The following is a 57671-nucleotide window of genomic DNA, read 5'->3' on the forward strand; positions in this document are numbered from 1 at the left end:
TTATTATGTAAGTGTTAATGATGTAGAAAATAATTTTTATAGCTATGATAAAAATATAGAATTAATAGAAAATAAAACAAATCAGGAGGAGAAGTAATTATGAAAAATAATGCATGGTTTAAATTAGTAGTTGTGTCTTTAGGAGGTGCTATATTGAGTTTTGTTTTATTAATAGGTATACAAACATTCAGTCAAAATAGTTACAATATGAATCAAAACTATAATATGCAAATGCAAGGTAGAATGAACTCTCAAGGAAATATGGGAATGATGAATGGAATGAATAATATGCAAGGAAATATGGGAATGATGAATGGAATGAATAATATGCAAGGAAATATGGGAATGATGGGAGGAATGAAAATGCAAGGCGGCATGGGCATGATGAATGGAATGATGTAGTTATAAGGTAGAACCCAGTAGAAAACTATTGGGTTCTTACCATTTTATATTTATTAGAAATTTATACTATCAGAAATTAGATAGTAATCTTCATAAAATCTACATATTATGAGTGTATTATATACATATAAACAAAGTATTCCAATTAATATAATTATAAGGGGGAAAAAAAATGGCATCAAAAAGCAATTTTTTTAGTAAAATTTTAAGCTTCTTTCTGGTATTAATAATTATCGGTGGAGTAGGATTCTTAGGTTATAAGCTAATGGTTAATAAGAACATGAATATGAGTATGAATATGGGTTCACAAAGTGACCAAAGTAGTTCTAGCCAAGATCAAATGAATATGAGCAGTGACTCTTCTTCACAAGACCAAATGAACATGAGTGGTAGTGGTAACAATGAAAAAGCTATTCCTCAATATGTTACAAATCAAGTAAATACAGTATTACAGGATAAAGAAGAACTAGATAAGAGTGTAAAAATACTAAATGATACATTACAAATTTTAACTCTTGATCCTTATGCAGTTGATGAAAAGAATCAAAGTCAAGATAATGCTAACACCAATTCGGGACAAGCTACTAACAATACAATAACTAATACTAATAATAATCAAGTAAATGCAATGGAAAATATGGGAACAACTTATGATCCTAATAAAATGCAAGAATTGCATAATGGGTTGTACAAGATATCTGTAGGTATGCAGCTTATTAATCAATTAAAAGATAATGTAGATGTACAAATGGAACAAGCTGGTGTAAATTATGATAATGCGTCACAATATTATCAAAATCAATATTATATGACTGTACAAAATAAGACTAAGTTAGTTGAAGCATTAACGTATATTAATGATGCAAGTACTTTACTAAATGTTAATCCATATATATCTAAAGATGGAGCTGTATATGATAGAGATAGAATGGAACAAATACATCAAAGTGTTTATAAGTTAGCTGAAGCAGTGGGTGGTCTAAGTAAATTAAATGATGATTTTACAAAACAAACTGTATCTTTAGGAAATTTATCTCAGAATTCTCAAAATTCAATGAATATGTCTCAAATGAATCAATCATCAAGTAGTATATTTGGAAATATGAATTTATCAACTGTAGCCAATATATTATTAATAACATTTATAGTTATATTTATAGTAAGCATTTTTGGTTTTATTGGAAGACTTCTTAAACCTAAAGAAGCTAAATAAAGTATTAATAAATTTAAATTAAAGATGGAGAGAGGAGATATTTTATGTGGGAATTAATTAAAAATGATCCTATCTTAAAGACGATAGCTGTATTATTATTAGGAGTTTTTGCATTTGGGTTTGTATTTAATATAATGTTTGGAGCCCCGCAGACTGGAATGGAACATGGTATGACTCAAATGGGAGGATATAATCTTAACACTACATTAGCGTACATTATATCTTTACTAATTAAAATTTTAATAATTATATTAATTATAGCTGTAATTATTGTAGCAGTGAAATTTATTAAAAATCGTATGATTAATGGTTCGATAGCAAATAATGAGTCACTAGTGGAGCTTTTGAATAAAATTAAAAGCAATCCGTTATATATAATAATAGGTGCTCTAGGATTTTTAGTAATATTAATGGCCATTATGCCAACTCAGGCAACAAATAATGCTATAAATAATAATTATAGTTTTAGTATTTTATCAATAATTATTACATTAGTGAAAATATTACTTGCAGTATCTTTTGTAGGCTTAATTACAGGCGTAATATTGCATTATAAACAAACTTATGTTAAAGCAAATGCCAGCAATTTGGTTGAAAAAAAGATATGTGAAAATTGTGATACAGAATTAAAAAATGATTGGAAAGCGTGTCCTGTATGTGGAACAGAAGTAAAAGACAACAAAAATACAGAGGACGTGGATACAAGCAATTCAAGTGATTTAAGAGGTTAACAACATGAATATTAGATTTGATTTTGTAATGCACTGGCTTTATGCAATAGTATGGGCATTACTAGCAATTAGTGGTTTTGCGATGGTAGGCGCTAAGTACGGATGGCTGCTTAACTTTGACATTGCATCAGCAGATTATATACATCGAGTATCTGCCGGAGCATTTGTTATAATAACTCTTATTTCTATAATCTATGAAATTTATAAAAATATAAAAAATGATCAAAGGCCTTTGCCTTGGTTTATTATAGGGAAGAAGGGATATCAGCTATTCACTTTTATAATGACACTTATTTTAATAATTACTGGAGCAATAATTTGGGTTTGCATGGAGTATAAAATGCCATTTGTTTCATTTGCTTTATTTATACATGAATATGTCTCGTATATATTTTTAGCAAGCATTATATGGCATATATATAAGAAATGTCATATTCTTTTATGGCCAAAGAAATCAACTAGTAAAAAGATAGAAAAGTAAGGGAGCAGTTTTTATGGTACAAAAACCATGGTTTAAAATTTTCGTCTGGTTTATGGCTACTTTCTTCTTCTTTCTTGCCAGTGGAGTTATTATTTCTATATTCAAACCTGGTCCTTCGGAAAATGAAGTTATGAGGTTTATGTCAGGAATGATGAGTGCAATGGATAATTCTATAATGGGAATCGCAATGGGTGTAGAAGGAAATAGTACACTAAGAAATATAATTGCATATTCATATTTCATGCTTGTGCCTATCATTGCAGTAAGTATAGTAATAGGTTTTATTATAAGACTTAGGCAAGGGGGAAAGAAGGATGTTTGATAAGAAAAAATTGAATTTTTGGAGATTGGCTTTACTTTATACAGGAGCAACAATTTTGATTTTATTTTTCTTATGGAGTTCGCCTTATAAGCCTAAGTCACAAATGATGGATAGCAGTATGGGAAATATGATGAAAACAATGCATTTATCCAATATTACAATATATGATTTGATGAGAAATGAAGGGGCTGAGCAGAGCACTAATGAAATGGACAGCCATCATCAGGATAAATCTTCGTCTGTATATAATATGGGCATTATGACAACAAGTATAATATTTCTTTTACTTCCCTTTATTATAGGCGGAACTATTATACTTGCTATAGTTTGGATAAAGTAGGTGAAAAAGATATGGATATATTAGGAGCATTAGGCCAACTATATATGAAAGTATTATTACTTCTTCTATTTGCAGGCTCAGGGCTGGCAGTATGGGCGCTAATTAAATTCTTTCTCAAAGGAAATAATAAAGTCCAAAGCAAAGTAGCATCTAAGAGTAGCGAAAATAAGAAAAATATTTTAACTAATATAAAATTTGATAAGAAATTAGGAGGAATTATTATGAATGGGAATGGATGGTTTAAATTAGCTGTTTTTTCATTAGCAGGAATAGTTATAAGTGGAGTATTATTGGGATTTGTTTCAACAACTAATTCAGGAATGAACATGAGTGGTATGAATGGAATGAGTTCAAATCAACAATCAAATATGAATATGGGTAATTCAACTATGGGCAATGGCAGTATGCAAAACGGAATGAATAGCAATAACATGCAAGCAGGAATGACTAACAATAATATGAACAATAACAATATGGGTAATAACAGCATGCAAAGTGGAATGTCAATGAATGGACAAGCGTCTATGAATGGTACAATGAATAGCACAAATAATAGTACAAGCATCCAACAACAATTAAATAATATACAAAATCAATTAAATCAACTTCAATCACAAATGCAACAATCTCAAATGAATAATACTCAAAATCAAAATAGTAACATGAGCAATGGTGCTAGCAGCGGCGGAAGCATGAGCAGCGGCGGCGGAATGGGTATGATGTAATTTATGAGATAGAGAAGTAAACCTTGAGGTTTACTTCTTTTAATATAAAGTGAAACTTGATTTAGTGTGAATCGGTTAAGCAGATATCTCGAATCTATGATTTGATGATGGTCGCTTACTTTATGAGTAATCAACTGCCTTTAGGAAGAGGAGTTTGATATATCGTGGAAGTGTTACAGTGGATATTCATCAGATAAGAATATATCTTACATTAATAATTTATATAGGGGTGTGAATATGAGTAAGAAGAAAAATGCTATTTTATCTTTTATTGCATTTATTGTAGCAGGAATGTCGATAGCGGTGTATCTTAATCAAAATGTTAGCATGAAAAAGATTCAAAATACTGAATCAAAACAGCAGAATCAAAATTTATCAGTAAATGAACATGAATATGCAAATAATATTATTAAGCCATCACCAGGGCAGCCCATAAAAAAGTTTGACCTTGTAGCAATAGAGAATAATCTCCAAATAAAAGAAGGTATTAATATACCTGTATGGACTTATAATGGGACAGTGCCAGGTGCTGAAATTAGGGTTACTCAAGGAGATTTTGTACAAGTTAAATTAAAAAATCTTTTAAGTAATCCAGTAACCATACACTGGCATGGATATCCATTAAATTCAGCAATGGATGGAGTACCAGGACTTAATCAGGACGCTATTAAGCCAGGAGAAAGCTTTACTTATGAATTTTCAGCTGATGTTCCAGGAACTTATTGGTATCATTCACATCAAGAAGGTGCCGAACAAGTTGATAAAGGCTTATATGGAGCATTAATTGTTGAACCTAAAGATAAGGAAAAACCTGATAAAGATTTTACGTTAATATTAGATGAGTGGATGGGAAATTCTGATGGCATGGCTGGGATGAATGAATCAAATAACACAGCCCAAAATGTAGAAGAAGCAAGTGCTAAGGAAGAAGAAGAAATGAACAGCATGTATAATATCTATACAGTAAATGGGAAATCGGGGAAACTTGTTGAGCCGTTGAATGTAAACAAGGAAGATACTGTAAGACTTAGATTTATTAATTCGGGCTATAGATCTCATGGAATTCATATACCAGGGACAGATATTAAGGTCATCAGTACTGATGGTCAGGATATAAATGGAGCACAAGTAATAAAAGATAATATTATTAATATATCTCCTGGAGAAAGATATGATATTGAGTTTAAGGTTAATAGTAGTGATAATTTTTATATAGATTTTCATGATAGCAATAAGTTTAATGAACAAATAAAAATTCCTGTAAACATAGTAGGTGGAACCGGAAAATATATAGAAGAAAATAATTTAAATCTTCAACAATTTGACTTGGCAAACTATGGAGAGTCGTTAATTAATGCATATAATTTAGATCAAAGTTATGATAAGAATTACAATATTGACTTAGGAGTTGGTTTAAAAGAAGGAACTCTTCAATATACTATTAATGGTGATACTTTTAGTGAGTTACCATCACTCAAGTTAAAAAAAGATGATATTGTTAAAATTACTTATAATAATAAAAGTAATGTAGATCATCCTATGCATCTTCATGGACATTTCTTTCAGGTAATTGCTAAGAATGGAGAACCAGTAAAAGGTGCACAAATGATGAAAGATACACTAATGATAAAAGCAAATGAAAGTTATACTATTGCTTTCAAAGCTGATAATCCAGGAAATTGGGTACAACACTGTCATGAACTTCATCATGCAGCAGCAGGAATGATGCAGAAAGTTGAATACGAAGGTTTTGAATCTAATTATACTCCAAATCCAAATGATACGTTTAATAAACCAGAATAACACAAATACTTATCAAAATTTCTATGCTTCTATGTATCATATAAGCATAGAAATTTTAACATGCATTAAAGTGAATTTTATGTTCAAACTTTATTAAATATATCAGATGTAAATATATTTGGTATTGTATAGTTATATTATTTACATAAAAGTTTATGAAGTTTGAACATAATCTTTATAGAATCTACATAAATATTTGTTAAAATTTTTATAATAAAAGATTATATTCATATTTTATAATTTCATTATCAATTAAGTATAGGACTAGAAGTAAAAGGAGTTAATTATGGTAGGAATAACTAAATTATTATGTGATTCAGAAAATTTTGGAGATAAACTGCGTTATGTTAAAGGTGCGGCTCATGCAAAACATGGTGTAAATCAAGGAGTAGGTCCTGTAGTCGTTTGGAATTGTACAAAAACATGTAACTTAAAATGCAAGCATTGTTATGCGGAATCAGATAATAGAAAATATGATGGAGAATTAAGTTTAGAAGAGGCAAAAATCTTTATAGATGATTTAGGAAAATTTAAGGTTCCAGTAATATTATTTTCAGGAGGAGAACCATTAATAAGAAGTGATATTTTTGAACTCATAGAGCATTCTAATAAATATGGTATCAGAAATACAATTTCAACTAATGGAACATTACTTGAAAAAGATGTTTGCAAGTCATTAAAAGATTTAAATGTTGGTTATGTTGGAGTTAGTTTAGATGGGATTGGTTCTAAACATGATGAGTTTAGAAAAACTAAAGGCAGTTTTGATAAAGCTTTAAAGGGAATTCGCAATTGCTTAGAAATTGAACAAAGAGTTGGACTTAGATTTACTATAAATCGCCATAATTATGATCAATTAGAGGATATCTTTAAGTTAATTAAAGAAGAAAAGATTCCGAGAGTATGCTTTTACCACTTAGTTTATTCAGGACGTGGTAATGAAATGATAAATGAAGACATTACAAAAGAAGAAACAAGAGAATGTATGAATTTAATTATGGAAAAAACTTTAGAGTTTGGGACAAATGTTGAAATTTTAACTGTAGACAATCATGCAGATGCAGTATACCTATATCTAAGAGCACTAGAAAAATATCCACATTTGGCTGATAGGATTCTAAATTTATTAAAACTAAATGGAGGTAATAGATCAGGAATGGCTTTTGCTAATGTTGATTTTATGGGGAATGTTCACTCTGATCAATTTACATGGAATTATAGTTTTGGGAATGTTAAGAATAATAGTTTCTCTGATATATGGAAAAATAGTGAACATCCAATTTTAAATGGGTTAAGAGATAGAAAGTCATTACTTAAAGGTCGTTGTAGTAAATGCAAATGGATATCAGTATGTAATGGTAACTTTAGAGCTAGGGCTGAGGCTGTAACAGGTGATTTTTGGGCATCAGATCCTGCATGTTATTTGACTAATAAAGAAATAGGAGTTTCAGAGGGAATAGATTTAATTTAAGGATTAATTAATTCACAATTACAAGGAGGATGTAATTAATGATAATGTCTTGGAATGTTACAAATAGATGTAACTTATATTGTGATCATTGTTATAGAAATGCTGGTGTAGAAGATAATGGGGAATTAACAACTGAGGAAGGAAAAGCTCTGTTAGATGAAATTGCAAAAGCAGGCTTTAAGATTATGATTTTTTCTGGAGGAGAACCTCTAATGAGAAAAGATATTTATGAACTCATAAGTTATGCAGCTAAAATAGGATTAAGGCCTGTTTTGGGAAGTAACGGTATGTTTATAACAAAAGAGGTTGCTGAAAAATTGGTAGAATCAGGATTGAAAGCAGTGGGCATAAGTCTAGACAGCTTAAAGGGAAACAAACACGATAAATTTAGAAAATATAATGGAGCGTGGAAAGATGCACTATATGGCATGAAAAATTGTAGAGACGCAGGACTGTCTTTTCAAATTCATCATACAGTTATGAACTGGAATAAAGAGGAGGCAATAGATATTATTGATTTTTCTGTTGCTATGGGAGCGGCAGCTTATTATCCATTCTTCTTAGTTCCAACAGGGAGAGGCGAAAGTATTGAAAGAGAAATTTTAGAGGCTAATGAGTATGAAGAATTATTAACAGCAATTATGAAAAAGAAACAACAAGTTAATATAGAGATAAAGCCTACCTGTGCACCACAATTTTTAAGAATTGCCAATAGCCTTGGCATGAAACTTAGATTTAGCAGAGGCTGTTTAGCTGGAATAAGCTATTGTATTATAAGTCCAAGGGGGGATGTGCAGCCTTGTGCATATTTAAAGGAAGTAGCAGGGAATGTAAGGCAAACTCCTTTTAGTGAAATTTGGAGAGATAGTAAAGTCTTTAATAAGCTTAGAACTCAAGAGTATAAGGGTGTTTGCGGGGAATGTAAGCATAAAGAGATTTGTGGAGGCTGTAGAGCTAGGGCGGCATACTATCATGAAGGAAATTATATGGCGGAAGATTCTTCGTGTGTATATACAAATTGCAATAGATGTTAGTTAATGGTTACTTTTTGTAATTTAGATATGATGAGGTAGATATATGGATGATATAGACAGAAATTTATTAAGCATTATACAAGAGGGTCTAGATATAGATAGTAGGCCATTTTTGATTTTAGCACATAAGCTTGGTATCTCGGAAAACGATGTTATAATCAGAATAAAAAAATTGAAAGAGTTAGGCTATATTCGTAGAATTGGAGGAATATTTGATTCAAAAAAGCTTGGATATTCTAGTACCTTATGTGCTGCTAGTGTTCCACAATCAAAAATTGAATTAGTAAGTTCAGTAATTAATAGTTATGATGAAGTTACTCATAATTATATAAGGAATGATGACTACAATATGTGGTTTACTATAATTGCACATTCTAGCGAAAGAATGAGAGAAATTATATCAAATATAAAAAATAAAACTGGAGTTTATAATATAGTTAGTTTACCAGCAATTAAACTTTTCAAACTTAAAGCTACCTTTAATATTAGCGAGGGAGGAAAAACTGATGTTTGATTCACTGGAAAAAGCAATAATTCGAAGATTATCAGAGGATATTCCACTATCACCAGAACCTTATAAGATAATTGCGGAGGAATTAGGAATTTCAGAAAAAATATTATTAACAAAAATTCAACAATTATATGATAAACAAATAATTCGCAGAGTTGGTGGAATTTTATATCATAGAAAATCAGGTTATAACGCTAATGCTATGGTAGTTTGGATAGTTCCAGAAGATAAAATAGATGAGATTGGAAAAACTTTAAGTTATTTCACAGAAATTACTCATTGTTATCAGCGTCCTACTTTTCAGGATTGGCCTTACAATCTTTTTACTATGATTCATAGTGAAACTAAAGAGGAATGTGAAAATAATATAAAAAGGATATCAGAAACAATTAATATTAGTAAATATAAAGTTTTATATAGTACAAAAGAACTCAAAAAAAGTAGTATGAAATATTTTAGTGAGAGCAACTAATAATTATTACATTCATAATATCTACATAATTTTGAGTTATAATAAGAATTATTTTCAAATGATAATAAATTGAAAGGATGAGGAAAATGATTGCTACAATATTAATAATTGCTGTTGTTGGTTTTATAATTTATAGAACATTTAAGGGTGGCGGTGGATGCTGTCATTAATAATAGTTGAAAGAAATTATTATAAGTAACAGAATCTAATAAAAATATTAATTAACTTAATATTAATCTAAAGGTGATACTAAGATTAATTAATAATTCAAAAGACTCAGACTCCTTATAGTTACGGATATTTCTAACTATGAGGAGTCTTTTATTAAAAAACACAGGGGATAAATAAATTTCTTATTATTTCTAAATCAAATTTAAGAATAATCAACATATCATATACACAATTTATGATTATAATAAGTTTACGATTAGGATGTAGCTTATATTTTATAAAAAGTTTAATGTCGAGGAGATGTAGCTAATGAATTCAATGAATCTTAAAGATATAGTTGTTGGTTCTGATACACGAGCACCTATAAGCGGTGGTTCAACACTAAGATATATAAATTTTGATAATGCAGCAACTACGCCACCATTCAAAAAGGTAATGGAAAAGATTAATGAATTTTCAGAATTTTATTCAAGCGTTCATAGAGGAAGTGGATTCAAATCAAATTTATCAACCGAAGTATATGAACAGTGTAAAGAGATCGTGATGGATTTTGTTGGAGCTGATAAAGAAGTTAATATAGCTATTTTTCTTAAAAATGCTACTGAAGCATTAAATAAAGTTGCTAATATGTTCAATTTATGTGAGGGAGATATAATTATCTGTTCTCGTATGGAACACCATTCAAATGATCTCCCTTGGAGAAGAAAAGCAGAAGTTCATTATATAGATATAGATGAAAATGGAGAATTAAACTTAAATCATTTTGAAATGCTTTTAAAATTATATGGTAAAAGAGTTAAACTTGTAACTGTAACTGGCGCATCTAATGTAACTGGGTATATTAATCCAATTCATGAAATTGCTAAATTAGCTCATAGCGTGGGGGCAAAATTATTAATAGATGCATCTCAACTTGTCGCTCATAGAAAATTAGATGTAAAGGACGATAATAATGAAAGTCATTTAGATTTTATAGTTTTTTCGGGACATAAATTATATGCACCATTTGGCACAGCTGTAGTTATTGGACCTAAAGAATTTTTTAATACCGCAGAACCAGATACTGTAGGTGGTGGTATGGTAAAGATAGTAACAGATGATTTAGTTTATTGGGAAGAATCACCGACAAAAAATGAAGCAGGTACTCCAAACTTAATGGGAGCAGTGGCCTTAGCAACTGCAATAAAACAAATTAATGATATTGGAATGGTTAATATTGAAGCACATGAGTATTTTCTAACAAAACATCTTCTTCATCATATCAAAAAAATAGACAAGATAAGAATATATGGTTCTACTGAGGCTGATAAAGAAAAGCGTTTAGGAGTGGTAGCTTTTAATATAGATGGGATATCACATGGACTAGTGGCTGCAATTTTGTCGTATGAATATGGAATTGCTGTTAGAAATGGATGTTTTTGTTCTCATCCTTATGTTTTTAGATTGCTTAATTTAAGTTCCGAAGAAATACAATCACATAGATTAAGTATTTTAGATAATGACAAATCTAAAGTACCAGGGCTTGTGAGGGTCAGCCTTGGACTATATAATACTTTAGAAGATATGAATGAATTAGTGCTCGCTTTAAATAATATATCAGAAGGTAAGATTATGGAGAAATATACTATTAATAAAGAACAAGGAGTTTATATACCAGAGAACGGGTATTTTGGTTTTAGTAGCCCATTTAAGTTATAGCAATGCTTAGGATAATATAATTCTAAAAATCGAAAGATAATAAAGTAATAATTTTATAATTTTGATAAAAATTATAAATCTACACATTATCTTCATAAATATTGTGTATTATTATTTTGTGAGTATATCAAAGAAGTCTAAGAATAAAACAAACAAGGGGCAAGCTCGGCCCCTCCTCCATATTTTAGGGATGGGATAATATTAAGAAAATTCTTAAACCGAACTTATGATATTTCAGAGGATATTAAGTTGATACTAATTAAAATGAAATGGAGTGGTTAAAATGTCAAAGGTATATAAAAATTTAGCAGAATTAGTAGGTAAAACACCATTATTAGAGGTAACAAACTATAGCAAGGGAAAAGATTTAAAAGCAAACATATTAGCTAAGTTGGAATACTTTAATCCAGCAGGAAGCGTTAAGGATAGAATTGCAAAAGCTATGATTGAAGATGCTGAAAATAAAGGGTTATTAAAACCAGAATCAGTAATAATAGAACCAACTAGTGGTAATACAGGAATAGGTATTGCATCTGTAGGAACTGCAAAGGGATATAAAGTTATAATTGTTATGCCAGAAACTATGAGCGTAGAAAGACGTAGCTTAATAAAAGCTTATGGAGCTGAAATAGTTTTGACTGAAGGTGCAAAAGGAATGAAGGGAGCAATAGCTAAAGCAAATGAATTAGCTGAAGAAACTCCAAATTCATTTATTCCAGGACAATTTGTAAATCCAGCTAATCCTGAAGTACACAGAAATACAACAGGACCTGAAATTTGGGAAGATACGGATGGAAAGGTAGATATATTTGTTGCGGGTGTTGGTACAGGTGGAACAGTTACAGGAGTTGGTGAATACTTAAAATCTAAAAATCCAGATGTTAAGATTGTTGCAGTAGAACCAGCAGATTCACCAGTATTATCAGAAGGTAAAGCTGGCCCACACAAAATCCAAGGAATTGGTGCTGGATTTGTTCCAGATGTACTAAACACAAATATATATGATGAAGTTATAAAGATTAAGATAGAAGAAGCATTTTCAGCTGCAAGAGAATTATCTAAAACAGAAGGATTACTTGTTGGTATTTCATCAGGTGCTGCGGCATATGCTGCCACAGAGCTTGCAAAGCGTCCTGAAAATGCAGGAAAAACAATTGTAGTAGTACTACCAGATACAGGAGAACGTTATTTATCAACTGCATTATTTGAATAGAACTTAAGTTGAAATATTTAATTCAAAGAATAATTAATACATTAAATAAATAGTTACTAATGAACAGTAGGTAAGATTGTTTCGCACAAAATTACCTACTATTTTTAATTTTATTTAATGGGTTATTTAGCGCTTAGTATTCACCTTTATTGTAGCATTTAAGGATACAATCTTCCATATCTAACCGCTATTTATTATCGGTATTTATACGATATTTAAGTATTGTCTCCGATTTTATTCATGTCCAAATATAAACTTGACTAGCTTTACAGTATTAAGAGTTTTATATTAGATTTTATAATTTTAGTAAACGCCCATTGAATTGCTGAAGCTTTATTATTTGTATAGAACTCAGCTTTAAATATACAATGGAGAAGAAGTTTTTATTGTTCACAACCAAAATTTATCTGCATTTATATATCAATTGATAATATAAATATATAATTATGATATAGCAAATATAATAAGTAGGATTACCTTTAATGTAGAATAGAAAGTAGTAAAATATAAGCATTTTCTCATATCATAAGAAAAAGCCAACTGCTATGTAAGCAATAGCTGTAATAATAACGCCTAATATAACATATGGAAATGATGTAGTAAGATGTTTCGAAAAAGAAGTATCTGCCATTTGAGAAGATAGTGGAGATACTATGTCTGTTACTGCACCACCGGCCCAAACTGTTCCTATCATTAGTGAAATATTAACGCCAGAGTTAAGAGAAAAATTTACAGCTAGAGGCATCATAAGTGCCCAAGTTGCCCAAGATGACCCGATTGTATAGGATATTAAGCCACTTATTAAAAATAAGATTGCTGGTATTAGGAATCTTGGAATGCTTTTAACTAAGTCTTCACTTATAAGATTATTAAAACCTAAATCTTGAGTAACAGAAGTGAGTGCCCAGCTAAGTATCAGTATAATTACAAGAGACAGTACTTTTTCTCCACCCTTTATAATATGGTCTTCTATTTCAGCTAAACTAATTTTTTGAAACACGAAGTACAATGAAGTTATAAATATAGTAAATATTACACCAGAAAAGATTGAAACACTAAATTCAGCAGAACTAAGTGCGCCTAAGAAACTTGCTGAGTTATCCTTTCCAGTCCACCAGAAAAAGAAAATTGTGCTTATAAGCAACACAGATACAGGTATTATTAGATTTTTACTATTTTTAGGGTATTCTTCAATAGATTTTCCGGATAGTTCCTCTTTTTCTATATGCCCTTTTGTAAATTCGTCTTTTTCTTCTGTATCTTTACCAATTTTAAATCTGTCGAATCCAAGTCCGAATAATGTAACTCCAATACATATAAGTATCATAATCCAAGAAAACAGATTCCAAAATATACTCTTTACAACAAGAGTATATGCACTTTCGGTTATTCCTGTATCTTTAATATTATTTGTGACTAATGTCACCATATACCCTAGATATGCAGTAGCAATCGGTATTAGCAAAATTAGTTGAAGACTTGTTACAGATAAAATAAAAGCAAATTTTTCTTTAGATCCTTTTACTTTATTGAGAACTGGAGAGAGAACAGTGCCAACTGCTATAGTGTGAAATGAACTATCAAAGAAGGTTATAATGCTTAAAATCCAAGCCCACCCTAAAACAGCTCTTTCACTTTTTGCCCATTTGCTTACCTTATCGCTAAAACCGGAAATACCGCCAGCCATTTCTATTAATTCAGCTAAAGATCCAAAAGCGATTAAAAAGGATAATGTGTATGCACTATCTTTATCAGCAATAGAATCCATCATATATTCACCTATTGCAGTAATACCACTAATTAAGCCTTTGCTTATTAATGTACCAGCTAAAACTCCTAAAAATAATGATGTTATGAGTTTTTTAATTTTAAAAGTAAAGATTATTGTTATTATTGCAGGTATTAATGATAGCCAAATCAAATTATAAGACCTCCTAAATATGTTAAGATTATATATGTTGCTTTTACAATTTATTAATGCATTTTACCTAAATTTAAGGAAAGTTAGACATAATACAAAAGCCTTATATATTAATGGCTTTTGTACATAATTAGTTAATTACATATTAGACATTTTTCTGCATTCATCAGCACATTGTTTACAATGGTCATCCTTAAACATATCACATTCTTGAGCGCATTTATCGCAAACTGTCGCACATAACTTGCAGTGTTCTTTTACATGTTGCCCGTCAATTGCCATCATTGATGAAGACATTTGGCACATTTGAGCACACTCTACAAGTATACTTGTACAATTCTTTCTTGCTTGAACGTCAGCTTCGTTTAAACATGCTTTAAAGCATTCGTTCATCGATACATGTTTGGTATTTGTTTTGAGTCATTAATGTCATACTCATTTTGTCGTCCTCCTAAAAATAATTTTGAATATTAAAATATCCACTAATTATTATTCTTAAACAAACAAATATTATTCAGATTAATTATATTAAGTAATAAAAAAGCTCCCTATATAACTTACTTAGTTTTGTAAGTATTGGGGATACCATATACACATATAAAATACATTTATACAAAGTTACAAAACACATATAGTGCAATAAAGTATATCTGCTTAAACTTTGTTATATCTTATAAATAAAAGCAATAGCTTAATATACAATCTTTAAAATAATATATGTATTAATATTATTTATTAGGGTAAAAATAAGTTTGAAAATTATAGGATGTTATAAATTAAAAAGGGAGTGAAATAATGAAAATTTTTAAAGGACTAATAACATTTGTTTTAATTTTAATAATTGTAGGTGGAGTAGGATTTTTGGGCTGGAATTTAATTTATAAATCAGGAATGAGCAACATGGGGAATATGGGAAACATGAGTGGCATGGGAAATATGGAAGGTATGACTGATAATGCTAATACCAGTGGTAATACCTCATCTCAAATGGATAATATGCAAAATAATAATTTTTTTACTACGCAAGCTGTACAAAATAAGGATAAATTAAATCAAATAACAACTACTATTAATGATGCAATTAATCAAATAACAATTGATCCTTATTCAAAAGTTACTTTGCCAAGTGGCACTCAGCAGCCAATGATGCAGCCAGCACAAGGAAATACTACAGTGAATATTTATCCTAACGGAAATGCGGCAGCAGGAAGTGCAACAAGTCCTCAAATGACAACTAAAGGAAACTATGTATATAATCAAGATAAATTAGAACAGTTGCATAACGGTATTTTCAAGCTTGCCCAAGGCAGAATGATTTTAGATGATTTGAATAATGATTTAACAATACAGTCAACTATGAGTGAACCAGTTGACTATCAAGGTTATAGTGTACTATATAATACAATCTTACAAAATAAAATAAAATTAAATAATGCGCTAAGTATGATAAATGAAGCTTCGAGTCTTTTGAATGTAAATCCTTATTCATCTGGTACTGCTTATGAGTATAATACTGAAGAAATGAAAAACCTTCATAATGGAATATATAAGCTTGCTCAAGGTTTGCTTTCAGGAGCAAAATTAAATGAAGAATTTACAAATCAAATGGTGAACATAAGTACTTTAGCAAATAATGCAAACTCAATGGGAAACATGAATATGGGGCAAGGTTTCACATTAGGAACATTTAATTTATCTTATATTTTCAAAATAATATTAGTGATTATGATTATAACTTTATTTATAGCATTATTTGGGGCAATCAGTTCGGTCTTAAAAAGAAAAGTAAGAGAATAGAAAAAATTTATATATGAAAATATAAGTTTGTAAAATGGAGTGATATTTATGAATGAGAGCATTAAAAACAATACTTTTTTAAAAAGTATATTGGTACTTGTAATTGGAGCGTTTATATTTGACTTGTTTTTCAAATTTATTACAGGTAGTGGTAATTATTATTCTTTTAAAGGTTTAATTAATGAATTGTTAGTTTTGCTTATAAAGATATTGGTAGTACTATTTTTAATAATAGTAATTGCAATGCTTACTAAATGGTTAAAAGAAATATACAAAGATAATATTATTAATACGGAAGTTCTTAATAAGATTAGCAATACACCTGCATTAAAATTAAGTTTAATGATAGCAGTACTATTAATTGGAGTAACATTTATTTTTGAGATATTAAATATTATTACTATAACTAGTAATAATATGAATATGGGAGTCATGACTGTAGGATATAATAATGGGACCAATTTGGGATTAAATATAGTAAGTTTAATGGCATTTCTTGTTAAGCTATTAATAGGCATATTGTTTATAGCATTAACTTTTGGTTGCTTTATGTATTTAAAGGAACAATATGAAAAAGGAACTATTAATTCTAAAACAAGTTCAAATAGCAATAATATAAAAAGTCATATTTCAGTGAACAATGATAAAAGAACCCAAAATCCCTAAAATTGAGAGCAGAGGAGGTTAAGAATTTGAATGTTAAATTTGATTTTATTATGCATTGGCTATGGACAATTGTCTATTTACTTCTAATATTTAGCGGTCTTGCCATGGTTGGAGCAAAATATGGATGGATATTAAACTATAATATAGCAGCAGCAGATCTAACTCATAGAGTACTTGCAGCTGTTTTTGTAATTCTAACATTTGTTTCAATCATGTATGAAGTAATAAGAGTTATTAAAAAAGATGATAAAAAACTTGCTTGGTTTATTATTGGAAAAAGTGGATTTGGTCTTGTTGTTCTTATAACTTCATTAATATTTATAATTACAGGAGCAATAATTTGGGTTTGCATGGGAACTAATATGGCAGCAGTAGCTTTTGCGCTTTATGTTCATGAAAAGTTAACTTATTTAATGGTGGCAAGTATTATTTGGCATATTTATAAAAAATGTCATGCACTACTTTTACCTGCTAAAAAGAAAGTGGTAAATAACATTAAGTAGAGCAAAAAATTCAAAAATAAAAAGTTAATATAATAAGCTCATTTTGACTTATGTCTTAATTGTTAAAAGTAACGAAGGGAAATGATAAAATATATGATGCAAAAATGGTGGTTCAAACTTTTTATTTGGTTTACTAGTACGGCAACTTTCTTTTTAGGTTCTTCTATTTTAATATCGTATTTTAATCCAGAACCTTCTATGGGAGATATAATGAAGTTTATGAGCGGAATGATGGATGCCATGGATAATTCAACTATGGGTTTATCTATGACAATTGAACATGATTCAATTATGAAAAAAATAATTGGTATAGCTTCGAATATTACAATTCCTCTAATAATCATTAGTGCTTTGAGTGGGTTAATGATTAGGATAAGGAGGAAAAGCAATGATAAATAAAAAAAAGTTGCACTTTTTACAACTAACATTTGTCTTCATGGCAATAACAATTGGTACTTTATTATATAACTGGAGTAGCAATGCAAATTTAAAAAATTCTATGAGCATGATGGGGCAAAGTATGGGCAACATGATGTCTTCTATGCATTTAAAAAATGCTAAATTATCGGATTTAGTTACTAGAAAAGAACAGACTAGCATGAATATGAATCATGAAACTAAAGAAGGCTACTTAAAGGATATCCATTATATAACAACAATTATTATAGTAGTTTTGTTACCATTTATAATAGGTGGAACTGTATTTTTAGCTATAGCGTGGTTTAAATAGTAATAAATGGAGGTGATAGTATGAGTAGTATACTTGGAAGTGTTGGTTCGCTGTATATGGCAATACTTATAATAGTACTTGTAATTGGTTTTGGTTTAGTGGGATTAAAAATTGCTAGTTATGTGATAAGATTTGAAAAAAACAATAATACCGCTAAAACTAATAAGATAGGTGTAAAAAATAATGAAAATGTATATAAATGTCTTAAGATTGCGTTATATTCTTTTTTAGCAATATTAGTATCAATGATAATGTTAACAATAATAGATCCCCAAGGAAGTATGGAACATAGTAAAAGTAGTAGTATAAATACATCTGGTTCGTCACAATCAACACAAAATAGTTCACAACATAATCATTAATAAAGAGAGAAAATGGATTTTATTTCTTGAATAATAAATAAAGTAGTACACAAGATATTAATACAATAAAATAATGTCGGAAAGGAGAAAATTTCATGAATATGGGAACTAATTATTCATTAGGAGGCACATTTTCTACGTTATTACTATTATTAACAAAATTATTAATAATAGTGCTAGCTGTGTTGGTGATTTTAGGAGTTATTGCTTGGATACGAGATAATTTCCTAAAAAATAAAGAATCTAAACTAATGCAAAATGTTAATGAGGACCCAATCTTAAAAGCTGTAGCTGTAATAACAGCATCAGTAATTGGGTTAGTACTTGTTTTTACATTACTTAGCAGTTTGTTTAATACTGGAGGAATGTATTACAATCATATATTAAATATGACAAGTATAATAATGATATTAATAAAACTATTGATGTTTATATTAGTTATATCTTTAGTACTTGCTGGCGTAATGTATTTTAAGAACCAATATGAAAGTGGAAATTTAAATCTAAACTTATTTTCGACTAATAATACTACAAATACCACTGGTAATAAAGAAAATAATAATAAAGCTATAGAAACAGAAACACAAGATAAAAAATAACTTTACAAAGTATTTATAATGTAAAATTGAATTGGAGGAATACATAATGAATAGATGGCTTAGACTTTCGGTATTTTCATTAGTTGGAATAATAGTTTCAATGATAGTTCTTTCTTTTATATCTTCAAGTGGAGCAAATATGGCAAATTCAATGGGAATGCAGAATACTGCAAATATGTCTTCAGGAGGCAGCATGGGCATGATGGGTAATATGATGCCTATGAGTGGAAGCAATCAATCCGGTGGTATGGGCATGATGTCCATGGGAGGAAATAGCCAATCTGGAGGAATGGGTATGATGAGTGGTATGGGAGGAATGTCTCAAATGAGTAATATGCCTTCTAATAATGCAAACATGCAATCAACGAGTGCTATGCCAATGAATGAGACACAAATGATAATTCAAAAATTAAATCAGCTAGAAATGCAAATCAATCAATTACAACAACAAATGAATAGCGGTTCTAGTATGTCTGGTGGAAGCAGCATGTCTAGTGGCGGTGGAATGTCAATGATGTAGAAATAATTTATATATAGATATAAGAGAGAAAATGGGATAACTAACTCATATCTTCTCTCTTATTTATTTTTACCTGAATTTATAAATAGACCTTTTGTACAAACAAATTTATGGTTTAATGCAAAAAATTAAGGAAAAACTCTAATATATATCTATTTTACAAATTAATCTTCATATTTTCTACATAAAATAAGGTTATCATAGAGTTATAAAATAAAGGGTTCTACAATGATAATCTAACTTATAAAATACAAAAAATACTTGACATTCTGCAAGATTAAAAATTATATATGTTAAGCTATCAAAATGGAGCCCTATATATAAAATTCATAGAAGGTTATTTAATAAAATAATATGTTTTAGAAAGGGGTAAATATTAATTGGGAAATAAAATACTTAAAATAGAAGGAATGACCTGTGCAGCATGTGCTAAAGCTGTTGAGAGAGCAGCGAAAAAGTTAGATGGTGTTACTGAAGCAAATGTAAATTTTGCTACAGAAAAATTAAGTGTTACTTTTGATGAAGGAAAGTCTGATTTAGAAAAAATAAAAGCTGCTATAGTGAAAGCAGGATATAATGCTTTGAATGATGCTACAAATGCTACTTTGAAGATAGAGGGAATGACTTGTGCAGCATGTTCAAGAGCAGTTGAAAGAGCAGTAAAAAAATTAGAGGGGACTGTTGAAGCTAGTGTTAACTTAGCTACAGAAAAACTTTCTATTTCTTTTGAACCTTCTATGTTGACAATTTCAGATATAAAAAAAGCAATAGATAAAGCAGGTTACAAAGCTAGTGAAGCTGAAACATCAGTTGATACTGATAAGGAAAAAAAGGAACTGGAAATAAAAAAACTTTGGGGAAGATTTATAATTTCGTTAATCTTTACAGTACCGCTATTAATTATTACAATGGGACATATGTTAGGCTATATGTTACCCGAGTTTATAGATCCAATGAGCAATCCGACAAATTATGGGGTGATTCAGGCTGTTTTAGTAGCACCTGTAATGTTAGCTGGTATGAGATTTTTTGAAGTCGGATTTAAAGCTTTAGTTATGAGAAGTCCTAATATGGATTCATTAATTTCAATAGGATCTTGGGCAGCATTTATATATGGTCTTTTTGCTATATATCAAATTTTTATAGGAAATGTAGATTATGCATATGATTTATATTTTGAATCAGCTGCTACAATCTTGACATTAATAACATTAGGGAAGTATTTAGAGTCAGTAACTAAAGGAAAAACATCAGAAGCTATTAAAAAGCTTATGGGACTTGTGCCTAAGACAGCAACTATAATTAAAAATGGTAAAGAAGTTGTAATTCCAATAGATGAAGTTGAAGTTGGGGATGTAATTCTTGTTAAGCCAGGTGAAAAGCTTCCTGTTGATGGAGAAGTAATAGAGGGAATGACTTCTATAGACGAATCGATGCTTACTGGTGAAAGTATACCAGTAGAAAAATCTGCGGGGTCTAAGGTAATTGGAGCTAGTATAAACAAAAATGGATCAATTAAATATGTTGCTAAAAAAGTTGGTAAAGATACTGCACTATCTCAAATTATTAAGTTAGTTGAAGAAGCTCAAGGATCAAAAGCACCAATAGCTAAGATGGCTGATGTAATCTCTGGATATTTTGTTCCAGTAGTAATAGGATTAGCATTAATATCTTCAATTACTTGGTATGTTCTTGGTGAGTCGCCTACATTTGCGTTAACTATTTTTATCGCCGTTTTAGTTATAGCGTGTCCTTGTGCATTAGGATTAGCTACTCCAACAGCAATTATGGTTGGAACAGGTAAAGGTGCAGAAAATGGTGTACTAATTAAAAGTGGTGAAGCATTAGAAACTGCTCACAAAGTTAAAACAATTGTATTTGATAAGACAGGAACTATTACTGAAGGAAAACCAAAAGTAACAGATATAATATCAAGAAACTTATCAGAAAATGAACTACTACAAATTGCTGCTAGTGGAGAAAAGGGATCTGAACATCCACTCGGAGAAGCAATCGTAAAATCAGCTGAAGAAAGAAAAATAGAATTTAAATCTACAAAGAATTTTAAAGCTATCTTAGGAAAAGGAATTGAAGTTAATATTGATGAAAAAAATATTTTATTAGGCAACAGAAGATTAATGGTTGATAAAAAAATAGAACTTGAATCTTTAGAAGAAGAATCAGATAGGTTAGCTTCAGAAGGAAAGACACCAATGTATGTTGCAATTGATAATAAATTAGAAGGAATAATTGCGGTAGCAGACACTGTTAAGGAAAGCAGTAAAAAAGCAATAGAAAAATTACATTCAATGGGTATAGAAGTTGCAATGTTAACTGGTGATAATAAGAGAACAGCAGATGCCATTGCTAAGGAAGTAGGTATAGATGTAGTTATTTCAGAAGTATTACCAAATGATAAAGCTAAAGAAGTAAAAAGCCTTCAGGATAAGGGCAAAGTTGTTGCTATGGTTGGAGATGGAATAAATGATGCTCCAGCATTAGCTCAAGCTGATATGGGAATTGCTATCGGTTCAGGTACAGATGTAGCTATTGAATCTGCTGATATAGTTTTAATGAGAAGCGATTTGATGGATGTTCCTACAGCGATTCAACTAAGTAAGAAAACTATAGGAAATATAAAGCAAAATTTATTCTGGGCTTTTGGGTATAATACACTTGGGATACCTGTTGCAATGGGAATATTATATGCTTTTGGTGGTCCGCTATTAAATCCAATGATTGCGGCACTTGCAATGAGTTTTAGTTCTGTTTCTGTATTATTAAATGCTCTTAGACTAAAGACTTTTAAACCTTTAGTTTAGAATTAATAACTATAAATCGCTTAAAAGGTTTCAAGGCCATTAAGATATATTAAAATTTGAGAGGAGAAATGAAAATGAAAAAGAAAATATTAATTGAAGGTATGAGCTGCGGACATTGCGTAAGCCATGTTGCTGAAGCACTTGAAGAGATTGGTGCAGGTGATATATTAGTAAGTTTAGAGGAAAATTCCGCTACTGCTGAAATAGGTGATGATGTTACTGATGAGACAATAAAATCAGCTATTGAAGATGCAGGATATGATGTGGTAGGAATTGAAGAAGTTTAATATTGTGATTTAAAAGGCAAGAGTGTAGAGTAGTCTGTGCAACCTTCATGAGGATGATATGATAAGTTATCAAATGAAGGGGGTACAGACTTATTTTTATATAAAGACGAAATATTATAAGTAATTATAAATAACTCTGACATATATTTTGTGCTACTCTTAGAAGGTTCTATAATTTGAAATGTATGTAGAAGACTCAAGTATTTTATAAAAGATAAGACTTGAGCTTTTTGTTTTTATCTTATATTTGAATTAATATTAAATTAACTTTATAATTACTTAATAATAATTTATAGATAAGATAAAATGCCTAATGAAAAAATAATTATTAATATGGGTTACAATATTACAATATATATTCTGAAGAATACGCGCCCAAAATGCAGATTAAGAGATTTTTATTATTAAGAAATTAAATTATTTTAGTTTGATTTTAAATAATAAAACCATACTGAAAGTTAAATTATTTAACAATCTAATATAGAACTAGTTGAAAAATAAGGATGCATTCCTACAATTTATCAGTTATAATAAATGTAATTTGAAGACATTTTTTATTGGAGGTAGTTGTGAAGTATAAAGTTAAAGTAGAGATATTTATAAACATTTTAATTTTGAGTATATTAAACGCAGTTATATTAAGTAAGGTAATTTTACATGGGTATAATATAAACCTAATGCATTGTATAGTTGCAGCGTTTATTTTTGGATTACTGTATTATATATCATTTTTAAGGATATATTCAAAATATAACCTTATTAAGGAAACTAACGAACTGTTAATAAAGGAATTAAAAATAGATAAATTAACTGGATTATTTAATAGAAGAGCATTTAATGAAGACATCAAGAACATAGCTGATTGCGAGAAATATGCCATGGTATTCATAGATATAGACAATTTTAGAAATTTTAATAATGAATATGGACATCATGTTGGGGACGAAGTTTTAAGAGACGTTAGTAAAGCTATTAAGAATAGTGTAAGAAAAAATGATAGAACATATAGATATGGTGGAGAGGAAATTGTAATAATATTAAAAGATTGTGATAAAGAAAAGGCCTTTATTGTTGCTGAGAAAATTAGAAATAATGTAAGCTCTATCGATAATTCGCCTTTCCTTAAAATAACCATTTCTTTAGGGGTATCGGCGCATCCCATTGATGGTGAAAACATTGAAGAGGTAATACAGGCATGTGATAAAGCGCTTTTGAATGCTAAGAAAAATGGTAAAAATAAAACTGTTATTTTTAATAGCGATATTGCTTAACAATAGTGAAATGTATATGATATGCGTAATAAAGCCAGATAAGTTATTTATCTGGCTTTAATAGATGCTAGAGATAAATAAAAAAATGTAATCTTTTATTTATTTATCTAAAGTTTTAATATAGGCTTTCATTTGCTCGATATTCATCCCACCAACATGTTTAGAAATTATATTTCCATCAGTATCAATAAAATATGAGGTAGGAATTGATGAAATTCCATATTGTGTTGCAACACTTTGGTCAGAATCTAATAGCACTTTAAAATTATATTTATTTTCATCAATAAATGGCTTTACAGTATTTAAATTTTCACCTATGTCGACCGCTAATATAACTAGATCACTATCTTTAGTTTCTTGATATAGTTTCTCTATTTCAGGCATTTCTGCTTTACATGGAGGGCACCAAGTCGCCCAGAAATTAAGAAATACTTTTTTACCTTTTAAACTACTCAAAGATACTTCATTCCCATCTAGATCTTTTAACGTAAAGTCAATAGCTTTTGTTTTAGTAACGCTTGGATTTATTCCAATTGGTTTAGTAGATTCATTATTAGAATTACTCTGACTTGTTATGCTATTGCCAGCACCTTCTGCGGATGTGTTATTTTCAGAGGGTGATGAAATGTAGGTGCTCACCGTATAAATTGAAACACCAACTAGTATAATAGAAGTAATAAGTATTAGTACTGATTTTTTCATATATTTTCTCCTTCATTAAAAATTAATAAAACTTGTATATTGGCTTAATATTGCTAGCTTATTCGTAAAAATCATAATACCCATTATTATCATTAAAATACCACTTATTATCGATATAGTAGGTAAATATTTTGAAAATTTCTTAAACTGTTCGGTAAAGCTTTCTATGGCCAGGGCAGTTAGGATAAATGGAACAGCAAGTCCGATAGAATATATTATTAAAAGGACAACGCCCTTGCCTATAGAGTCCATACTTGTTGCGTAGATTAATATAGATGATAGAATTGGACCAATACAAGGAGTCCAACCAGTAGCAAATGCCATTCCCATGATTACTGAACTAAAGGGACCTTTAATTTTATCAAAATACAAAAATCTTTTTTCACGATAAAATAATTTTATTTTAAAAACTCCAATTGTATGTAGACCGAAAACAATTATAAGAGTTCCTCCAATTTTTCTAAATAAATCTTTATGAGTAATTAATAATTTACCAAGAGAGGTTATTGAAACTCCCATTAGAATAAAAATAATAGAAAATCCTAATACAAACCCAAAAGATTTATATAAAGTAAAAAGTTTGGTTTTACCATTCTTTAATTCTTCTATAGAAGAACCTGTTAAATAGCTTATATATGCAGGAACAAGTGGAAGCACGCAAGGGGATAAAAACGATAGTAAACCTGCCGAAAAAGCTAATAAAATTGATATATCTTTCAAAAGTAAATCACCTCGAATTTAAATTAAGACATTAAGTAATATTTAACTAAACCAATATATTAAACTATCTATTAATCCAAAAATTATAAGTAGAAGACCACCAAAATGCCTCATAAATTTCTGAAGCTTATTATAACGTTTTATGTTTGACTTTAAGTTGGCTTTTCCTATAAATATTAGTAATAGCATTAACATCATTGGCATCAAGGTACCTAGTGCGAAGATTGGAGGATAAATGATACCTAAATAAGACTTAAAGCTCAAAGGAACAATAATTCCAAAGAATAGCCAAAATAAAGTTGGGCAAAAAGCTAGTGAAAATAACAAGCCCATTATAAAAGATGAATTAAATGTCCTAAATTTATGAATGAAATTTTTAACATTAGATATAAGAGAATTTCCAATGGATCCTTTTAAATTGAAAAGACCCAATATATATAATCCAATAATTACTATAGCGGGTCCCATAAGTTTTCTAAATAAACTAAAGAAAGGTATTGATGAACTTTGGATATTGAATTTGAATAATATTATCAATACTCCATAAAACAAAAATATCGTTAGTTTACCTAAGGTATACCATAAGGTATTCTTACAAAGTCTTTTAATATTTGTACTCTCTTTTGTAATATAACCTATAGCTCCAAGATTAGTAGTAAGTTGACATGGAGCAGTTGAACCAAGAATTCCAATTAAAAAAACACCTAATATGGGAATAGTTGAACTTCTAGAAAAATTCATTATTGGATCACTTAAAAATGTATTTAATAATCCTAGTATCTCATAAAGCTTCAATGTAAAATACGAAATAGTAAATCTTCCTTTCTATAAGAATTATCATGATTAATAACATTATATAAAAAATATATGAAGATTTTATGTAGCTTTGATAATTATTATCATTTTTAATTTTACTAAATAAATAAACTCTATTTTTTCGAAAAATTAGAGTTTGTTATATCATTATATAGAAGGAGTTATTTGAGATTTGGTAAAATAATTATCTTTGTTATTAATAATACATTCTACATAAAATCTTTATACTTATTATATATAATACGTATAAAGAAAAAGAAAAGGTAGTGGTGAATTGGGAACAATAGTATCAATACTAGTATTTATAGGGGTGATATTTGCAATGCCAAAATTAGGGTTAGGATGTTGTAGAGGTAATTCTAATAACAAAAATAACAGCAAAAAAGATTGTTGCAGTGCAAAAAATAAAAATTTCTAAGTATACTTTTAGTAATCAGTTCTTGATAATCAATAAGTTAGAATTAAATAATATGATTATTAAATAAAAAACAAGGATACTAAAAATAGTTTCCTTGTTTTTTATATTTTATTCTTTAATATTAATTTGTAAAAATGCATCAACTATTTGAGGATCAAATTGGATTCCCTTATATTTAATAAGTTCATCTACTGCAACAGTATGAGGCATTCCTTTTCTATAGGGCCTGTCAGAGGTCATAGCATCGTAAGAATCTGCAACACATATAATTCTTGATTCTAATGGAATAGCTTCGCCACTGATACCTGAAGGATATCCATTACCTTTATATTTCTCATGATGATGAAATATCATCGGAAGAGTCTTGTCCAAGAATCCAATAGTTTTTAAAATATCTACACCTATTGAAGGATGTTCTTTTATTTGATTAAATTCTTCATCTGTTAATTTTCCAGCTTTATTTAATACTTTGTCTGGAATTCCTATTTTACCCACATCATGAAATAAAGCGGCAATTTCTAAGGCATTAAGTTGATCAGAAGATAAATTTAGTGCTTGACCTATTTTTAAAGAAAGATTAGTTACACGTTCAGAATGTCCAGCAGTATATTTATCTCTAGCATCAATTGCCTTTGATAATGCTAATATAGTACTTTTGTAAGAGGAATTGAGTTTAGAATAAGCTTCTTCTAAATCATTTGATTTATGGATTAAAGCTTCGTTCTGTTTAAGCATTTTAATTGACGAATCATACATGATTTTTATAAGCAGTAGATATAATATAATCAGTCCAGAAAAAACTATTATTGAAATATTTCGAATAACCGGTTTTATATGCATATCTATTTCATCATAGGGCTTTATTATTTCATAAACTCCTAATATAGAATTGTTTATTTGAATAGGTAAATATATTCTGATAACTTTAATAGTTTTACCATTCACCAAGTCCTTAGAAATTAAGTGATTTTGTTTATTTTTAAAAGCCTCATTAAGGTTATTTTTATTACTGTCGTTTGTTTCGATAATAGTATTATTCTTTGAGTAAATAACTGAATTGTTTGCATTCCAGATTTTAATGCTTAATATGTTTTCACTTTCTATAAAGTGCTGAAGTTTTATATCTAGCATACTATATTTTTCGTTTGCTAAGGCAGTGCTATAATCTGTTAAAGAAAGTTCAGGTTCAACGATATAATCCAGTGATATATGTGTCATTTGTTCCATTGAATTTATTTTATCGTTTACCATATGACCATTAATAAACAGTATAAGAGAAAATCCAGTAAATAAAAATGCTATTAAACTATAAAAAGTAAAGTATTTTAATAATGATAATTTTTTCATAAACGCACCTTCAATTCTAAACTATTACAGGATGTTCTAATAAAATCCAACTATAGTATACTTGAAAAATTAAAAATTTACATGATATAAATTATATTATAATATAAAATAGTAAAATAAGGCAGTAAAGAATTAAATTAATTGTTATAATGTGGGGTTTATCTTTACAAAATCTTCATAATAAAATGATACAATTTGATTATGAATTTTGAATATAATGGAGGAAGAGTTATGAAAATATTAAAAAATTTAAAAATTGCACAAAAACTTATATTTTGTTTTTTATTAATTGCAATTATTATGGGCATTGTTGGGTTTATAGGGATATCAGAAATAAGAAAAATAAATACAAATTCAAATTCGATGTATGAAGATAATTTAATACATTTGAGAACAGTTGAAGAATTAAAGGAAAACTTTTTACAAATACATTCAGATTTAATTTCTCTTTTAACTACAAAAGATACCATAAAAAAGAAGGAACTTGAAATTGAAATAGAAAAATTGACAGAAGAGGATATGGCTATTTCAGAGGAATTTAAGAATAGTGATGCAACAGGTGAAGAAAAGGAGTTATTATCAAATTTTATTAAGCTTCATGAAGAATACATGATGGAGCGTAAAGAATTTATGAGTTTAATAGATGCAGATAAATATGATGAAGCACAAATGGCTTTTGAAATGGTAACTGAATCAAGAAATAAAACTTTTGATAGTATTAATAAAATAATAGAATTAAATTTACAAGAAGCTAAAAATGCAAACAATACAAACAATTCTATATTTAGAAATTCATTTAACTTAATGCTTGGTATAGTTATATTTGGTTTTATATTTGCAATATTACTTGGAGTTTTGATATCAACATTGCTATCAAAACAAATAAATAAAGTTTTAGTATTTGCAGATGCTCTAGGCAGTGGAGATTTGACTCAAAGGATAGATGTTTATTCAAAAGATGAAATAGGAAAAATATCAAATGCTTTAAATAAAGCAGCTGAAAACACTCGAAAACTTATATCAACAATAATTTCAAACTCTAGTAATATAAATGCGTCAAGTGAAGAAATTTATTCTACAATAGAAGGGATTTCTTCAAAGATGAACAATATTAATAAAGCTACAAAGGATATATCATCTGGTACTGAAGAATTGAGTGCAACATCACAAGAAGTAAATGCATCAATTGAAGAAATAACTTCAAATTCAATTGAACTATCAAACAAAGCAAAAGATGGTGACAAAGCTTCTAATAAAATTCAGATTCGTGCTGCAGAAATAAAAGATAAAGGATTAAAATCAATAGATATTTCTAAGAAATTATATAAAGAAAAAGAAACTAATATACTGAAAGCAATAGATGAAGGGAAAGTCGTTGAAAAAATTAAGGTAATGGCTGATTCTATAGCAGATATTGCTTCTCAGACAAATCTTTTAGCACTAAATGCTGCTATTGAGTCAGCAAGAGCTGGAGAAATGGGAAAAGGGTTTGCTGTTGTAGCGGATGAAATACGAAAACTTGCGGAACAGTCATCAGAAAATGTCTCAAACATACAAAACGTTATAATCCAGGTAAATAGTGCTTTCGAAAATCTTTCTAGTAATACTCAAGATATACTAGCATTTATAGATAATAATGTAAATCCAGATTATGAGTTATTTTTAGAGACTGCTATAAAATATGAGGAGGACGCAGCATTTATTAAAGCCATGTCAGAAGAAATTGCAAATGGTACAAGCCAAATACTTAATTCCATAGAGCAAACTAGTTCTGCTATAGAAACAGTATCTACTACTGCTCAGCAATCTGCAGAAAGCTCAGAAGGAATACTAAATAGTGTAGATGAAACAACTATTGCAACTCAAGAAGTTGCTAGTTCGGCACGAAGACAAGCCGAATTATCTGAGGAACTCAATTCTTTAATACAAAAATTTAAGATATAAAGTAATATTAATTTTAAATTTAATATAAAGGGTGTGCAATATTGCACATCCTTTATATGTTGAATTATTACGATAACTTGAACTGTGCATAAAAATCACTACATAGGTACTTCTAATCAATAGCGCTATCTTTATTCTTTTGTATCTACATTAATTGAAGAGTGTGAGGAGATACTTTTGAAATCTTTGAATAGTATGGTAGCTATTAAGAAATTTACTAAAACGGTGCTTGTAAAATTCAGAGTTTTGAGCTTTAAGGCATGGGTTAAATGGTAAGAGATAGAGACAAATGGTCTAATGGGGGGATAAAGAAACAAAGGGAGAGTTTTGGCCAATGATAATTAAAAAAATCATGTCAAAATCTACATAATTTCTTCATATCTTTATGTTACGTTATTTTTAATAAAATATATCTATATAAAATCATAACTTAAAAATTTAATTGATATGCATTTAGAAAAAAGTAAACAGCATAAAGATTATTTTTTTGTTTTACAAAGGTAGATATCGTTAGGAGAACTAATTCATTATTAGATGTCTTAAATGGAATGGAGGAAAACTGTTTTGAGGGCAATTAAGAGAGTGACTACATTTATACTTGCTTTTGCAATAGTTTTAGTGTTAATACCAATAACTAATGTACAAGCAGCTATTACTGATATTAAAATAATATCAGCAACAGAAGTAACGGCAAAACAGGCTGAACAATGGGCTAAATCTAAAGGTGCAACTGATACTTTTATTAAATTAGCACAATTATATTGGAAATATGCACCGGAACATGGAAATGTTAATCCAGCGATAGCATATGTACAAGCGGCTAAGGAAACGGGATATGGGAAGTTTGGTGGAGTTTTAAACGAAAGCTACAATAATCCATGTGGACTAAAAACGAGTGTTGGTGGATCTGATATTGATCCAAATGCTCACCAAAAATTTAAGACATGGGATGAAGGGGTGCAAGCTCATTTAGATCATTTAGCACTTTATGCAGGAGCAATTGGTTATCCAAGAAGTAATACATATGATCCTAGGCATTTCGTTACTATAAAAGGAACAGTAGTAACAGTAAATGCGTTAGGTGGAAAGTGGGCTCCGAGTCTTACATATGGTGAAGAAATTAATAAATTATACAATAATCTATTAGTATCTTTAGGAATTATACCTGAGTCGGGAACTGGTAGTATTTCAGGTGGAACAACTTCAAGTGCAAATACAGGAACTAGTTCAGAACCAAGCACAACAATAAATACGCCTCAAACAATTCCAACAAGTCCATCGGGAGTACAAGCAACTCAACCATTACAACAACTGGTAAATAACAGTGCCAATATTTCATCACCAATCGGATGGAAATTAAAAGGTGGTAATTGGTATTATTATAAATCAAATGGTACTAAAGCAACTGGATGGATTAAACCAGATAATAATTGGTATTATCTATATGGTGATGGAACTATGGCAAAGGGCTGGATAAGTTTAAGTGAAAAGTGGTATTATCTTAAATCAAGTGGAGCAATGCAGCTTGGCTGGTTAAAAGATAATAGCAAGTGGTATTATCTTCAAGGTGATGGTAGCATGACAACAGGTCTCAATTTAATTGATGGTAGAAAGTATTTTCTTGATTCAAGTGGAGCAATGAGAATTGGATGGGTATCAATTAGTGGACAATGGTATTACTTTAATACAGGTGGAGACATGTCAAAAGGTTGGATATTAGATGGAAATGGTTATTACTATTTAAATCCAATCACAGGCACGATGGTTAAAAATACAGTTGTAGAGGGATGGAGAATAGGCGTTGATGGAAAAAGAGGGAGTAGAGTGGCAAGCAGCACATCTAGAAAAATAATAGTCATAGATCCAGGACATAACTTTGGTGGCGATGATGGTGCATATGCAACTCATAATGGTATTACATACTCAGAAAGAGATTTAAATATGCAAGTTGCAGATAAGTTAAAGGCAAAACTCGAAGCTAAGGGATATACAGTAATTATGACAAGAAATGCATCTGATAGGGAAACTTCAAGTGTAACTGAAAGTCTTACTAAGAGAGTAAAAATTACTAATAATTCTAATGCTGATTTATTTGTAAGTTTACATCATAATGCAGCATCTGCATCAGCAAATGGAGTTGAGGTTTATTATAGCTCAAGGGCACAAGATGCAAGTTTTGGTGGAGCATATAGTGATTATAAGCTTTCAGCAAGTATGTCTTTGGCAAGAACTATATCATCTTCTTTGGCTAATAGCAGTGGTGCAATAAATAGAGGGGCTAAAGATGGTAATTTATTTGTTCTTAGAAATACAATTATACCAGCAGTATTAATTGAGCGTGGATTTATAACAAATCCAGATGAAGCTCGAAAATCTGCGGATTCAATTTATCAAGATCTAGCAGCTGACGCAATAGCAAATTCAATAGCATCAGCAATATAAGATGAAAATGGAGGGTCGCAAATAAGAAATTAACACAATATATTGATTTAGTTTTCAATAGAACTTCACTATATTGTATTAAAAATCTATTATGCAACAGCTCCTTTTAATTTTTCTGAATTTTATTTGTGTAGAAAATATGAACAGAATCTATTTCAAGGTTTTAAAAATATAACCTTTACTTTTTGAAATTATAAATGAAAATTACTTTCTTAGGAAAATATAAAATTATTACTAATTTTTACACATAAAATTCATAAGTTTATGTTAATTTATTAAATATATGGTAATGTAATATTAATAAAAATTTTATGGGGTGAATGTAATGAATAATATTTTAATAATTGAAGATGAAAAAAGTGTATCAGATGTTGTAAAAGCATATCTAGAAAAAGAAGGATATGGAGTTTATTCCACGGAAAGTGGATTAGATGGAATTGAAGTTTTTAGAAAAGAAAAATTTGATCTTGTAATTCTGGATTTAATGCTTCCAGATATTGACGGTGAAGAAGTTTGTAAAATACTTAGAAGAATTTCTGATGTATATATTTTTATGTTAACTGCAAAGAGTACGTTAAGTGATAAAATCGAAGGTTTAAATATTGGTGCTGATGAGTATTTAACAAAACCTCTAAGTCCAAGAGAACTTACTGCACGTGTAAATGCTTTGTTTAGACGAGTGGGCGGAAGTAATTGTAATATTATTTCTTTTGATAATGATAAATTAGTAATTGGTAGTGATAGTAGATTAGTTAAATTAAATGGAGAAGAAATAAGTTTAACCCCCAATGAATTTGATATATTATATGTTTTAGCGTCAAATAAGGGAAGAGTATTTTCAAGAGAAGCTATAATAGAAAGAGTATTCGGTATTGATTTTGATGGTTCAGATAGAATTATTGATGTTCATATTAAAAATTTACGTAAGAAAATCGAAGAGGAGAGTAAATCTCCAAGGTATATTGTTACTGTTACAAGAATTGGCTATAAATTTGGTGATGAAATATGAAGCAAAGTATTAGAGAACGTTTAAGTTTTATTTTAATTTTTTGTTCTGTAATCTCAGTTCTATTGTCAGCTTTAATTATAAATATAACAATAACAAACACATTTAATAGATATATGGAGGATATTCAAACTAAAAGAAATACAAGGTTAGTAGAATATTTTCAGCAAGTTTATAAAAGCGATGGAAGTTGGAATGTAGCTTCAGGAGAAGAAATGATGCATGAAGCATATATGAATAATTATTGCCTAACCCTTTTAGATGAAAATAAAAAAGTTATTTGGGAAATGGATCATGAGGATATAAAATACAAAAATCATATGACTGTAAATGGTACTGAAGAAGCAGGGTTTTATACAGATAATACTTTCAATATAAATGTAAATGAGAAAACAGTAGGATATATTATAGTGGGTCAATACTCACCGGTTTTACTTTCACAAGAAGATATAAGCTTTAAAGCACAGATTAATAAGAGTATTGTATTTAGCGGGGCATTAACATTATTTGCTGTAGCAGCTATAAGTTTATTTTTATCAAAGCAATTTTCTGAACCTATCAAAGCAGTTTCAAAAACCTCTGTAAGTTTATCAAAAGGTAATTATGATTCTAAATCAAATATAAAAAGCAATATTGAAGAAATCAGAAATTTAACTGAAAGTATAAATGATTTAGGTGATAAACTAAATAGCCAGGATTTACTTCGAAAAAGACTAATTTCAGATATATCTCATGAAATAAGAACTCCTCTAAATGTATTACAAAATAATTTAGAAGCAATGATAGATGGGATTATACCGGTAACTACCGAAAAACTTAATAATTTAAATGATGAGGTAATAAGATTTGGTAAACTTTTAAACAATTTAAATATGTTAAAGCAAATGGAATCAGATGAAATAATACTTAATTTAGGATTAGTAAAAATAGATGAAATTATTTCAGCCGTAGTAGATGATTTTTCTATTTCAGCTGCTGAAAAAAATATAAAATTAATTATGAATAAAGAAGACGGAGATTTTATAGTATTAGGTGATTATGATAAATTAAAACAAGTTTTTATAAATCTTATATCTAATGGAATTAAATTTACTAATGTCAATGGAACTGTATGTATTAATCTTAGCAGTGATATAAATTCTGTTATTGTTGAAATTAAAGATAATGGTATTGGTATCAAGAAAGAAGATTTACCTTATGTTTTTGAAAGAATGTATCGAGGAGATAAAAGCAGGCATAAAATTGAAGGTAGTGGAATTGGGCTTACTATGGTAAAAAAAATATTAACACTACATTCTGCAACTATAGATGTAGAAAGTAAGGAAAATAAAGGTGCTACATTTACAGTACGTATAAATAAAAGTGATAAAATTAATTGATAAATTTTTGTTATAAACTACATAATTAAAAAAGGTATCACCCAACTACTTAGGAAGTTGTTAGGTGATACCTCTTGTTTGAGAAAACAGGTTATGAATATACAATTTAGTCAATTAACATAGATTTTTTAAATAAATATTCATCTTCAGATATTTCTCCATTTGCAAATTTTCTATTTAAAATGTCTAATGCATTATCTGTTTTTCTTATTCTTACATAACTTAGAGTGTTTGAATTGTTGGAGGAAGTCAAGTAAATAAATATAGAAATGGTTAAAATTATTGAAGGTAAAAACATCATCATTAAAATCTCTCCTTTCGTTACTTATATTATATTAAAAAAATGTGAAGGAAATATGAAGAATAATATATGTAATTTATATAAAGAAGTCGATGCACTTTTTATAGATGATATAGCAATAGAACTAGAAGAATATTATTTTGATCTTTTTCTAAAATATAAAATAAAATGGAGTGATAACAATGGATATGCATTCTGAAAAAATACGTAAAAGATATAATAGAGCGGCTAGATTTTATGATATTCTAGAAAGCCCTATGGAAATGATGGCACTAAGAGAGTGGAGAATAGATTTAATGAAGGGACTGGAAGGGAATATACTAGAAATTGGAGTTGGTACTGGTAAGAATATTGAGTATTATCCAGATGATATTAGCATAACTGCAATAGATTTTAGTGAGGGTATGCTTCAAAAAGCAAGGGAAAAAGCAGAAAAGTATAATAAAAATGTAACACTGATACAAATGGATGCACAAGACATGAAGTTTCCTGATAATACTTTTGATACAATATTTACTACCTGTGTGTATTGTTCAGTTCCTGACCCTGTAAAAGGGTTAAAAGAAATGCGAAGAGTCTGTAAACCTAATGGTAAAATAATTATGATTGAACATGTAAGAAGTGAAAAGTGGCTGTTAGGAGCTGTAATGGATATTTTAAATCCAATAGTAGTTACAACATATGGTGCAAATATAAATAGAAAGACAGTAGAAAACATATATAAATCTGGATTTACTGATGTAAATTCAAATAACTTATATGGTGACATTGTAAAAAAAATAGTTATTATAAATAAAAAATAATAATTACTAAAACTGAACTCTAACTATTAAAAGTTGTTGATAGTTAGAGTTTATTTTTTATGAATATAACAATCATTTCATGAAGATAAATCTACATATTATCTTCATAGTTATAAAGTATATTAAAGTATAACAATATTTTAATAAGAAGGAGGAATAACTATCCAAGTAATTAAGAAACAATTTACTAGCATTAAATTTATAAATAAGCTGCAATTCAGAACAGATTTAGTAAAAAATTTTAAAAGTTGTTTTATATGAATAATAAAGAATAAAGAAATTCAAACTATAAAATGATAAGTATGTAAGAGAAAATAATTACTGAAAAGAACAAAGTAGAAGATAATAACCTATGAGTAAAACTTAGTATCATAGATAGTTTGATACTTATAAAAAAATTGAATTACGGAGGAACTAAAGAAAAACTCAAATGATGAAAAAAATTATTATTATGTTTACTATTTTAATAGCTGTAGTTTTAATAGGAATAGGAACACTATTTTACTACTTTCAAGGATTAAATACTGTTAATAAGGAAAACTCATATTTAATAATAAACAGTGAATCCTCTTTAGACGATATATCAAAACAGCTTCAAGATAAATCAATTATTAAATCTAAAGATACATTTTTACTATATACAAAATTAAATAGATTTAGTAATAATATAAAAGGTGGTAATTTTATAGTTAAACCTAATACAAGCTATAAAGAGTTATCACTTAAATTGCAAAGTAGTCAATCTGATTTTACAGTTGTAACTATACCAGAAGGATTTTCATTTTATCAGATAGCTGAAAGGTTAGAAAAAAATACATCAATTAAAAAAGAGGATTTCTTAGGAGTAAGAATTAGTAATTTAACCACGAATAGTTTGGTTTTAAACAAAACTAATATTTATTATGGTTTAGAAGGCTTCTTGTATCCCGATACTTATTACGTACCTAATGGCGCTACGGAGAAAGAGATAGCAAATTTGATGTTTGATAGGTTTAACAGTGTTTTTTCAGATAAATATGTCGACCGTGCAAAAGAATTAGGTTTGGATATTAATGATGTTATAACAATTGCATCTTTAATTGAAAAAGAGGCAGCCAATGATAGTGAACGCAGCAAAATAGCAGGCGTTATATATAATAGAAAAGAAAAAGGCATACCACTACAAATTGATGCGTCTGTAATATATGCAATTACTAAAGGTGAGAGTACAATGAAAAAAGTATTATATGATGACTTGAAAGTACAAGATCCATATAATACTTATGTAAATAAAGGACTCCCCCCAGGTCCAATTGCTTCACCAGGTAAGCCTTCAATAGAAGCGGCTCTTTATCCTGAGGAACATGATTATTTATACTATGTAGTAAATGGAAGTGGCGGTCATGTTTTCAGTAAAACCTATGAAGAACACTTGAACAATGTTAAAAAATATATAAAATAGTGCCATTGAAGGCTATCACAGAACTTATATTTAGAAAGCGGTTGTGTGATAGCCTGATTTTTAATTTTATAGCATACGTATTAAATTAGTCTTCAAGATAAGTAAACGTTGGTATATTTCTACCATACAATGGAGGAGTTAATGGAGGCATAAAAATTCTTTTTCTTGAATTATTTCCTCTAAGTTCAGCAATCCTAGTTACTCCTACATATATGTCTGAAATTCTATACCATGTTGCATAATCAACTATTCCAGTTTGGGGTAAGTTAAAAATTCCTTGAAATACTTTAACAGCTTCTGCTGTTTTAGGCCCAAACCTTCCATCCTCGGCTGATTTCGGGATAAGTGGATAATTTCTGGAGATTCTATTTAATTGGTTTTGTATTGTTTTTACGGGTTCTCCTGATGATCCAATTTTTAAATCATAATCTGGATATGATTTAGGGCTTCCCTCAACTTCAGTTGCAGTTACTAATTCAATATCATTTCCATAATAGTATTTTAATATTTCAAAAGGTGGCATTCCATTTGCTCCTAGACTTTGACTTCCCCATTGACTTAACCACTGTGGGCAACTGACATTTTTACCATCACAATATTGAGTTGAAAGAGGTTGTTTTTTACCTATTCTTCTAACATAAGTAGAGAATATTTCGTCAATTATAGCGCTTATATTTTCATAAATGTTTCTACCATAACTAAATGCGTGATCATAGGCTGTTGAACTTGTAACATCAAAATTTTTACCTTTGCCTCTATACAATTCTGTATAAATTCTATTTAATGTGAATGATAATATAGCAAATACATTTGCTCTTATTGAATTTGATGACCATGTTGAATAAATTTCTGATGAAGCAACATTTTTTATATAGTCCTTAAAGAGTACTCTATAATTAGGTGCTGAAGGATCCTCAGGGCCTCCTTGATGTACAACAATATATTCAGGGACAACAGGTTGACTTAGCACAACACCTGAAGTTGGTGGAGGTAAAGGTTTATCCTCTTCTTCAGGAATTTTAGGAGGATAATTCCCGTTGAGTTTATTGGGTGGAATAATAATAACTTATTCCTGTCTGGAATCTCTACTTGATTCAATTTTAACTAAATTACATCTTTGATAAGCAGTTTCTATAGGAAATACCTGACATCCTTTAATTACTAAAGTTCTGTAACCATCACCTTTAACTGTTATATCATATAAACTATATGGAGTTTGATTTATATTAGGATTTAATGAATATTCTATAGGAGGTGAATCTAAATCTATTTGATTAGTTAATCCAATGCCAGTTGTGTCATTTTCAGTTAATTCCGATCTATTAACATAAACCTTAACTCCAGATACAGGAATATAACTATCTCCATCAAAACATTGAACTTTTAAACTGCCTTTGTCTGCCAAAATAATTGCTCCTTTATATTTTTAATTCTAAATATTTTTAATTCTAAATATTTTATTCAAAACATAAATGATTTGTTACTTTTTAATGTCGTTATTGTAATTCGTGGAGACATTTTAACAGAAATTTCGTAATCTATCCTCATAGAATCTTCATAACTTTTTATTATAATTAATGTATTTAAGAAGAACTTTTAATTAAAATAAACGCATTTATTAAATATTAATAATAGGGGTGAAAAATATGAGTATTAAAAGACATATAATTAAAGTTTTTGATGTTACAAGAGTATCGAAGTTTCTACATTTCTTTGGAATAAATCCTTTAATGTTAACATTTAGAGCAATATCTGGTTTACTACGTAAAAGGTATAGAAGACAAATCTTAGTATTTAGTGGAGTTTTAGTTATAGTACTTGGAATAATAATGGGAAATAGAAATTTTGCTCCTGTTAATGGTGGTGTTTCTAATGCTAGTAAATTAACTCAAAATCTTTCAGGTGCTGAAGCTAATGCTTCTCAATCAAATGCAACTAAAGCAACTATAGAAAATGGAGTTCAAATAATAAAAATGACTGTAGATAATAATGGATATACTCTAGATGCTAATTATATCCAAAAAGATATGCCTGTTAAGTTGATAATTGCGGGAAACCAACTTAATCCATGTAACAATGCAATAGTAGTACCATCTTTAAATATACAACAATCATTGAAATCAGGTGAAAACTTAATAGAATTTACAGCAAAAGATGAGGATATAGATTTTGATTGCTGGATGGGAATGATAAGAGGAGTAATAAAAGTTATAGATGACATTAATACTAAAAATATATGAAAAATAGTAAGAAATTAAAATGTTTATGCAATTAGTTAGAAGGTACCACAAATTTATATACATATTCCTAAATCAATAGTTGTAAAAATGGTAGGTAATACTTGTTAATATTTTTTGATTTTCTATTGAATCCTCATAAAATCTTCATAACTTTTTATTATACTTAATTATGTAAAAGGAAGTTTTAATAAAAAAGAGTGTTGAAAAAGATACGATAATTTAATGGAGGACAATATGAATGAGAATTAAGAGAGAGATTATTAAAGTTTACGATATGACGTGCACGTCTTGCGAAAATAGAGTAGAAAAAGTATTAAAGAAAGTTAATGGTGTTATAAATGTGATGGCTAGTTATAGTGCTCAGCAGGTAACTGTTGAGTATGATAGTGAACTTTGTACTAGGGAACAGCTAAATGAAGCTATTAATAAATCTGGTTATAGTACAAAAAATTCAAGTAGCATTAAATTTGCAGGATTTTTAGTTATAGCTGCAGCTGTTCTGCTTCTTGGTAATTCAACATCAGGTTTTGATATGAGTGCTAAATTAAATAATGCATCTTATGCAGTATTATTTCTTGTTGGTATGCTTACATCAATACATTGTGTTGGTATGTGTGGCGGAATAATGTTGACTCAAAGTTTATCAAAAAATAGTATTGTAAATGAAAAACAGAGTAAACTTAAGGCTTTAATCCCTTCAATTTTGTATAATGCTGGAAGAGTAACTTCTTACACAATAATAGGTGGTATTGTAGGGGCGCTAGGTTCTGTATTATCATTATCACTTAATGTAAAAGCCGGACTTCAAATATTTGCTGGAATATTTATGGTGATAATGGGATTAAATATGGCTGGTTTCTCTTTATTTAGAAAATTTAATATTAAATTGCCATGGTCATCATGTAAAATAAAAAATAAGCCTAAGGCTCCTTTCTTGGTTGGGATGCTAAATGGATTAATGCCTTGTGGACCATTACAAACAATGCAGCTGTACGCGTTAGGCACAGGTAGTGCAGCAGCTGGAGCTATATCAATGTTCTTGTTTTCGTTAGGAACAGTTCCTTTAATGTTAGTATTTGGAGCAATATCAGGTTTATTAAGCAAAGGTTATACAAAACAACTTTTAAAATTTAGCGGTATTTTAGTTGTAGTACTTGGAATAATAATGGGGAATAGAGGACTTGCCCTTGCAGGAGTTGGTGTTCCTAATATGAATACATTAGCACAAGCTCTATCAGGAAGCCAAGCTAATGCAACACAATCTAATATAACTAAAGCAACTATAGAAGACGGAGTCCAAGTAATAAGAATGACAGCAGACAATAATGGTTATACTCCTAATGGCGTTTATATCCAAAAAGATATACCTGTAAAATGGATAATTGAAGGAAATCAGCTTAATTCATGTAATAATGCAATAGTGGTACCTTCTTTAAATATAGAAAAAAAATTAAAATCCGGTGAAAATATAATAGAATTTACACCTAAGAATGAAGATATAAACTTTAGCTGTTGGATGGGAATGATAAGAGGAGTAATAAAAGTAACAGATAATCTTGATTCAGTAGATACATCTAAAGCGGACTCGTCAATTCCAGCGCCGAGCAGCGGAATGAGTTGTTGTACAGGTGGAGGTGGAACTACAAGTAGTGCACCACAAACTCCAAGTATCTACGGTGATGATTTAAGTAAAGTTCCTACTGATAGATTAATTAAGAAAGCTAATATTTCAGGAGATACTCAAAAGATGAACATAACGGGAACTGGATATGAGTTTGAACCCCTTGTAATAGTAGTAGAAAAAGGAATGAAAACAAAACTTACAGTGGATCTTAATTTATTTGACAATCCTGATGGAGAATATACTATATTAAATGCAGATAGTGGGGAACCAGTAAGCAGCTTTACTGGTAAAAAAGGTATTGTAAATGTTGAATTTAATATAGATAATAGTGGCACATATGTTATTGTTAAAGAAAACATAGCAGTAGTTGGCGTTGAAGTCACAGACTCATTAGAAAATGCTAACTTAGAAGAAGTTCGTAACAAATATATAAGTTAATAAAATGAATATATTATATATATAGAAATAGTTATGCTACAAAGAAACAAAAGAACAATAAATTATAACAATATATTATAAGCACCTTCAAAGATTATTATAGTGTATTACTTAATATCTTAAAGGTGCTTTTTGAAAAAACTAATAGAACATTATAGATATTCATAGTTTTGTTATTTTTTCTAATAAGTTTCTTTTGTGTAAGCAAATGTTGGAAATGAAAAATATTATTTGACTTAGATATAAATATAATATATTATTGAGAATGAAAATCATTAATTCGAAAGAAAAATTACTTTATGAGGAGAGATAAATAAAATGAGGAAGAAATCACTAATAGCAACAATAGCAACAACAATAATTGCAACATCAATTTTAGTTGGGTGTGCAGGTAAGTCAGCAGATACAAACACTAATAACGCTGATGCTCAAAAGGAACAAATAGTTAACGTATATTCAGAAAGAAATTACGATGTTGATAAACAACTTTATGCAGATTTTGAAAAACAAACAGGTATTAAAGTTAATGTAATTGAAGGAAAAGCAGATGAATTACTTGAAAGACTTGTAAGAGAAGGTAAGGATACAGAAGCTGATATGTTTATAACTTCAGATGTAGGTAGATTACATAAAGCTAAAGAGCAAGATGTTCTTCAATCAATATCATCAGATACTATATCTAACAATGTTCCAGAAAACTTAAGAGATAAAGATAACCATTGGATTGGATTAACAGTAAGAGCTAGAGTTCTTGTTTATGATAAAGATAGAACAAAACCTGAACAGTTATCAACCTATGAAGATTTAACAAGTGAAAAGTGGAAAGGTAAAGTATTAGTTAGAGGTTCAGATAGTGTCTATAATCAATCATTAGTTGCTTCGTTTATAGAGTTAAATGGTGAAGAAAAGACAACTGAATGGGCTAAGGGGATTGTAGCAAATCTTGCAAGAGAGCCAAAGGGAAATGATAGGGATCAAGCTAAGGCAGTGGTTGCAGGTGAAGGTGATGTTGCGATAATGAATACATATTATGTTGGGAAGATGCTAACTTCATCTGATCCTGAGGAAGTAAAAGTTGCAGAAAAGGTTGGTGTATTTTTCCCAAATCAATCAACTAATGGAACACATATAAATGTAAGTGGTGCTGGTGTAGCAAAAAATGCTAAGAACAAAGAAAATGCAGTTAAGTTAATAGAATTCTTATCAGGAGCAGAAGCTCAAAAGTTGTTCGCAGAAGCTAATTTTGAATATCCAGTAAATAAGGATGTAGAGCCTTCAGAACTTTTAAAATCTTGGGGAGATTTTAAGACTCAAAACATAAATTTAACAAAGCTTGGAGAGAACAATAAAAAGGCAGTAGAAATAATGAATGTAGTGGGATGGAAATAATTTTTAAGGCAGTCTGAGTGGACTGCCTTTTTAGCAGCTGTATAGGTATTAGTAAAAATAATTTAGAGAAAAGGGTGTGAAAAGAATTGATGGCATTGAGATATATTAAACATAAGTTAAATTCATGGGGAGTTTTAAGTTTTATATTTGTCTTATTAGTAGTTATACCAACTATGTATATAATTATTCATTTATTAGATAAACCTAATGAAAATTGGTATCATATAAAAACTTATCTCTTAAAGGACTACGTTATAAACACTATAAAGATAGTATTTGTTACAGGAATTTTTACAATGATAATAGGAACTACGCTAGCTTGGTTAATTGCTGCTTATGAGTTCCCTTTAAGGAAATTCTTTAAATGGGCACTTATTTTGCCATTAACAGTACCACCATATATAGCAGCATATACATATAATGGTGTATTTAATTATACTGGTGTAGTACAGAAATTCTTTAGAGATGTTATGAAAATGAATTTAGATCCTAAATATTTTGATATTATGTCAATAAAGGGATGTATATTCATATTTACAGTTTTTTTATTTCCATATGTATATATGATAACTAGGGCATTTCTAGAAAAACAATCTGCTTCACTTATTGAAAATGCACGACTTCTTGGAAGAAGTTCTAGTAGTATTTTTATTCATGTAATTTTGCCAATATCACGTGGAGCAATCGTTGGTGGAACTTCATTAGTCATTCTTGAGGTGCTTAATGATTTTGGAGTTGTATCTTATTTTGGAGTACAAACCTTTAGTACAGCTATATTTAAAACATGGTTTTCCATGGGAGATACAAGCACTGCTGTAAAATTAGCTTCTATGCTTATGTCTACAGTATTCATATTATTAAGTATTGAAAAATGGATAAGGGGAAGAAAGAAATATAGCTATACTACAGCTAAAGTAAGATCAATTGTCCCAATAAAATTAAAGGGTATAAAAGCTGTAGGTGCATTTAGTTATTGTTTTACTATTTTGAGTTTAGGCTTTATTATTCCGTTATTACAGCTTAGTCAGTGGAGCATTTTAACTTATAAAGAAATTCTCAATATTAAATTTGTAGGTCTTGTATTTAATACAATATGGATTGCAGTTATACCAACTTTGTTTATCATAGTTATGTCTTTAGTTATTGCAAATTTCTGCAGAATGAATAATAAATGGGTTTCTAAAGTTTTTTCTAAAATATCTATTTTAGGTTATTCTGTTCCTGGTGCAGTTATTGCAATTGGAGTAATACTTTTTATGGTAAGCATAGATAGAAAAATGGTATGGATTTACAAGCTTATTGATCCTAGCTCAAAGACTTTAGTTTTAAGTACAAGTATTTTTATGTTAATATTTGCTTATACTATAAGATTTTTAGCTATAGGATATCAATCTATTGAATCTGGATTTGATAAGATAGGAATGAAGTTTTTCGAAGTTTCAAGGACGCTTGGTCATAATGTTACTAAAACTTTTTTTAAAGTTGATTTATCTATGATGAAACCAGCAGTAATTAGTGCTTTTGCATTAGTATTTGTTGATGTAGTAAAGGAATTGCCGCTGACACTAATCTTAAGGCCATTTAACTTTAATACTTTAGCAACTAAGACTTATGAGTATGCAAGTAATGAAATGGTACATGAAGCATCAATTCCAGCACTTATAATAATATTAGTTAGTATTGTTTCTATCTATTTATTATATAGAATAGGGGATAAGGAGAAGAAATAATGTTTATAGAAATAAGAGATTTAAATTTTAAATATAGTAATTCAAAAACAGAAACTCTAAAGGATGTTAGTTTTAATATGAAAAAAGGAGAAATACTTTCTATCTTGGGAGAGAGTGGAGGAGGAAAAAGTACTGTTTTAAGATTAATAGCAGGACTTGAGAAGCCTTCAAATGGAAGTATTGTTATTGATAATAGGATTATATTTGATAATAATATTTTTATTTTACCAGAAAAAAGAGGAATAGGTATGGTATTTCAAGATTATGCACTTTTTCCTCATATGACAGTGGATGAAAACATTAAATTTGGACTTAATATTTTAAAAAGGAAGGAAAAAGAAGATAGAGTTAAGGAAATGCTTGAACTTGTTAATTTACAAGAGTTTGGAAAGCGATATCCTCATGAATTAAGTGGTGGTCAGCAGCAAAGAGTTGCTATAGCAAGGGCTTTAGCTCCAAAACCCTCAGTATTACTATTAGATGAGCCTTTCAGTAATTTGGATGCCAATTTAAAAATAAAAATTAGGGAAGAACTTAAAATAATACTTCATAAAGCGGGTATAACATCTATTTTTGTGACACATGATAAAGAAGATGTAAAAAGTATAGCGGATAAAGTAGTTATTTTAAAAGATGGGATAGTTGCTCAATTAGGAGAAGCAAAAGATGTAGAATAAGAATTTATATAAATATGAAAGGTGTATTAGGGCAAATGAAAATAATTGCATTAATACACCTTTTTCAATGAGGATAATAGATAATGATATATAGAGGTGAATTTTTAATTACTCAAATATTCAATCTTTAAAATAATTTTTTGGAATTTATAAATATCTTCATCTAATCTTCATATTATTAATGTAATATGTACATATAAGGAGGAGATAAATTGAAAAATTATAGTTTAAGTTTCAAACAAGAGAATATGCTTTGTCATAGATGTTTAATGAACGTAGTAAAAACTCTTAGCTCACTTCAAGGGTTAACAGACGTTGATGTTAATCTAGAATCTAAAAAGATAAAAATAACTTATAAAGATAAAAATGTATCAAAGGATGATATTAAATATATTGTAAACAAATCAATTTTAAGTGGGAAAATGGTTAAACTCACTTATTAAATATAGTTAAGATTTTAAGGAGGAAAATATTATGAATTGTCATAAAAATAAAAATGGAGAAAATAAAAAACACAATCCAATAAAACATATGTTAATGATGGTACTTTGTTGTGGATTACCTTTCATACTTGTAGCTGTACTTCCATTTCTAAGCATTGGGGGAGGTTTTAAAGCAGTAATAACAGGAATAGCACCTTTCATATGTCCTTTGATGATGTTATTCATGATCCCTATGATGTTTAAAGGTATGAAAAATGGAGATTGTTGTAGTGGTAAGAAAGAAGTAGATAATGAACAAATGAAGATAAAATAATTATAATAAATTATTTAAACAAAAAAGAAGTTAATGGATAATTTATATAATCATTAACTTCTTTTTATTACAAAAATTTATACATTTATATTTGAAAAATAATACTTAAATAGTTAATTGTAACAAATATACATAAAATCTACATAATGATATGGTATATTACAAATGTAACGTATACGTATGCATATATATAAGGAGGAATTATTATGAACGCAATAAGTAACAATTCAGCAATATCAAATTTACAGATAGGCTACAATAGAAATCATATTCATGGAAATATGTCTAAGGAAAAAGCAAGTCATGACATGTCTAAAATGAATGAAGTATCTAACAAAGATCAAATGAAAACAGATTGTAATATGCAAGGAATGCACCAAGATTCCGCTGTATCATCAGCTGATAAAAGTGATTCTGGTAAAAATGCTGTTGATAGTAATTTAGGAAGAACCATTGATGTTCAAGTATAAATTATAATATTACTTTAAGGTGATTTCTGTAATGCACAGAAGTCATCTTTTCAATTATATTGATAGTTAATTTATTATTACGTTCAAACAATTAAGGGTTTAATAATATAAATGATAAAGTTAAAGGAGGTTTTTACTGTGAAAAAATTTACTATAGGTGTAATAGCTACATCGATAATACTTTCAATAAGTTTTATAGCAACGAGTGCATATATAAAAAATAATATAAGTGATTCCATATACAATAGTAAATCTGATACGGCTAAAAGTTTAGCACAAACAACAGCAAGTACTTATTCAAATAAGCTGGTTAGACATATTGGAATAGTTAAGTTGTATAACGGAGAATATATAATAGTAATGCATAATATTAATGAGAAAGATATTTTGGATACAATACGAGAGATAGAAGAAAATCAAGGAGATGAGGAACCTAAGAATATAGAAATAATTAAACCAATAGATAGAACTACTGTAAATGAAGATTTTAAATTAGAAGATATAAATCAAAATAATAATGTTACTGTAAATGATCCAGGCTATAAATATGAATGGTATATTCCCTATACAGAAGCTGATAAGGCATGGTCTCTAATAAATCAGAAAAAGGAAGTTAAAGTAGCAGTTTTAGATACAGGAGTAGATTATACGCATCCAGATTTGGCAAATAGGGTTGATGTAGAAAATGGTTATAATTTTGTAGATAATAATTATGATACAATGGATTACAATGGACATGGAACGCATATATCAGGTATAATTTCAGCACAAGGGAATAATGGAATAGGCTTGGTAGGTATAACAGGAAATCTAGATGTAAAGATCCTTCCAATAAAGGTATTAGATGAAAGCGGATATGGAGAAACTATCAATATAGTTAAAGGAATTATATATGCTGTAGATAGTGGAGCAGATATAATTAATTTAAGCCTTGGAGTCCAAGCTAAAAGTGAATTAATTGCAAAGGCAATAGAATATGCAAAAAGTAAAGGTGTATTTATAGTAGCTGCTGCTGGCAATGATAATGAAAATAGCGATAATTTCAGCCCGGCTGGTGATGGCGCATTTACAGTAGCTGCAATGAATTATAATTATAGAAAGGCTTATTTCTCTGACTATGGTAATTCTATAAAGGTTGCAGCACCAGGTGTACAAATGTTAAGTACAGTCCCAGGCGGTTATGAGGCTTGGGATGGAACAAGCATGTCAGCCCCAGTAGTATCGGGAATTGCAGCTATGCTTAAAGCTGAAAAACCTGATTTATCTATAAAGCAAATAGAAGATATTTTACAGAGTACAGCCACAGATATAATGTATGAAGGTAGAGATCAAACATCAGGATATGGACTTGTAAATGCATATAGTGCTCTTAAAAAAGTAAAAGAAATGGAAAAGGTGAGTAATTAACTGCTAATAATGTTACTGCATAATAATTGTCTATTTACAAAAAATAATTTAGAAGATATTTAAAAATATCTTCTAAATTATTTTTAGGAGGACAATAGAATGAGTATGGCAGTAATGACTCAAAATAAATATCAAACTTGTATTGATGAATGTAATAGGTGTGCACAATCATGCTATGAATGCTTTAAAGCATGCTTAAATGAACCAGATGTAGGTGCAAGAAAAAATTGTATAAGTATGCTTGTTGAATGTGCACAAATGTGCCAAATGTGATCTTCACTTATGGCAATGGAAGGGCAATTTATAAAAGAACATTGTCAATTGTGTGCTACTGTTTGCGATAGATGTGCATCAGAATGTCAAATATTTGGAGATACTCATTGTGAGCAATGTGCTATAGACTGTCACAGATGTGCTGAGGAATGCAGAAAAATGGCTAGTATGTAAAGATAAATAACCTAATTTATAATGAGTAATTATTATATCATGTAAGTTTACTCTTTATTTTTTGTATAAAATACATTTGGTTAAATACTGACAATCGTATAATATTAATTATAATAATGAACTATATAAATATATAGTAGTATTCATGTGAAGTTTATATTTATTAATAACTATTATTGTTCAATGTATTTTCTACATAATACATTATTATAATAATATATATAGAAATTCATACCAAAGAGAAAGGATGAAAAAAATGTTAAAAAATAAACTTATAAAATTAATAACAACTTTTACAGTTTTAACACTTGTACTTACAGGATGTGGTAATGCGGTAAAAGAAAATAAATCTAATAATCAAACACAAAATCAAAATCAAACTCAAAAGAATGCAGAAGAAAAAGCTCATTTCTATTTTACTGCCAATGAGAGTGGAAGCATTTCAAAAATAGATGCTACAACTAATGAGGTTATAGATACAATTAAAGAAGCAGAAGGAACACCACATAATGTACAGGTTTCACCTGATGGAAAAGTAGTTGGCTATACATTAGCAGCAGAAATGAAAGAAAATCAATCTGAAGATGAAAACATGGACATGAAAGGTAAAGATAAGGATATGGATATGGAGAGCAAATCTTATGCTATGTTTTATGATGCAGATACAGGAAAGCTTATTAAAAAAGTCGAAATAGGAAATCATCCAGCTCATATAGTATTTACAGAGGATGGGAAATATGTACTTGTAACTAATAATGAAGACAATAATGTATCTGTAATTGATGCAAAAAATTATAAGGTAGTTAGTACTGTTAGTGTTGGAAAAGGTCCTCATGGATTCCGAATTTCAAAAGATAGTAAATATGCATATGTAGCAAATATGGGTGAAGATACTATTAGTGTTGTTGACATTGAAAATAATAAGGAAGTTAAGAAGATTACAGTTGGTAGCACACCTGTTACAACAGCGATAACAAGTGATGATAAAACTTTAGTTGCAACAGTTAATGGGGAAAATGCTCTTGCAATAGTTGATTTAGCTACAGAAAAAGTTGAAAAAGTACCAGTAGGCGTAGGACCAGCTCAAGTATATATTCAATCAGATAACAAATATGCTTTTGTGGCAAATCAAGGAACAGAAGAAGTACCATCTAATACTGTTTCAAAGATAGATATGGTAACTAAAAAAGTTGTTGCAATGATAGAAACTGGGAAGGGAGCTCATGGAGTAGTAGTTAGTCCTGATAATAAATATGTTTATGTGACTAATATGTATGAAGGAACCGTAAGTGTTATTGATAATATCACAGATAAGGTTATTAAAACAATACAGGTTGGGAAAGAGCCAAATGGAATAAGTTATAGATAACTATATCTATATAATAAGAATTGAATTAGCATATTTAAATAAAAATTATAATAGGAAAAGTGTATTGAATTCTTACATAGTCAGATTTCAATACACTTTTATTAAATTTTTTTATGTATTTACACTTTTAAGAATTTATACAGAGACCACGAACTTCCAAGGCCCCCAATAAGAATTCCAACTAATAAGAGCTGCCATTGAAGCGTTTGAGTAACATAAGAAGTTGGTAATAAGTTTGCTAAAAGTAAGCTCTCATTTATATTTATAAAGGCTGTTTTATAAAGATAATATAGCAAAGTATTTGCACCAATAGTTCCTATTAAACCTATAACAGCACCTTCAATAATAAATGGCCATCTTATAAACCAATCAGTTGCTCCAACAAACTTCATTATTCCAATTTCTTTTCGTCTTGAATATATTGCGAGTTTTATAGTATTACTAATTAAAAATACTGATACTGATACCATTACTATAGATAAAGCAATTCCAATCCATTTTACACTTTTTGATATAGAAATAATTTTATCTGTAAAATCTTTGTCATTACCAATAGACTCTACACCTTCCATGTCATCTAATGAACTTACTACCTGCTGAGATGTTTCAGGGGTTTCTAAGGTAACAATATATGAATTAGGTAATGGATTATTTGAAGCATCATAATTATCTAATAGTGATTCATCATCTTTAGACACTTGCTCTGAAAACTTCTCTAAGGCCTTAGATTTATCTTCAAATTCAATATTTTTAACACCAGAAATTTCGTTTAATTTTTGTTCAATATTTTCTTGATCGGTGCTGTTTATGTCATCTTTTAGAAATACTTGCACTTGTATTTTTGATTCTACATCGCTCATTCCTAGATTTACATTTTGCATCAATATTATGAAAACGCCTAAAATAAGCATTGTAGCAGTAACGGTAACTGTAGAAGCTAAACTTATCGTTGCATTTCTTTTTAAACTTTTAAATGCTTCGCTAATGTAATATTTAAATGAATTAATTGTCATAATCGTATTTCCCCCTAATTTCATCCCTTACTATAGTTCCATTTTCAATGGCAATTACTCTTTTTTTCATTGAATCTACAATATCCTTAGCATGTGTAGCCATGAGGATAGTTGTACCAGTTTTGTTAATGTTATTAAGCGTATCCATAATATCCATTGCAGTTTCAGGATCAAGATTTCCAGTTGGTTCATCGGCAATTAATAGAGCAGGATTATTAACTATAGCTCTAGCAATAGAGACTCTTTGCTGCTCTCCTCCAGATAATTCATTTGGAAATGACTTGAATTTACTAGATAAACTAACAAGTGCTAAAGCCGTAGGCACTTTCTTTCTTATATCTTTGCTACTAGCACCAGTTACTCTTAACGCAAAAGCTACATTTTCATAAACATTAAGAGTAGGTATTAGTTTAAAGTCTTGAAATATTACTCCTATTTTTCTTCTATAAAAAGGTATTTGGTTTTTCTTTAGATTGGTTACATCAGTTCCATTTAAAATTAGTTTACCGTTAGTAGGATCGATTTCTTTAAAAAGTAATTTTATAATTGTTGATTTACCAGCTCCGCTTGAACCTACTAAAAAAGCAAAGTCACCATTATCTATAGTTAAATTTACATTTTTCAGGGCTAGTGTGTTATTATCATATACTTTAGTAACATCTACAAACTGAATCATTAGTAATCCTCCAATATTAATTTATTTTATGTATAGTTATTTAACTAAATTATTAAAAATTATTTCTGCAATATTATAACTTTTTATTATGAAGAAATTATGTGTTTTTTAATGGGAATATATTCTTATGTGAAATCTTCATAATTTCTACACAACTTTAGTGTAAAATATGAGATAACTTTACAAACGAGGAATCAAGTATTGCTCTATGAAAAAGGAGAGATATAATGAAAAGAACATCTAGAACAATTATGTTTGCTGTTGCATTAGCTCTAGCAACTCAAGTTTCGGCAATTGCCGCGCCAGTATCTAGCCAAAGCCAAACTCAACAAAGTCAATTGGAAGAAAATAAAAATTCACTGAAGGAAGCGCAAGATAAAAGACAAGAACTTGAATTGAGTATTGAAAGGCTAGACAACCAAATTGAAGCGTATATGATGAAAATAGACGAAAATAAAAAGAGCATAACTTCAACAGAAAACGATATCGAAAAGTATAAGAAGGAAATCTCAAGAGTTGAAGAAGAAGTAAAGGCTCAACAAGAAGTTTTAGATCAAAGAGTAAGATCAATGTATATAAACGGGCAATCTGATTATTTTAAGATTATACTAGAATCAGAAAGCTTTAGTGATTTAGTCACAAAAGTAGAAACAATAAGAAAAATAATAAGCCTTGATAAAAAGGTCATAAGTGACTTAAATGAAAAGAAGGAAGAAGTAGAAGATAAAAAAGTAACTCTTGAGCAAAAGTATGATGATCTACTTGCGCTAAAGACTGAAAATGAAAGCAAGCTAACAAGCTTAAATAGTGATATAGCATCTCAAAAGACACTTATTGAAGAAGCTAAAGTTCAGGAGAGATTATTTGCTTCAAAGGTAGATGAATCTCAGGAATTAGTTAACCAAACTATAGCTCAAGTGAGTCAAATAAGAAGTGAAGCACCTAGATATACACCTTCAAGAGGATCAGGGACAAGCGCTGCGCCAGTTTCGGATAATAATATAATAGCATATGCTTCAAATTTCTTAGGAACTCCTTATTTATGGGGTGGGACAAGTCCTTCTACAGGTTTTGATTGTTCAGGATTTACTCAATATGTATATGCTCATTTTGGAATAAAAATCGGAAGAACAACTTACGACCAAATAAATGATGGATATCAAGTTTCAAAAGATGAACTACAGCCTGGAGATCTAATATTCTATGGTGAGGGTGGTAATCCTACTCATATGGGAATGTATGTTGGAAATGGCACATATATTCACTCACCAAGAACTGGGGACGTGGTAAAAATATCGTCAATTAATAGATCGGATTATATTACAGCTAGAAGAGTAAAATAATAAATTTAAAAGTCTATGTTTTGAGAGTTAATATTTTAAAATACCGCATTATTGCGGTATTTCAGGCTGTCGACAAAGTCGACAGCTTTTAATTTTTCAATTAAAATTATATTGGGTGATAAAAATGATGACAAGAAAAGATGTAGATAATAGATTTCAAATTGAATTTAATAGTGTAGATGCATTAGTTCCTAAAAATCATTTAGTTAGGAAAATTGATAAAGCCATAGATTTTAACTTTATATATGATGAGGTTGCAGAGTTATACTCTGCGTTCGGTGCGCCAAGCATTGATCCAGTAGTGTTAATTAAAATTATTATGATTCAGTATTTGTTTGGCATTCCATCAATGAGGCAGACGATAAGAGAAATTGAAGTAAACATAGCATATAGATGGTTTATTGGATATTCGTTTAATGAGAAGATACCCCATTTTTCAACTTTTAATAAAAACTATGAAAGAAGATTTAAAGATACTGATTTATTCAATGTAATTTTTACAAAAATATTGGAGGAAGCTGATAAGCATGGCTTTATAAATTTATCAGAAATATACATAGATTCTACTCATATAAAGGCTAGTGCTAATAAGCGAAAATATACTAAAAAGGAAATTGAAACGGAAGCTAAAAAATATCAAAATCAATTAGAAAAAGAAATAGATGAAGATAGAGAAAAACATGATAAGAAACCTTTAAAAAAAACTGAAAAATCAACCGACACGAAGGTAATTGTGGAAAGTACTACTGATAAAGATAGTGGTATGTTTTATAAGAATGAGAAAGAAAAATGTTTTGCATACTTAGCTCATACCGCCTGTGATAACAATAACTATATTTTAGATTTTCATGTTACATCCGGAAATGTACATGACAGTGTTGGATTTATTGATTTATACAAAAGTTTGAAAGAAAAGTACTGCATTAATGACATTCTAGCAATAGCTATGGATGCGGGATATATAACACCGTACATATGCAAAACACTATTTGATGATAATATTTTACCTACACTTCCATATAAAAGGCCGATGACGAAGGATGGTTTTTTCAAAAAGTATGAGTATGTTTATGATGAATATAATGATATTTATATTTGTCCGAATGACAAAATATTAAAATATAGTACAACCAATAGAGATGGCTATAGAGAATATAAATCTAATCCATGTGAATGCCAAAAATGCCCGCACATAAATAAATGTACAAACAGTAAAAATCATCAGAAGCTTGTAACTAGGCATGTTTGGGAGGATTATCTTGAAGAAGCAAATCATCTTAGACATGATAGGTATGTAAACTCTGTTTACAAATGTAGAAAAGAAACAATAGAAAGAGTTTTTGCCGATGCTAAGGAAAAGCACAGTATGAGATATACACACCTAAGAGGCTTAGCCAAAATGAAAATGGAGGTTACGCTTACTTTTGCATGCATGAATTTAAAAAAGATGGCAAGTTATTTATGGAAAAGGAACGATGGCTATCGCGTCGATAGGACTTTTAACATCTTAATAATGAGAATCTTAACAAATAATATCCTAAAATTAACAAAAAGCATTTTCTTAGCTAGAAGAAAATGCTTTTTGTCTACAATCTGAAATACCGCATTATTGCGGTATTTTTATTTTCTAGAACTATTATCTTCATCATATCTTCATAAATTTCCATTATAATATGTGATTATGATTATCATTTATAACAAAAGATAATTATTTTTAAAATAAAGGAAAAAATATTCTTAAAGAATTTACAAATGATGGTGAGGGGCAGATGTTATCATGAATTTAAAAAGACCATTTTTTATTACATTGCTTATGAGTTTAATAGCAATTTTTTCAGTATTAATTATAGTTATTAAGGATGATAATCTTTTAAATTATATTACGAATTTTGTGCAAAATACTGATGAATCTAAGTCAGATAATTTAACTAAAAATATTAAATTAGAAGCAAATCCAAAGCAACTTAAAACAGTTGTTATTGATCCAGGACATGGCGGGTATGATGCAGGTTCAGTTGGTGTAAATGGAACAATAGAGAAAAATGCTACTTTATCAATTTCCTTAAAATTAGGTGCTATTTTAGAAAAGAAAGGATTTAATGTTGTTTATACTAGAGAAAGTGACAAAGTTACTTGGCCTTCTGATAATAAAAAAGATTTGGCAGCACGAGCAGCTATAGCTAATGAAGCCTCAGCTGACATTTTTATAAGTATCCACCTTAATACTTTTCATATGGAAGAGGTAAGAGGTACTGAAACATATTATAATAAGGTAAGTATAGAAGGAAAGAAGATCGCAGAGTTAATTCAAAAGGAAATTGTAAATGATGTGAAGCTTAAGGATAGAGGAGCGCAACCGGGAAACTTTTCTGTTTTAAAAAAAGTAACTGCTCCAGCTGCACTAATTGAGTTGGGTTATATTAGTAACAGAAGTGAAGAGTCTTTACTTAACAGTATAAGTTATCAAAATAAGATTTCTGGAGCGATAGCCGATGGAATTTATACCTATTTCAATTCTTAATATGATTTTGTTTGCTTTTCACAATACTATTTTAAATTACATATGATAAAGAAATATTTTAAGATGTTAACATAATGAAATTATATGGTTTAATATATTAAATTTAAAATAAATATAATAATCTTCATATATTCTACATATTGTATTGCTATTATATTTACTAAATAAACTAATTATTTTCAAAGCTATTGAGGATAAATAATTTTTTGAGTAAGGAAAGGAACTAATATTATGAAGGAACTTTTTAGCATTGGACCAATACATATATATTTTTTCGGTTTAATGATAGCAATAGCAGCAATTGCGGGTGGTGCATTTGCAATTAAACAGGGAGAAAAAAGAGGAATAAATGAAGATATAATGTTTAACTTAATTATTATAGTACTAATATCAGGCGTCTTAGGAGCTAGGTTATTCTATATACTCTTTTATAATCCATCATTCTATTTTAACAACCCAGGAGAAATTATTAAAATAGATGAAGGTGGGCTCTCAATACATGGAGGAATTTTTTCAGCCATAGTTGCTGGGTATGTGTATTCTATAAAAAGCAAGATTGCATTTTTTAAACTCGCAGATATTGCAGTTATGGGGATAGCATTAGCTCAAGGGATTGGAAGAGTTGGTTGCGATGTATTTGGTAAAGCTATGATTAATATAATGCCATGGGGTATAAATTATAATGGACAAATACTACATCCAGTGCAAGTATACGAGTTTATTTTAGATTATATCTTATTTATAATTTTATGGAGAAGAAGTTATAAGAAAAAATTTGAAGGAGAGTTATTTGTTATTTATTTAATAGCGTTTCCTATAATAAGAGGAATTGTTGAGTTCTTTAGAATAAATCCAGTTGTATGGGGACCATTTTCAATTTCTCATTTGCTAAGCTTTATTCTAGTTGTTATTGGCATAGTAAGCTATATATTGTTAGCAAAGAGAACTAAAGAAGATTGTGATATTTTTACAGAGAATAAAATAAGTTTAGCAACTGTGATATTTTATTTAATTGCTTTAATAGCAGTATCTATTTTTATATTTTATTTTGTACAAGGTTAACTATATGAATTCCAATACGCTGTTATTTGTTAGTATATTAGGAATGGGATAATTGTATTACAAAATTAAAGGGGCATATCAATTTAATATAGCTCCTTTAATTTATAAATTAATTTTGACATAGTAACGCCTATTATCTCTTACTTTAATTTTTGAGAAATATTTATAGCCATAAACAGCATAAGTGTTTAGCAGTTTATGAGCTTAATAAACTAATAATATTACTCTTTTTTTTATTATTAAGCATAGTCTAGATGATATGCTGGATGATATGGATAATAAGCATATTGTGGTGAAATATAAGGGAGTAGGTATAATCCGGTTAAATCAGTAAGTGGTACATCTTTGGGTTCAAAGCGTCTATATCTTTGAAAGCGATGATTATCTTCATCATATTGTCGTTGTTCATTGGGAATATTTTTATATTCTGTTTTAATTATATCTTTACCAACTAACACTATAATACGGTTTGCCTCTACACTTGTGACAATACCATCAAATGTACTCCCATCTTTCATTATAAAGATAATATGATAATATAAGAAGTTTTTACATTTATTGTATAAAGAAGCTACATCGATATGGTAGTCATTTCTTTTAAATTTCATTTATGAAGGCACCTCCTTGCTAATATAATGGTATTCACTTGCAAGTAGAATTGTGATATTTAAATTAATAATTAGTTACAAGTAAATTCCAAACTTTTTATGTTTTATTTAATAAATATAATCTTAATTGTCTATTCCATTAACATAAAATTAATTTGATATAAATTGGAAAACTTCATATAATCTACATAATTAAGTTGTAATATATAAAGTAAAATAATAATTTGAATTGGCATAGCTTTGCAGATAGACTAGTTTGTTATACAGTACAGCTATTTGCTAAGAATTGTTATGGGCAAAATATAAAATGCAAGGAGGATATAACAATGAAAAAATTCAAAAAACTAACGACTAGCTTTGTTGCATCGCTGACACTATTAGCAGTAGTTCCTGTAGCTGCACAGGCAGAATGGAAAGAAAGCAGCAATGGGTGGTGGTATTCACAAGGTAGTTCTTATTCTACTAGTTGGAAAAATATTGACGGACAATGGTACTATTTTGGTTCTGATGGATATAT

General features: G+C 29.2%; 57 protein-coding genes and 3 pseudogenes (1 of these 60 running past the window's edge). 49 read left to right on the forward strand and 11 right to left on the reverse strand.

Annotated features, from left to right (window positions below):
* Positions 1-99 precede the first annotated feature (99 nt).
* The 14 genes from D2A34_RS25985 (at position 100) to cysK (ending at position 12587) form a co-directional block, all read left to right on the forward strand.
* Complete coding sequence (locus D2A34_RS25985; protein ID WP_119368288.1) at positions 100-402, forward strand: hypothetical protein; 303 nt, start codon at positions 100-102, stop codon at positions 400-402.
* Positions 403-574: 172 nt separating this feature from the next.
* Complete coding sequence (locus D2A34_RS25990; RefSeq protein WP_119368289.1) at positions 575-1615, forward strand: hypothetical protein; 1041 nt, start codon at positions 575-577, stop codon at positions 1613-1615.
* Between the two features lie 44 nt (positions 1616-1659).
* Positions 1660-2346, forward strand: a complete 687-nt coding sequence (locus D2A34_RS25995; protein ID WP_119368290.1) for a zinc ribbon domain-containing protein — start codon at positions 1660-1662, stop codon at positions 2344-2346.
* A gap of 4 nt (positions 2347-2350) precedes the next feature.
* Complete coding sequence (locus D2A34_RS26000; protein ID WP_119368291.1) at positions 2351-2827, forward strand: cytochrome b/b6 domain-containing protein; 477 nt, start codon at positions 2351-2353, stop codon at positions 2825-2827.
* A 13-nt stretch (positions 2828-2840) separates the two neighbouring features.
* Positions 2841-3149, forward strand: coding sequence for a hypothetical protein (locus tag D2A34_RS26005; RefSeq protein WP_119368292.1), 309 nt, complete (start codon positions 2841-2843; stop codon positions 3147-3149).
* Complete coding sequence (locus D2A34_RS26010) at positions 3142-3489, forward strand: hypothetical protein (RefSeq protein WP_119368293.1); 348 nt, start codon at positions 3142-3144, stop codon at positions 3487-3489. The genes D2A34_RS26005 and D2A34_RS26010 overlap by 8 nt, the downstream gene beginning before the upstream one ends.
* Before the next feature lie 11 nt (positions 3490-3500).
* On the forward strand, positions 3501-4214 hold the full coding sequence (locus tag D2A34_RS26015; protein WP_147357758.1) for a hypothetical protein: 714 nt from the start codon (positions 3501-3503) through the stop codon (positions 4212-4214).
* A gap of 237 nt (positions 4215-4451) precedes the next feature.
* Positions 4452-6017 (forward strand): multicopper oxidase family protein, encoded by a 1566-nt coding sequence (locus D2A34_RS26020; RefSeq protein ID WP_119368295.1) that lies wholly within the window; start codon positions 4452-4454, stop codon positions 6015-6017.
* A 286-nt stretch (positions 6018-6303) separates the two neighbouring features.
* Positions 6304-7488, forward strand: coding sequence for a putative heme d1 biosynthesis radical SAM protein NirJ1 (gene nirJ1 / locus D2A34_RS26025; RefSeq protein WP_119368296.1), 1185 nt, complete (start codon positions 6304-6306; stop codon positions 7486-7488).
* 38 nt (positions 7489-7526) lie between these two features.
* On the forward strand, positions 7527-8522 hold the full coding sequence (nirJ2, locus tag D2A34_RS26030; RefSeq protein WP_119368297.1) for a putative heme d1 biosynthesis radical SAM protein NirJ2: 996 nt from the start codon (positions 7527-7529) through the stop codon (positions 8520-8522).
* A gap of 43 nt (positions 8523-8565) precedes the next feature.
* Entirely contained in the window at positions 8566-9036 is a 471-nt protein-coding gene (gene ahbA / locus D2A34_RS26035) for a siroheme decarboxylase subunit alpha (RefSeq protein WP_119368298.1), read from the forward strand.
* Positions 9029-9505, forward strand: coding sequence for a siroheme decarboxylase subunit beta (gene ahbB / locus D2A34_RS26040; RefSeq protein ID WP_119368299.1), 477 nt, complete (start codon positions 9029-9031; stop codon positions 9503-9505). Before ahbA ends, ahbB begins: the two co-directional genes overlap by 8 nt.
* 480 nt (positions 9506-9985) lie before the next feature.
* Entirely contained in the window at positions 9986-11374 is a 1389-nt protein-coding gene (locus D2A34_RS26045) for an aminotransferase class V-fold PLP-dependent enzyme (protein ID WP_243128399.1), read from the forward strand.
* Between the two features lie 283 nt (positions 11375-11657).
* Positions 11658-12587 carry a cysteine synthase A gene (gene cysK, locus D2A34_RS26050; RefSeq protein WP_119368300.1) on the forward strand — a complete coding sequence of 310 codons (930 nt, stop codon included), beginning with the start codon at positions 11658-11660 and terminating at the stop codon, positions 12585-12587.
* A 523-nt stretch (positions 12588-13110) separates the two neighbouring features.
* Here cysK and D2A34_RS26055 read toward each other — a convergent pair.
* Both D2A34_RS26055 and D2A34_RS26060 read right to left on the reverse strand, forming a co-directional pair.
* Complete coding sequence (locus D2A34_RS26055) at positions 13111-14508, reverse strand: Na+/H+ antiporter NhaC family protein (RefSeq protein WP_119368301.1); 1398 nt, start codon at positions 14506-14508, stop codon at positions 13111-13113.
* 138 nt (positions 14509-14646) lie between these two features.
* Positions 14647-14947: pseudogene (locus D2A34_RS26060) on the reverse strand (four-helix bundle copper-binding protein).
* A 356-nt stretch (positions 14948-15303) separates the two neighbouring features.
* Here D2A34_RS26060 and D2A34_RS26065 point away from each other — a divergent pair.
* From D2A34_RS26065 to D2A34_RS26115, 11 genes are all read left to right on the forward strand, one after another.
* A complete protein-coding gene (locus tag D2A34_RS26065; RefSeq protein WP_119368303.1) occupies positions 15304-16305 on the forward strand; it encodes a hypothetical protein in 1002 nt (333 codons plus the stop codon).
* Positions 16306-16353: 48 nt separating this feature from the next.
* The gene (locus D2A34_RS26070) at positions 16354-16971 is read left to right on the forward strand and encodes a hypothetical protein (protein WP_119368304.1); all 618 of its coding nucleotides are present in this window, start codon (positions 16354-16356) and stop codon (positions 16969-16971) included.
* A 26-nt stretch (positions 16972-16997) separates the two neighbouring features.
* Complete coding sequence (locus D2A34_RS26075; protein WP_119368305.1) at positions 16998-17474, forward strand: cytochrome b/b6 domain-containing protein; 477 nt, start codon at positions 16998-17000, stop codon at positions 17472-17474.
* Between the two features lie 93 nt (positions 17475-17567).
* The gene (locus tag D2A34_RS26080; protein ID WP_119368306.1) at positions 17568-17873 is read left to right on the forward strand and encodes a hypothetical protein; all 306 of its coding nucleotides are present in this window, start codon (positions 17568-17570) and stop codon (positions 17871-17873) included.
* Positions 17863-18204, forward strand: coding sequence for a hypothetical protein (locus D2A34_RS26085; protein WP_119368307.1), 342 nt, complete (start codon positions 17863-17865; stop codon positions 18202-18204). The genes D2A34_RS26080 and D2A34_RS26085 overlap by 11 nt, the downstream gene beginning before the upstream one ends.
* A 20-nt stretch (positions 18205-18224) precedes the next feature.
* Positions 18225-18566, forward strand: a complete 342-nt coding sequence (locus D2A34_RS26090; protein ID WP_119368308.1) for a hypothetical protein — start codon at positions 18225-18227, stop codon at positions 18564-18566.
* A gap of 95 nt (positions 18567-18661) precedes the next feature.
* On the forward strand, positions 18662-19165 hold the full coding sequence (locus D2A34_RS26095) for a hypothetical protein (RefSeq protein WP_119368309.1): 504 nt from the start codon (positions 18662-18664) through the stop codon (positions 19163-19165).
* 46 nt (positions 19166-19211) lie between these two features.
* Positions 19212-19685 carry a hypothetical protein gene (locus tag D2A34_RS26100; protein WP_119368310.1) on the forward strand — a complete coding sequence of 158 codons (474 nt, stop codon included), beginning with the start codon at positions 19212-19214 and terminating at the stop codon, positions 19683-19685.
* A 380-nt stretch (positions 19686-20065) separates the two neighbouring features.
* On the forward strand, positions 20066-22507 hold the full coding sequence (locus tag D2A34_RS26105; RefSeq protein ID WP_119368311.1) for a heavy metal translocating P-type ATPase: 2442 nt from the start codon (positions 20066-20068) through the stop codon (positions 22505-22507).
* Positions 22508-22581: 74 nt separating this feature from the next.
* Positions 22582-22794: a heavy-metal-associated domain-containing protein gene (locus D2A34_RS26110; RefSeq protein WP_119368312.1), complete on the forward strand. Its 213-nt coding sequence runs from the start codon at positions 22582-22584 to the stop codon at positions 22792-22794.
* Positions 22795-23363: 569 nt separating this feature from the next.
* Positions 23364-24065: a GGDEF domain-containing protein gene (locus D2A34_RS26115; protein WP_119368313.1), complete on the forward strand. Its 702-nt coding sequence runs from the start codon at positions 23364-23366 to the stop codon at positions 24063-24065.
* 99 nt (positions 24066-24164) lie between these two features.
* Here D2A34_RS26115 and D2A34_RS26120 read toward each other — a convergent pair whose 3' ends face one another.
* From D2A34_RS26120 to D2A34_RS26130, 3 genes are read right to left on the reverse strand one after another with little or no spacing between them, the layout of a single operon-like run.
* Complete coding sequence (locus tag D2A34_RS26120) at positions 24165-24767, reverse strand: TlpA family protein disulfide reductase (protein WP_119368314.1); 603 nt, start codon at positions 24765-24767, stop codon at positions 24165-24167.
* Positions 24768-24782: 15 nt separating this feature from the next.
* Positions 24783-25487: a cytochrome c biogenesis CcdA family protein gene (locus D2A34_RS26125; protein ID WP_119368315.1), complete on the reverse strand. Its 705-nt coding sequence runs from the start codon at positions 25485-25487 to the stop codon at positions 24783-24785.
* A 42-nt stretch (positions 25488-25529) separates the two neighbouring features.
* Positions 25530-26282 (reverse strand): cytochrome c biogenesis CcdA family protein, encoded by a 753-nt coding sequence (locus tag D2A34_RS26130; RefSeq protein ID WP_119368316.1) that lies wholly within the window; start codon positions 26280-26282, stop codon positions 25530-25532.
* A gap of 295 nt (positions 26283-26577) precedes the next feature.
* Between D2A34_RS26130 and D2A34_RS26990 the strand changes: the two genes are divergently transcribed.
* Complete coding sequence (locus D2A34_RS26990) at positions 26578-26721, forward strand: hypothetical protein (RefSeq protein ID WP_182629471.1); 144 nt, start codon at positions 26578-26580, stop codon at positions 26719-26721.
* Positions 26722-26829: 108 nt separating this feature from the next.
* On the opposite strand, the gene D2A34_RS26135 is transcribed toward D2A34_RS26990, so the two are convergent.
* Entirely contained in the window at positions 26830-28068 is a 1239-nt protein-coding gene (locus D2A34_RS26135) for an HD-GYP domain-containing protein (protein ID WP_119368317.1), read from the reverse strand.
* A gap of 231 nt (positions 28069-28299) precedes the next feature.
* Between D2A34_RS26135 and D2A34_RS26140 the strand changes: the two genes are divergently transcribed.
* The 4 genes from D2A34_RS26140 to D2A34_RS26155 all read left to right on the forward strand — a co-directional run bounded on the left by D2A34_RS26140 (position 28300) and on the right by D2A34_RS26155 (position 34839).
* Positions 28300-30012, forward strand: coding sequence for a methyl-accepting chemotaxis protein (locus D2A34_RS26140; RefSeq protein WP_119368318.1), 1713 nt, complete (start codon positions 28300-28302; stop codon positions 30010-30012).
* 564 nt (positions 30013-30576) lie between these two features.
* Entirely contained in the window at positions 30577-32454 is a 1878-nt protein-coding gene (locus tag D2A34_RS26145; RefSeq protein WP_119368319.1) for an N-acetylmuramoyl-L-alanine amidase, read from the forward strand.
* 325 nt (positions 32455-32779) lie between these two features.
* Positions 32780-33463: a response regulator transcription factor gene (locus D2A34_RS26150; RefSeq protein WP_119368320.1), complete on the forward strand. Its 684-nt coding sequence runs from the start codon at positions 32780-32782 to the stop codon at positions 33461-33463.
* Positions 33460-34839: a sensor histidine kinase gene (locus D2A34_RS26155; protein WP_119368321.1), complete on the forward strand. Its 1380-nt coding sequence runs from the start codon at positions 33460-33462 to the stop codon at positions 34837-34839. Before D2A34_RS26150 ends, D2A34_RS26155 begins: the two co-directional genes overlap by 4 nt.
* A gap of 106 nt (positions 34840-34945) precedes the next feature.
* Here the strand turns inward: D2A34_RS26155 and D2A34_RS26160 are convergent, their stop codons facing one another.
* Complete coding sequence (locus D2A34_RS26160) at positions 34946-35143, reverse strand: SHOCT domain-containing protein (protein ID WP_147357760.1); 198 nt, start codon at positions 35141-35143, stop codon at positions 34946-34948.
* 52 nt (positions 35144-35195) lie between these two features.
* Between D2A34_RS26160 and D2A34_RS26995 the strand changes: the two genes are divergently transcribed.
* From D2A34_RS26995 to mltG, 3 genes are all read left to right on the forward strand, one after another.
* Positions 35196-35339, forward strand: coding sequence for a hypothetical protein (locus D2A34_RS26995; protein WP_182629472.1), 144 nt, complete (start codon positions 35196-35198; stop codon positions 35337-35339).
* Entirely contained in the window at positions 35323-35943 is a 621-nt protein-coding gene (locus D2A34_RS26170) for a class I SAM-dependent methyltransferase (RefSeq protein ID WP_119368324.1), read from the forward strand. Before D2A34_RS26995 ends, D2A34_RS26170 begins: the two co-directional genes overlap by 17 nt.
* A 430-nt stretch (positions 35944-36373) precedes the next feature.
* A complete protein-coding gene (gene mltG / locus D2A34_RS26175) occupies positions 36374-37384 on the forward strand; it encodes an endolytic transglycosylase MltG (protein WP_119368325.1) in 1011 nt (336 codons plus the stop codon).
* A gap of 85 nt (positions 37385-37469) precedes the next feature.
* Here mltG and D2A34_RS26180 read toward each other — a convergent pair.
* Positions 37470-38789: pseudogene (locus D2A34_RS26180) on the reverse strand (peptidoglycan-binding domain-containing protein).
* A gap of 241 nt (positions 38790-39030) precedes the next feature.
* Here D2A34_RS26180 and D2A34_RS26185 point away from each other — a divergent pair.
* The 11 genes and pseudogenes from D2A34_RS26185 to D2A34_RS26235 all read left to right on the forward strand — a co-directional run bounded on the left by D2A34_RS26185 (position 39031) and on the right by D2A34_RS26235 (position 49931).
* Positions 39031-39624: a hypothetical protein gene (locus D2A34_RS26185; protein WP_119368326.1), complete on the forward strand. Its 594-nt coding sequence runs from the start codon at positions 39031-39033 to the stop codon at positions 39622-39624.
* A 238-nt stretch (positions 39625-39862) separates the two neighbouring features.
* Positions 39863-41686 (forward strand): urease accessory protein UreH domain-containing protein, encoded by a 1824-nt coding sequence (locus tag D2A34_RS26190; protein ID WP_119368327.1) that lies wholly within the window; start codon positions 39863-39865, stop codon positions 41684-41686.
* A gap of 318 nt (positions 41687-42004) precedes the next feature.
* A complete protein-coding gene (locus D2A34_RS26195) occupies positions 42005-43075 on the forward strand; it encodes a Fe(3+) ABC transporter substrate-binding protein (RefSeq protein WP_119368328.1) in 1071 nt (356 codons plus the stop codon).
* Positions 43076-43164: 89 nt separating this feature from the next.
* A complete protein-coding gene (locus tag D2A34_RS26200; RefSeq protein WP_119368329.1) occupies positions 43165-44805 on the forward strand; it encodes an ABC transporter permease in 1641 nt (546 codons plus the stop codon).
* Entirely contained in the window at positions 44805-45482 is a 678-nt protein-coding gene (locus D2A34_RS26205) for an ABC transporter ATP-binding protein (RefSeq protein ID WP_119368330.1), read from the forward strand. The genes D2A34_RS26200 and D2A34_RS26205 overlap by 1 nt, the downstream gene beginning before the upstream one ends.
* Positions 45483-45694: 212 nt before the next feature.
* Positions 45695-45925: a heavy-metal-associated domain-containing protein gene (locus D2A34_RS26210; RefSeq protein WP_035766532.1), complete on the forward strand. Its 231-nt coding sequence runs from the start codon at positions 45695-45697 to the stop codon at positions 45923-45925.
* A 31-nt stretch (positions 45926-45956) separates the two neighbouring features.
* The gene (locus D2A34_RS26215; RefSeq protein WP_024039039.1) at positions 45957-46238 is read left to right on the forward strand and encodes a hypothetical protein; all 282 of its coding nucleotides are present in this window, start codon (positions 45957-45959) and stop codon (positions 46236-46238) included.
* A gap of 206 nt (positions 46239-46444) precedes the next feature.
* Complete coding sequence (locus tag D2A34_RS26220) at positions 46445-46708, forward strand: hypothetical protein (protein ID WP_119368331.1); 264 nt, start codon at positions 46445-46447, stop codon at positions 46706-46708.
* Between the two features lie 138 nt (positions 46709-46846).
* A complete protein-coding gene (locus D2A34_RS26225; protein ID WP_243128400.1) occupies positions 46847-48115 on the forward strand; it encodes a S8 family peptidase in 1269 nt (422 codons plus the stop codon).
* Positions 48116-48214: 99 nt separating this feature from the next.
* Positions 48215-48562: pseudogene (locus D2A34_RS26230) on the forward strand (four-helix bundle copper-binding protein).
* Positions 48563-48818: 256 nt separating this feature from the next.
* The gene (locus D2A34_RS26235; RefSeq protein ID WP_119368333.1) at positions 48819-49931 is read left to right on the forward strand and encodes a YncE family protein; all 1113 of its coding nucleotides are present in this window, start codon (positions 48819-48821) and stop codon (positions 49929-49931) included.
* Positions 49932-50050: 119 nt separating this feature from the next.
* Here D2A34_RS26235 and ftsX read toward each other — a convergent pair whose 3' ends face one another.
* The gene (gene ftsX, locus D2A34_RS26240) at positions 50051-50944 is read right to left on the reverse strand and encodes a permease-like cell division protein FtsX (RefSeq protein ID WP_119368334.1); all 894 of its coding nucleotides are present in this window, start codon (positions 50942-50944) and stop codon (positions 50051-50053) included.
* Positions 50934-51620: a cell division ATP-binding protein FtsE gene (gene ftsE, locus D2A34_RS26245; protein ID WP_119368335.1), complete on the reverse strand. Its 687-nt coding sequence runs from the start codon at positions 51618-51620 to the stop codon at positions 50934-50936. Before ftsE ends, ftsX begins: the two co-directional genes overlap by 11 nt.
* A gap of 227 nt (positions 51621-51847) precedes the next feature.
* On the opposite strand from ftsE, the gene D2A34_RS26250 reads away from it, so the two are divergent.
* The 4 genes from D2A34_RS26250 (at position 51848) to lgt (ending at position 56546) form a co-directional block, all read left to right on the forward strand.
* Complete coding sequence (locus D2A34_RS26250) at positions 51848-52963, forward strand: C40 family peptidase (protein WP_119368336.1); 1116 nt, start codon at positions 51848-51850, stop codon at positions 52961-52963.
* 124 nt (positions 52964-53087) lie between these two features.
* Positions 53088-54560, forward strand: a complete 1473-nt coding sequence (locus D2A34_RS26255; protein ID WP_119368337.1) for an IS1182 family transposase — start codon at positions 53088-53090, stop codon at positions 54558-54560.
* Positions 54561-54740: 180 nt separating this feature from the next.
* Entirely contained in the window at positions 54741-55484 is a 744-nt protein-coding gene (locus D2A34_RS26260) for an N-acetylmuramoyl-L-alanine amidase family protein (RefSeq protein ID WP_119368338.1), read from the forward strand.
* A gap of 231 nt (positions 55485-55715) precedes the next feature.
* Positions 55716-56546, forward strand: a complete 831-nt coding sequence (gene lgt / locus D2A34_RS26265) for a prolipoprotein diacylglyceryl transferase (protein ID WP_119368339.1) — start codon at positions 55716-55718, stop codon at positions 56544-56546.
* A 239-nt stretch (positions 56547-56785) separates the two neighbouring features.
* Here the strand turns inward: lgt and D2A34_RS26270 are convergent, their stop codons facing one another.
* Positions 56786-57154, reverse strand: coding sequence for a hypothetical protein (locus tag D2A34_RS26270; protein WP_119368340.1), 369 nt, complete (start codon positions 57152-57154; stop codon positions 56786-56788).
* 326 nt (positions 57155-57480) lie between these two features.
* Between D2A34_RS26270 and D2A34_RS26275 the strand changes: the two genes are divergently transcribed.
* On the forward strand, positions 57481-57671 hold the 5' portion of the coding sequence (locus D2A34_RS26275) for a hypothetical protein (RefSeq protein ID WP_119368341.1). The gene runs 160 nt beyond the window's last position; only the first 191 of its 351 coding nucleotides appear in the window; its start codon is at positions 57481-57483; its stop codon lies off the right edge, out of view.

This window comes from Clostridium chromiireducens (genome assembly GCF_003575225.1).
In the GTDB taxonomy this organism is placed as follows: domain Bacteria; phylum Bacillota; class Clostridia; order Clostridiales; family Clostridiaceae; genus Clostridium; species Clostridium chromiireducens.

Bases quoted from the DNA above. Each gene is read 5' to 3' on its own strand.
- D2A34_RS26235 (WP_119368333.1), top strand. From the start codon at position 48,819: ATGTTAAAAAATAAACTTATAAAATTAATAACAACTTTTACAGTTTTA.
- ftsX (WP_119368334.1), bottom strand. From the start codon at position 50,944: ATGACAATTAATTCATTTAAATATTACATTAGCGAAGCATTTAAAAGT.
- cysK (WP_119368300.1), top strand. From the start codon at position 11,658: ATGTCAAAGGTATATAAAAATTTAGCAGAATTAGTAGGTAAAACACCA.
- D2A34_RS26090 (WP_119368308.1), top strand. From the start codon at position 18,225: ATGAGTAGTATACTTGGAAGTGTTGGTTCGCTGTATATGGCAATACTT.
- D2A34_RS26045 (WP_243128399.1), top strand. From the start codon at position 9,986: ATGAATTCAATGAATCTTAAAGATATAGTTGTTGGTTCTGATACACGA.
- D2A34_RS26095 (WP_119368309.1), top strand. From the start codon at position 18,662: ATGAATATGGGAACTAATTATTCATTAGGAGGCACATTTTCTACGTTA.
- D2A34_RS26100 (WP_119368310.1), top strand. From the start codon at position 19,212: ATGAATAGATGGCTTAGACTTTCGGTATTTTCATTAGTTGGAATAATA.
- D2A34_RS26005 (WP_119368292.1), top strand. From the start codon at position 2,841: ATGGTACAAAAACCATGGTTTAAAATTTTCGTCTGGTTTATGGCTACT.
- ahbA (WP_119368298.1), top strand. From the start codon at position 8,566: ATGGATGATATAGACAGAAATTTATTAAGCATTATACAAGAGGGTCTA.
- D2A34_RS26220 (WP_119368331.1), top strand. From the start codon at position 46,445: ATGAACGCAATAAGTAACAATTCAGCAATATCAAATTTACAGATAGGC.
- D2A34_RS26135 (WP_119368317.1), bottom strand. From the start codon at position 28,068: ATGAAAAAATTATCATTATTAAAATACTTTACTTTTTATAGTTTAATA.
- D2A34_RS26255 (WP_119368337.1), top strand. From the start codon at position 53,088: ATGATGACAAGAAAAGATGTAGATAATAGATTTCAAATTGAATTTAAT.
- D2A34_RS26185 (WP_119368326.1), top strand. From the start codon at position 39,031: ATGAGTATTAAAAGACATATAATTAAAGTTTTTGATGTTACAAGAGTA.
- ahbB (WP_119368299.1), top strand. From the start codon at position 9,029: ATGTTTGATTCACTGGAAAAAGCAATAATTCGAAGATTATCAGAGGAT.
- D2A34_RS26155 (WP_119368321.1), top strand. From the start codon at position 33,460: ATGAAGCAAAGTATTAGAGAACGTTTAAGTTTTATTTTAATTTTTTGT.
- D2A34_RS26215 (WP_024039039.1), top strand. From the start codon at position 45,957: ATGAATTGTCATAAAAATAAAAATGGAGAAAATAAAAAACACAATCCA.
- D2A34_RS26250 (WP_119368336.1), top strand. From the start codon at position 51,848: ATGAAAAGAACATCTAGAACAATTATGTTTGCTGTTGCATTAGCTCTA.
- nirJ1 (WP_119368296.1), top strand. From the start codon at position 6,304: ATGGTAGGAATAACTAAATTATTATGTGATTCAGAAAATTTTGGAGAT.
- D2A34_RS26995 (WP_182629472.1), top strand. From the start codon at position 35,196: ATGAAGAATAATATATGTAATTTATATAAAGAAGTCGATGCACTTTTT.
- D2A34_RS26190 (WP_119368327.1), top strand. From the start codon at position 39,863: ATGAGAATTAAGAGAGAGATTATTAAAGTTTACGATATGACGTGCACG.
- D2A34_RS26015 (WP_147357758.1), top strand. From the start codon at position 3,501: ATGGATATATTAGGAGCATTAGGCCAACTATATATGAAAGTATTATTA.
- D2A34_RS26170 (WP_119368324.1), top strand. From the start codon at position 35,323: ATGGATATGCATTCTGAAAAAATACGTAAAAGATATAATAGAGCGGCT.
- D2A34_RS26160 (WP_147357760.1), bottom strand. From the start codon at position 35,143: ATGATGATGTTTTTACCTTCAATAATTTTAACCATTTCTATATTTATT.
- D2A34_RS26200 (WP_119368329.1), top strand. From the start codon at position 43,165: ATGGCATTGAGATATATTAAACATAAGTTAAATTCATGGGGAGTTTTA.
- D2A34_RS26110 (WP_119368312.1), top strand. From the start codon at position 22,582: ATGAAAAAGAAAATATTAATTGAAGGTATGAGCTGCGGACATTGCGTA.
- D2A34_RS26205 (WP_119368330.1), top strand. From the start codon at position 44,805: ATGTTTATAGAAATAAGAGATTTAAATTTTAAATATAGTAATTCAAAA.
- D2A34_RS25990 (WP_119368289.1), top strand. From the start codon at position 575: ATGGCATCAAAAAGCAATTTTTTTAGTAAAATTTTAAGCTTCTTTCTG.
- D2A34_RS26140 (WP_119368318.1), top strand. From the start codon at position 28,300: ATGAAAATATTAAAAAATTTAAAAATTGCACAAAAACTTATATTTTGT.
- D2A34_RS26020 (WP_119368295.1), top strand. From the start codon at position 4,452: ATGAGTAAGAAGAAAAATGCTATTTTATCTTTTATTGCATTTATTGTA.
- mltG (WP_119368325.1), top strand. From the start codon at position 36,374: ATGATGAAAAAAATTATTATTATGTTTACTATTTTAATAGCTGTAGTT.
- ftsE (WP_119368335.1), bottom strand. From the start codon at position 51,620: ATGATTCAGTTTGTAGATGTTACTAAAGTATATGATAATAACACACTA.
- D2A34_RS26120 (WP_119368314.1), bottom strand. From the start codon at position 24,767: ATGAAAAAATCAGTACTAATACTTATTACTTCTATTATACTAGTTGGT.
- D2A34_RS26065 (WP_119368303.1), top strand. From the start codon at position 15,304: ATGAAAATTTTTAAAGGACTAATAACATTTGTTTTAATTTTAATAATT.
- D2A34_RS26195 (WP_119368328.1), top strand. From the start codon at position 42,005: ATGAGGAAGAAATCACTAATAGCAACAATAGCAACAACAATAATTGCA.
- lgt (WP_119368339.1), top strand. From the start codon at position 55,716: ATGAAGGAACTTTTTAGCATTGGACCAATACATATATATTTTTTCGGT.
- D2A34_RS25995 (WP_119368290.1), top strand. From the start codon at position 1,660: ATGTGGGAATTAATTAAAAATGATCCTATCTTAAAGACGATAGCTGTA.
- D2A34_RS25985 (WP_119368288.1), top strand. From the start codon at position 100: ATGAAAAATAATGCATGGTTTAAATTAGTAGTTGTGTCTTTAGGAGGT.
- D2A34_RS26085 (WP_119368307.1), top strand. From the start codon at position 17,863: ATGATAAATAAAAAAAAGTTGCACTTTTTACAACTAACATTTGTCTTC.
- D2A34_RS26010 (WP_119368293.1), top strand. From the start codon at position 3,142: ATGTTTGATAAGAAAAAATTGAATTTTTGGAGATTGGCTTTACTTTAT.
- D2A34_RS26000 (WP_119368291.1), top strand. From the start codon at position 2,351: ATGAATATTAGATTTGATTTTGTAATGCACTGGCTTTATGCAATAGTA.
- nirJ2 (WP_119368297.1), top strand. From the start codon at position 7,527: ATGATAATGTCTTGGAATGTTACAAATAGATGTAACTTATATTGTGAT.
- D2A34_RS26150 (WP_119368320.1), top strand. From the start codon at position 32,780: ATGAATAATATTTTAATAATTGAAGATGAAAAAAGTGTATCAGATGTT.
- D2A34_RS26270 (WP_119368340.1), bottom strand. From the start codon at position 57,154: ATGAAATTTAAAAGAAATGACTACCATATCGATGTAGCTTCTTTATAC.
- D2A34_RS26260 (WP_119368338.1), top strand. From the start codon at position 54,741: ATGAATTTAAAAAGACCATTTTTTATTACATTGCTTATGAGTTTAATA.
- D2A34_RS26070 (WP_119368304.1), top strand. From the start codon at position 16,354: ATGAATGAGAGCATTAAAAACAATACTTTTTTAAAAAGTATATTGGTA.
- D2A34_RS26080 (WP_119368306.1), top strand. From the start codon at position 17,568: ATGATGCAAAAATGGTGGTTCAAACTTTTTATTTGGTTTACTAGTACG.